A 42376-nucleotide genomic window follows, 5' to 3' on the forward strand; every position below is an offset into this window, starting at 1 on the left:
ATCACCAGCCCGTCGGCCAGGTGCACCTTTTCGTGCGTGCAGAGGCCGTCGGTGGCGAAGAACTCATCGTCGGGGCTGCGATAGATGGCGAAGGTGCGGCCGCCATGATCGAAGCGCATCACATCCTCCTCGTCGATGTCCTCGGCGCCACAGGCCTCAACCCAGTCGCTCATTCAGTCCTCCCCTGAAAATCGGATAGAAGCACGATCATTCCGCCGCTGCCGCGACGGCATCGTTGTGGAATTCTTCGCGATATGGCCGGGCGGTCGGCGGCAGCTCGCGCTTGAGGAAATAGTCCTCGTTGCGCAGCTGGCGCAGGAAGACCGGGATCATCTCGCGGTAGCCGGCCAGGATCGACGGTGTCGGCGTCGGCAGGTCGTGCTTGATCAGTTCGTGCAGCTTCGGCAGCGCATGATAGGGCACCATCGGGAACATGTGATGCTCGACATGGTAGTTCATGTTCCAATAGATGAAGCGGCTGATCGGGTTCATGTAGACAGTGCGGCTGTTGAGCCGGTGATCGATGACATTGTCGGCCAGGCCGCCATGCTGCAGCAGGCCGACCATGACGTGATGCCAGGCGCCATAGAGCCTGGGCAGGCCGACCAGCATCAGTGGCAGGAACGAGCCGGTGTAGAGCGCCAACACAATGGTCGCGGCATAGATCGCCGTCCAGACGCGGGCGGCGCGGATCGCCTTCGGCTGCTCCTGCTCGGGAATGAAGGTCTTTTCCGCGGCGCTGATGTTGCTGGCGGCATTGCGCAGCATGTCGCTCATCGCATGCCAGGCGTCGAGCACACCGACGAAGCCCAGCACGGCGCGAACAAGGTCCGGCGGCCGCATCACCGAGATTTCCGGGTCGCGGCCGACGATGATGGTGTCGGTATGGTGGCGCGTGTGGCTCCAGCGCCAGGTCACCGGATTGCGCATGATCATGAAGCAGGCGATCTGATAGACCACATCATTCATCCACTGCGTCCGGAAAGCGGTGCCGTGGCCACATTCGTGCCAGCGAGAATCCGTCGACGAGCCGTAGAGAACGCCATAGACGAAGAAGAACGGCACGCACCACCAGCTGCCCCAGAACCAGGCGCCGCCGGCGCCGCTGACGATCAGCGCGGCGAACCAGATCGCTGTATCGCGGATCGCCGGCCAGTCGGAGCGCTGCATCAGCTCCTTCATCTGCTTGCGGGACACGTCGGTGTGATACCACTCGGCCGCGGACAGGCCGGTCTCGACGGCGAGCTTGGCGTCGCGGCCGATCAGGCTGTAGTCACGCCGGGACGGCGCAGCATGCATGGTTGCCTCCCACGGCACGGCACTCGCCGAAACGAATGCCTGAGATCCCTTGTCTTCGAGACTGAAAAATAGCGCCGGATCATGATAGACTCAACATCATAAAGATAGTTTCTATCATTTCCCATCAGAATGGTGTAGGAAGCCTCAGGCAATTCCAATGAGGCAAGCATGGCGAAACGGCCGACCATCACTGATCTGGCGCGCGTCTCAGGCGTCAGTGTCGCCACCGTCGACCGCGTGCTGAACAACCGGCTGCCGGTGCGCGAGGAGACCGCGCGCCGCGTCTACGAGGCCGCTACCGATATCGGCTATCACGCCGCCGGACTTATCAAGCAGCGCATGCGCCAGGAATTGCCTGAGTACCGGCTGGGCTTCCTGCTGCTGCGGGGCAATGATGCCTTCTACGGTGACTTCGCGCGTGAACTCGAACTGGCCATCTCGCAATCGAAACGCTTCCGCGGTGTTGCGACCATCGACTTCGCCAGTTCCCTGGCTCCCGACGAGATCGCCTCCCAGATGCGCAAGCTGGCGGCAAAATCGCGGGCTATCGCCGTTGTCGGCCCGGACCATCCGACCCTGACAGCGGTCGTGGAAGCCTTGAAGGCGAGAGGCCAGCCGGTCTTTTCGGTGCTGTCCGACTTTGCCGCCGGCATCCGGGAGGGCTATATCGGCCTCGACAACCGCAAGGTCGGGCGCACCGCCGCATGGATGATCTCCAAGGCAGCGAAGAAGCCTGGCAAGGTCGCCCTCTTCGTCGGCAGCCACCGCTTCCACGGCCACGAGCTGCGCGAGATCGGCTTTCGCTCCTTCTTCCGCGAGCATGCGCCGGACTTCAGCGTGCTTGAAACGCTGGTCAATCTGGAAGCCAACCAGGTGACCCATGATGCGATGATCGATCTTCTGGCGCGTTATCCGGATCTTGTCGGCTGCTACGTCGCCGGCGGGGGCATGGAAGGCGCGGTTTCGGCGCTGCGGGCAGCAAGGCCCGCGAACATGCCGGTGGTCGTTTGCAACGAGATCAACGCCGAATCGCGCGCGGCACTCGCCGACAACATCCTCACCATGGTGATCTCGACGCCGCTCGCCGCTCTGTGTCGCGAGCTTGTCGACCTGATGGCGCATGCCATCGAAACCGGCGCCGCCAACGCTCCAGGCCAGACCTTCCTGCCCTTTGACATCTATCTGCCGGAAAACATCTAGCTTCCGTCGCGCGAGCCGCCGAGGCAAATGATAGAATCTATCAGGGCGATGCATAAATCGGCCGGCAGGCCTCTGAATCGCCCTTGACGCCCGGATGTGAAATGGAATAAATATTTCACCAACTATATATTTTGGTTCTTTCGTTCCGGAACATCTGTTTCAAACGGAGGGGTTGGCGTTCCAGCAAACGGCAAGGCGTCACCCGGAACAGAAACGATATCAGGGAGAGATTCCCCGGGGAGATCGGGGATTCCGGATAAATCGGTGAAACCGGACACCAGCATGTGGAGGAGAAACACAATGAAGAAACTGATTTTGGGCGTCGCTTTCGCGGCGCTGATGAGTTCATCCGCCATGGCCGCCAAGGTTGGCGTGTCGATGGCCAAGTTCGACGACAACTTCCTGACCGTGCTGCGCAACGGCATGATCGAGCAGGCCAAGGGCATGGATGGCGTCGAGCTGCAGGTCGAGGACGCGCAAAACGACGTCGCCAAGCAGCTCGACCAGATCAAGAACTTCGCCGCTTCGGGCGTCGACGCGATCATCGTCAATCCGGTCGACACCTCGGCCACGCAGGCTATGTCGGACGCTGCCGCCGCGGCCAAGATCCCGCTGGTCTACGTCAACCGCGAGCCGGTCAACGTCGACACCCTGCCTGACAACCAGGCCTTCGTCGCCTCGAACGAGGCCGATTCCGGCACGCTCGAGACCAAGGAAGTCTGCCGCTTGTTCAAGGAAGCCGGCAAGAAGGAAGCCAACGTCTACGTGATCATGGGCGAGCTCTCCAACCAGGCCGCCGTGCAGCGCACCAAGGATATCGAAGAGGTGATCGCTACGCCGGACTGCAGCTTCATCAAGATCATCGACAAGCAGACATCGAACTGGAATCGCGACGAGGCGCAGAACCTGATGACCAACTGGTTGTCGACCGGCAAGCCATTCGACGGCGTCATCGCCAACAATGACGAAAGCGCCATCGGCGCCATCCAGGCGATGAAGGCCGCCAACATCGACATGAAGACGGTCGTGGTCGGCGGCGTCGACGCCACCCAGGACGCACTTGCCGCCATGCAGGCGGGCGACCTCGACGCAACCGTGTTCCAGGACGCGGCCGGCCAGGGCGCCGGTGCGCTGGATGCGGCGCTCAAGCTCTCCAAGGGCGAAAAGGTCGAACACAAGGTCTACGTCCCCTTCCAGCTGGTGACGCCGGCCAACATCGACAAGTTCCTGAAGAAGAACTGAGCGGCGGACATACGGAGCGGCGCTCACAGCGCCGCTCCTCTTTCCCTCGGCGCCGGCAAGGCAGCGAGGGGCGACCGCGGCTGACGGAGGACAGAATACGTGGCACAGACATCTCATGGCGTCGGCGGAGTTGGCTATGACGCGAAGAAGCGCGCATGGCCTGCCGAGCTCAACGTTTTCCTGGCGCTTGTCATTCTTGTTGTCGTCTTCGAACTGATCGGCCGCATCTTTCTTGGCGACAGCTTCCTGTTCAACACCCGCGGCGACGTCAGCGCGATCTTCAACGAAGCCCGCCTGCAGATCATCATCCTGCAGGTGTCGATCGTCGGCATCATCGCCATCGGCGTGACGCAGGTGATCATCACCGGCGGCATCGACCTGTCCTCGGGTTCGATCGTCGGCGCGACCGCGATGATTGCGATGAGTTTTGCCCAGGTGGCGACCGTCAACGGCAATCCCAATCCCAAGGCGATGTTCCTTGCACAGGGCTGGACCGACCTGCCGGTGATCGTGCCGGTGCTGGTCGCGATCGGCTGCGGCCTGTTTGCCGGCCTGGTCAACGGCGCCTTGATCGCCTACACGCGCATACCGCCGTTCATCGCCACGCTCGGCATGATGGTGACCGCGCGCGGCATCGCCAAATGGTGGTCCAAGGGCCAGCCGATCTCGTTTCCCACCGAGAGTTTCGCTGGCATCGGCAAAGGCCTGATGCCCGTCATCATCTTCCTGTCGCTGGCGGTGCTGTTCCAGCTGATCATGACCTACACCAGGTACGGCAAGCACTGTTACGCGATCGGCTCCAATGAGGATGCCGCGCGCATGTCCGGCATCAAGATCGCCAACCACAAGATCCTCGTCTACGTCATCGCCGGTGTGCTTGCCGCACTCGCCGCCGTGGTGCTGAGCTCCAAGAACCTGACCGCGCAGTCCGGCATGGGCGTGATGTACGAACTCGACGCCATCGCCATGGCGGTCATCGGCGGCGTCTCATTGTCGGGTGGCCGCGGCTCGATCATCGGCACGGTGATAGGCTCGCTGATCTTCGGCGTCATCATCTCCGGCTTCACCTTCCTGCGCCTCGACGCCTACTACCAGGAGATGGTCAAGGGCGTGATCATCGTCGGTGCGGTCGTTCTCGACCAGTGGCGCCAACGCCTGCGGGCAATGAGGGCTTGACCATGTCAGACATCGTCCTGAAGACCGAAAACCTGACCAAACGCTATGGCGGCGTGCATGCGCTGGAAGGCGCGAACTTCGAGCTGCGCAAGGGCGAGCATGTCGCCATCATGGGCGACAACGGCGCCGGCAAGTCGACCTTCGTTCGCCAGATCACCGCCGTCGAGCAGCGCACCAGCGGCCAGATCTGGTTCGACGGCAAGGAAGTGAATTTCACCGGGCCGATCGAGGCTCGCACGGCGGGCATCGAGACAGTGTTCCAGAACCTGGCGCTGGCCGACGATCTTGACGTGCCCTCGAACCTGTTCCTCGGCCGCGAAAAGGTGCTGTTCAATCTCGGGCCGTTCTCGATCCTCGACCGCAAATATATGCGCAAGGCGACCGAGGCGGCGCTGATCCGCACGGCGGTGAAGATCCCCAATCTGTCCAACACCATCCGCCACATGTCCGGAGGCCAGCGCCAGTGCGTGGCGATCGCCCGGACCGCGACCTTCGCCTCCAAGCTGATCATCATGGATGAGCCGACGGCCGCACTCGGCGTGCAGGAGACGGCGCAGGTCGAAAACATCATCCGCACGCTGAAGGACAATGGCGAGCCGCTGATCCTGATCAGCCACAACATGCGCCAGGTGTTCGATCTTTGCGACCGCATCGTCGTGTTCCGGCGCGGCCGCATCGTCGCCAATTTGCGCAAGGAAAACACCGACGGAAACGATATCGTCTCCTACATCACCGGCGCCAAGACCGGCGAGGCGGAACTCGCGGCCTAAACAGGGTGGTCGCCCGGTTTAGGAATAATCTGGCTCGCTGGAAAAATACCCCTGCCACCTTTCGCTGACAGCAAGGTGGAGACACCACTCTCTCTAACCCATCCCTAGAGGAAATTTCCATGACTCTCCGCTTCGCCCTCCTCGGTGCCGGCCGCATCGGCAAGGTTCACGCCCGCGCCGTCGGCTCCAATCCGCAGGCCAAACTGGTTGCCGTCGCCGACGCGTTCGAGAAGGCGGCGACCGAGTTGGCGAGCGCCTACGGCGCCGAAGTGCGCACAATCGACGCCATCGAGAAATCCAAGGACATCGACGCCGTCGTCATCTGCACGCCGACCGATACCCATGCCGATTTGATCGAGCGTTTCGCCAAGGTCGGCAAGGCGATCTTTTGCGAGAAGCCGATCGATTTGAACGTCAAGCGCGTCGAGAAATGCCTGGCGGTGGTCGACAAGACCAAGGCGACGCTGATGGTCGGCTTCAACAGGCGCTTCGATCCGCATTTCGCCGCCGTGCGCAAGGCGATCGACGACGGCGCCATCGGCACCGTCGAGATGGTCACCATCACCTCGCGCGATCCGGGTGCGCCGCCGATCGACTACATCAAGCGCTCGGGCGGCATTTTTCGCGACATGACCATCCATGATTTCGACATGGCGCGCTTCCTGCTCGGCGAGGAGCCGGTGGCGGTCAGCGCCCATGCCTCGGTGCTGGTCGACAAGAAGATCGGCGCGGCTGGCGATTTCGACAGCGTCAGTGTCATCCTCGAGACCGCTTCGGGCAAGCAGGCCGTCATCTCCAATTCGCGCCGCGCCACCTATGGCTACGACCAGCGCATCGAGGTGCATGGCTCGAAAGGCATGATCGCGGCCGAGAACCAACGCCCGGTGTCGATCGAACTGGCCAACGAGAAGGGCTACACCCGCCCGCCATTGCATGACTTCTTCATGACCCGCTATCTCGACGCCTATGCCAACGAGATCGCTGCCTTCATCGCAGCGGCGACGTCGGGCAAGAAGGCGGCGCCAAGCGGCGCGGACGGGCTGGTGGCGCTGAAGCTGGCGGATGCGGCGCTGAAATCCGCGACATCGGGCAAGACCGTCCGCCTCGACAAGTAAGAACCGGAATCCGGACCCCAGACCCCAGACCCCAGACCCAGGAGCATAGCGATGAGTGCATCCGCCGATCGCAATTCGCAGACACGCGCCATCGTCACCGGCGGTGCGCAAGGCATCGGCTTTGCCGTTGCCGAGGCGCTGGCCGACGAGGGCTGCCGGGCGCTGGCGCTCATCGGCCGCTCGCAGGAGAAGGGCGACAAGGCCGTTGCCCATTTCAGGAAATTGGGTGTCGACGCGATCTTCATCAGCGCGGACGTCTCGAAGGTCGCCGACTGCAAGCGCGCGGTCGCCACGGCGATCTCGCATTTCGGCACCATCAACGCGCTGGTCAACGCCGCCGCGACGTCGGCGCGTGGTTCGCTGGTCGAAACCAGCGAAGAGCTTTTCGACAGTATTTTCGACACCAATGTGCGCGGGCCGTTTTTCCTGATGCAGGGCGTGGTGGCGCATCTGCTCGAGAAGAAGGCGCCCGGCTCGATCGTCAATGTGCTGTCTATGTCGGCGCATTGCGGGCAGTCTTTCCTGACGCCCTATTCGACCAGCAAAGGCGCGCTGATGACGCTGACCAAGAATGTCGCCAATGCGTATCGCTATAACCGCATCCGCAGCAACGCCGTGCTGCCCGGCTGGATGGACACCGAGGGCGAGGACATCGTGCAGAAGAAATGGCACGACGCGCCCGACGACTGGCTGGCAAAGGCCGAGGCGGCGCAGCCGATGGGCCAGTTGGTGAAGCCCGACCAGCTCGCGCGGCTGATCAGCTACATGGTCAGCCCGCAGTCAAGCGTCATGACCGGATCGCTGGTCGACTACGACCAGAGCATCGCAGGGTCATCGCCGGAGTAGCGTCGGCGAGTCTGGCGGCATCACTTCGTCATCCACGGGCGGAGCAAGCAGCGTAGCGACGCGGCGCAGACCCGAGGATCCATGCCGCGACTTCCGAGCGTCACAGCAGTCCAGACTTCTGCTCCGCTGCACTCTTCGATTGGCGTCCCGGCATGGGTCCCAGGGTCTCCCCGACGGAGCTTCGCTCCTGCTTCGCCCAGGGATAACGAAGTCGAGAGGCTTCGGCCCATCCCGCAATTGGCTACCATCGGTTAGCCCCCGCGCCCTGTTGCCGCCGCATCGCCATTCCCATATAGTCAGGATAGTCAGACTGGTCATGGAGGTCGCAATGCTATCTGCGCCCAAAGAGAATACCAACTGGACGGTCGCCGGGGCAAAAGCCCGGCTCTCGGAAGTTATCGAGCGCGCACAGTCTTCACCGCAGACGATCACTAGAAACGGCAAACCAAGCGTGGTTGTCGTCTCGGCCGAGGAATGGCAGCGGAAGACCGCGCGCAAGGGTACGCTTGCGGAGTTCCTGCTGGAGTCGCCGCTGCGCGGCGCCGATCTCGACCTTCAGCGTCAGCGTGACGAACCGCGTGATCTGCCGCTGTGAGGCTACTGCTCGATACGAATGTCTTGTCCGAGGTGACAAGGCCGGCACCGGACGCACGCGTTCTGGACTGGCTGGACGGGCTTGATGAGGACCGCTCATTTATCAGCGTCGTGTCGATTGCCGAGATCCGGCGCGGGGTTGCCCTCATGGATGAGGGCCGGAAACGTGAGGCACTGGCCGAGTGGCTTGCTCGGGACCTGCCGCAGCGCTTCGAGCAGCGGGTTATTCCGGTGGACGAACTGGTTGCCTTGGCCTGGGGCGACCTGATGGGCCTTGCGAAGCGCCGCGGTCGCGGTCTGGCGTCGATGGACGGCCTGATCGCAGCCACGGCGATTGCGCAAGAACTCACCTTGGCAACGCGCAATACGAAGGATTTCGAAGGCTTTGGAATTGAACTCTTCGATCCCTGGACTGCATGAGCCGCTCGGTGCAGCATGTCTGGAAAGCCGCCTGAGACAGGAGTGTGCGTTTGCTCTCATATCGCTTACTGAAAAATCACGCCGGCATTCTTCTGGTTGGTGACTATACATCTCTTCAATGGCTCCGCACGGTCGTGCATGAGGTCAATGAGCGATCGCCACTCATTAAGAACAGGGAAGGCCTGTTCTTAAATCTAGCCTACGATGTCCGGAAGGCCTACGAACGCCAACGCGAGATTCTACACCCCTCCTCAGATCATGAGGAAATGGGCATCCGTTATGGAGTCCAGGCGCTGTGGCCCGTTATTCTTCTTCAGCAAAGGATGCTGAGGGTATCGCTGGCGTATCTCGAACACACCGCAAAAACCCAGGCCATTGTCTATGCTCTGGAAGCCGTAATCGAGGAGGCTCTCAAGGAGGATTTCGCAGCGCTTGGCGCTGAAGCAGTCGCGCGTTGGCAGCGGCTGGATCCAGCATACCGCAATGTTTTCGATGGTCTCTGGAGCCGTACCGCAATTTTCTGCTCATGGTCAAAATCCGAGCGGAGGCGGCATTTTCTGGACCTACTATCCAGTTTCGAGCCCATGTACGAAACCCTCTACACATACCGCCTTCAACGTGGTGAGAAGAATCTTTTGTCACCTGGAGACCTTCTGGAGTGGGATAACGTCGAATGGCCTGATCCGCGCTGGTAAGCCCGATCAGGCACGTGACAAGCTCCTCCGCTTCGACTATATCAGCCACATGATCAACCTGACCGCCACGTATTGGTACTTTAGGAGCTCGCTGGCGGCGGGAGGATTGCGCTCGATCTGAAGATTGCAGCAACAAGATCCGAACAGCCGCCATACCTGGCGGCTTTTTTGTTTTCAGCCGGCAGGTTCCCCAAACAGGAGCAGAAAGCCGTGTTGACCACCACAGATGATCTTCGGGTCAAGGAAATCAGGGAATTGAGTACGCCGGACCAAGTGATGCGGGAGATACCGCGCATGCTGACGGCAACGCGCACCGTCAGCGCGTCACGCAACGCAATCCACGCTATTTTGAACGGCATCGACGACCGGCTGCTCGTCATCGTCGGGCCGTGTTCGATCCACGATCCGGTCGCCGCCGTGGACTATGCCAGCCGTCTGGCGGCGCTGCGCGAGAGCCTGTCGGACCGGCTCGAGATCGTGATGCGGGTCTATTTCGAGAAGCCGCGCACGACGGTCGGCTGGAAGGGCCTGATCAACGATCCCGACCTCGACGGCAGCTTCAACATCGACAAGGGACTGAGGATGGCGCGCAATGTGCTCTCCGCCGTCAACAATCTCGGCCTGCCGGCGGCGACCGAATTCCTCGACATGACCACGCCGCAATACATCGCCGACCTCGTCGCCTGGGGCGCGATCGGCGCGCGCACGACCGAGAGCCAGATCCACCGCGAGCTTGCCTCCGGCCTGTCCTGCCCGGTCGGCTTCAAGAACGGCACCGACGGCAATTTGCGGATCGCCGCCGAGGCGGTGAAATCCGCCGCCCAGCCGCATCATTTCATGGCGGTGACCAAGGGTGGCCGCAGCGGCATCGCGACGACGACAGGCAATGAGGATTGTCACGTCATCCTGCGCGGTGGCGTCGCGCCCAATTATGACGCGGCGAGCATCGAAGCTGCCAGCACCGAGCTTGCCCGCATCGGCGTCGCGCCGCGCCTGATGATCGATGTCAGCCACGCCAACTCAGCCAAGAAGCCCGAGAACCAGCCCAAGGTGGCGGCCGATGTCGCCGGCCAGGTCGCGGCGGGGGACGAGCGCATCATCGGCGTCATGATCGAGAGCAACCTCGTCGCCGGCCGGCAGGACGTGGTGGCAGGCAAGCCGCTGGTCTATGGCCAGAGCATCACCGATGGCTGCATCGGCTGGGCGACCACCGAGACGGTGCTGCACGGCCTTGCCGGCGCCGTCGAGTGGCGCCGCTCCGTGCGCCGCGCCATGATCGACAGCCGCCAGGGAGCCGCCTGATTGGTGAAGCCGGTAGGGATAAGGCGGCGGTTTTCAGGTTCAGACCTGGATTCACGCCGCCTTCAAGCCTTGCCAGGCGGTCAGCATTGAAACCACAACCAGAAGCAGTCCGGCCGCCCGGCCGGCAAAGGCGGTCGCCCGGGGATTGGCGACCGGTTGCGGCAGGTCTGGGTCAGCGGCTGGGACACTCCGGCCGCTGGCGGCTGAGGTGACCGCAGATACTTGGCGTGGAAATTTTTGACCGGTCGGATGGTGCTTGCCTTGGCAGGTCGCATGCCTTGGGGATTGGCCGAAACGCCCGTTACTTCGTCATCCTGGGGCGAAGCAAGGAGCGAAGCGACAGGGAGGCTTCGGCCAATCGCGAATGTCTGCGACGGGTCACCAAATGAATGGTGAAATCTTGCCCGCCGAGAGTCGGTAACCTTCCCCGTCGACGAACTACATGGCTCTACCTGACATCGACCCAGCGCTTTTCCTCGAAGGAGCGCGCCATCGCGTGCACCGTGCGCTCGATCTCCAGCCCTTCGGCAAACTCGATGAGCCGCGCCGGCTTGCCGGCAAGCCGCGTCAGCAATTCGTGGCATTCGATGATCTTGAGGTCGTTGAAGCCGAGGCCATGGCCTGGCGCCGGCAGGAAAGCATCGTAGGGCTTGTGGTGCGGCGCCACCAGGATGGTGCGGTAGCCCTGTTCGGTCGGCCGATCGGCGGTGAGATAGAGTTGGAATTCGTTCGATCGTTCCTGGTCGAACAGGATCGATCCTTTCGAGCCGAATATCTGGACGGCGATGCGGCCCTTGCGGCCCCAGGCCGAGCGGTTGACCAGCAGCGTGCCGGCAATGCCGTTCTCCAGATGCATGAGCACGCTCGCGATGTCATAGGTCTCCACCGCGCGACGGCCGCCGCTGGCCACCTTGCGATCGGCATAGGGCTTGGCCATGTCGCAGATGACGCTGGCGACGCGGCCGAACAGGGCGGAGACCAGCGACAACGGGTGCACGGCGAAATCGTCGAGCGCGCCGTAGCCGGAAGTGGCTTCGTGCTTCCAGAAGAACAGCGCCTCGGGATCGGCCATGAAGTCCTCGTCCATCTCGATGCGCAGATGGTTGACCTCGCCGATGATCTTCTCATCGAGCAGCATGCCGATATGACGGATCGCCGGGCTCTGGATGTAGTTGTAGCCGAGCGCGGCAACCTTGCCGGACTTTTTCGCCGCCGCCGCCATGGCTTCAGCCTCGGCAAAGCTTGGCGCCATCGGCTTTTCGCACCACAGATGCTTGCCCGCTTCGAGGATGGCGATGGCCATCTCCGGATGGAACTGGTTGGGCGTGGTCAGCGAGACGATATCGACCTCCGGATCGTTGACGACCGCGCGCCAGTCGCCGGAGGCCTTGGCGAAACCGAACTCGCCCGCCTTGCGCCGGGCAAGCTCCTCATTGACCTCGCCGAGATGGACCAGCCGGGGTTTAGGCACGTCTGGAAAGACGGCGCCGACGGCGCTCCATGCTATGGCGTGACACTTGCCCATGAAACCCGTGCCGATGAGACCGACGCCGACCATTTTCCGTTCCTCCACTGCCTGAAGCGCTTCGTGGATGAATTAATCCATTTTCTCTTGGAATGGAATGTATGTCTCATTTTTTATGGCGTTCTTGCGCAGGCTCACTATGATGGGGCACAGAGGGACGCTTCACGCATGAGCTTGGACAGGGCGACGATGGACGAACGGGTACCTCGCGACTTCGAGACGCTGCGCGCAACGATCCTCGATCGGCGCGAAAGCCTGCCGAAGCGCATCGCCCAGATCGCCGCCTATGCGCTCGACAATCCCGACGACATCGCCTTCGGCACCGCCGCCAGCATCGCCGCTTCGGCCGGCGTGCAGCCTTCGACCTTGATCCGTTTTGCCCAGCAGCTTGGCTTCGACGGTTTCACCAGCCTGCAGCAGGTATTCCGCGAGCGGCTGCGCGAGCGCAACTCGTCCTATGACGAAAGGCTGCAGGCCTTGCGCGCCAAGGCCGAGGGGGGCGCCGGCCACCGGGCGATCTTCGACGGTTTCGTCGCTGCCGCCTCCACCTCGCTCAATGACATCTCGCGCGCGCTGGACGAAGCGCATCTGGAAGACGCAATCTCCCTGCTGGCAAAGGCGGAGACCATCTACGTGCTGGCCAAGCGCCGCTCCTATCCGGTGGCGTCCTACATCGCCTACGCGCTGGGCAAGCTCAAGATCCGCAACCAGCTGATCGAATCGGCCGCCGGCCTGAATGCCGAGATGATCGCCTTCGCCACGCCGGCGGATGCCGTCATCGCCATCTCGTTCTCACCCTACGCCCCGGCCACCATCGAGGAGGCACGCAGCATTTCGGAACAGGGTGTGCCGATCGTCGCCATCACCGACAGCTCGTTCTCGCCGCTCGCCCAGTTCGCCAAGGTCTGGTTCGAGGTTGCCGAGGCCGATTTCGCCGGCTTCCGTTCGCTGTCGGCGACGATGGCGCTGGCCATGGCGCTGACCGTCGGCGTCGGCGAGAAACGACGCGACACGGGCCGCAAGCGCAAAGCTTAGAGAACCTCTACGGACGCCTCGCCTGCCGCCAAAAGCCGCGCCGCGTCGCGCGCGGGCGACAAGCCGAACTGACGGGCATATTCCCGGCTGAACTGGGAAGCGCTCTCGTAGCCGACGGCGAAGGCAACGCTTGCAACATTGCCTGGCTGGGCGGCCAGCAAATGGCGGGCTTCCAGGAGCCGGATCTGTTTCTGATACTGGATCGGGCTCATGGCCGTCGCCGCCTTGAAGTGGCGGAAAAATGCAGCGTTGCTCATATGGGCGATTTCAGCCAGATCGCTGACCCGGACCGGCTGATGGCAATGTGACCGGATCCAGGCAATCGCCTGGCCGATCCGGGACAGATGGCCGTCGGCGCGCGCAAGCTGGCGAAGCTTTCCGCCCTGGGGGCCTTGCAGCAGCCGAAACAACATCTCGCGTTCAAGCGTGGCCGCCAGCACGGGAATCTCCCTTGGCCGGTCGAGCAGCCGCATCATTCGCCGCAAGGCGTCGAGCAGGTCGTCATTGACGGGCGAGGTGGAGAAACTGTCGCCGCCGAGCGCGGGTTCATGCTCGACGAGGAGGGCGGCGACGGCCTGCAGGTCGAGGGTGAAGCCGATCGCCAGGTAGGGATGTCTGGGGCTCGCTTCGACCAACTGGCTGATGGTGGGAGTGTCGACAGTGTAGATGAAATAGCTGGCGGGATTGTATCGAAGGGTCCGGCCCCCGATCAGAACCGTTTTCGCACCCTGCAGCACGAACAGGATCCCCGACCCCCATACCCCCGCCATTGGCGCCGTGGCGACTTCGCTGCGGCCGATCGAAACGCGAGGGATCGCCGTTCTCGTGCGTCGCCCCTGCGCATGGCGCGCGGCGATATCGATCAACTCTTGCAGTGCCTCGCTCATGATCTCAGCATCGCGCATCCGAATGGGCCGCGCAACCCATATGAGAGGATTGGGCAAGAGCTGGAGAGTTTTCGGCGCGCGGTGTTTCCCACAGGGCGCCATCTCTGGGGTCTTCGACAGGAAGAGATGGAGATACAAATGATGAAATCGAAAACCGCTGTGGTGACAGGCGCCAACAAGGGCATCGGCCGTGAAATCGCCCGGCGTCTGGCGTCGACGGGCTTCAAGGTCTGGCTTGGCGCCAGGAATGCCGAGCGTGGCATGGCGGCGGCACAGGAATTGCGCAGCGAAGGCCTGGACGTTCAATGGCTCGAGCTGGATGTCACACAGGACGAAAGCGTGGCGGCGGCCGCCAAGACTGTCGGGGCGGAAAGCGCTTGTCTCGACGTGCTGGTGAACAATGCCGGCGTCGCCATCAACTACGAGCTGCCGCCGAGCCAGCAGCACATTGCCGATGTCATGGCGACCTATGACGTCAATGTCTTCGGGCCGATCCGCGTGACCCAGGCCTTCCTGCCGCTGCTGCTTGCAGCGCCGGCCGCCCGCATCGTGATGGTGAGCAGTTCCACGGGTTCCATCGGGAGGGCGCTCGATTCCGCCACGCCGAACCATTCGGTCAATCTGATGGGTTATGGCAGTTCGAAGACGGCCCTGAATGCCATCACCGTCGCCTTCGCCCGCGAGCTTGCGCCGCAAGGCATCAAGATCAATGCAGCGGCGCCGGGCTATACCGCCACCGACCTGAATGGATTTAAGGGCCACCGCACCGTGCAGCAGGCGGCCGAGATCGTCATACGCCTGGCGACCCTGGATGCCGATGGTCCGAACGCCGGGTACTTCAACGACGATGGCCCGCTTCCGTGGTGAACGGAGACAGACCCGCCAAAGTCTCCTCCCCTACGCATCATTTGGTGGCACTTTTAAACGAAGGAACGCTCATTCCATATTGACTATGGATTGGAATTATTATTTCATATTCCCGGCGCCACGCTGCCGCTCGCGCGTGTTACCCAACAATGTTGTTCATGACAACAAGGCCGACGGGAGGTTCCAATGAGCGAAGCCGTGGACACGAAACAGGCGCCGCTCGACGTCATCACCATCGGTCGCGCTTCCGTCGACCTTTACGGCCAGCAGATCGGCTCGCGGCTGGAGGATATCACCTCCTTCGCCAAGTCGGTCGGCGGCTGCCCGGCCAACATTTCGGTCGGCACGGCCAGGCTCGGCCTGCGCTCCGCGCTGCTGACCCGCGTCGGCGACGAGCAGATGGGCCGCTTCATCCGCGAGCAGCTCAAGCGCGAAGGCGTCAATGTCGACGGGCTGAAGACCGACAAGGAGCGGCTGACCGCTTTGGTGCTGCTGTCGGTCGAGGACGAAGGCGTCTCGCCGATGATCTTCTACCGTTCGGACTGCGCCGACATGGCGCTGGCGCCGGAAGACATCGACGAGGCCTTCATCGCCTCGGCCCGGTCGATCGTCGTCACCGGCACCCATTTTTCCCGGCCCAACAGCGATGCCGCCCAGCGCAAGGCGATCCGCATCATGAAGGCCAAGGGCGGCAAGGTGGTGTTCGACATCGACTACCGGCCCAATCTCTGGGGTCTTGCCGGCCATGCCGAAGGGTTCGAGCGCTATGTGAAATCGGACCGGGTCTCGGCCCAGCTGAAGACGGTGCTGCCCGATTGCGACCTCATCGTCGGCACCGAGGAAGAGATCATGATCGCGTCGGGCACCGATGATTGCCTGAGCGCGCTGAAGACGATCCGCTCGCTGTCGTCCGCCACCATCGTCCTGAAGCGCGGCGCCATGGGCTGCATCGCCTATGACGGACCGATCAGCGACGACCTGGAAGACGGCGTCGTCGGCAAGGGGTTCCCGATCGAGATCTACAATGTGCTCGGCGCCGGCGACGCCTTCATGTCCGGCTTCCTGCGCGGCTGGCTGGGCGGAGAAGACCATGCGACGTCCGCAACCTGGGCCAATGCCTGCGGCGCTTTTGCCGTATCGCGGCTGCTCTGCGCGCCGGAGTATCCGACCTTCGAGGAGTTGCGGTTCTTCCTCAATCACGGCAGCAAGCATCTGGCGCTGCGCAAGGACGAGGCGATCAACCACATCCATTGGGCGACGACGCGTCGCCGCGACATTCCCTCACTGATGGCGCTTGCCTGCGACCACCGCGTGCAGCTCGAGGATGTGGCGGCGAAGGCCGGTGCCGATCCGGCGCGCATCCGTGACTTCAAGGTGCTGGCGGTCAAGGCAGCGGCGAAGGTCGCCGCCGGCCGCGACGGCTACGGCATGCTGATCGACGAGAAGCATGGCCGCGAGGCGATGTTCGAATTCGCCCGTCACCCCTTCGCCTGGCTCGGCCGGCCGGTCGAACTGCCGGGCTCGCGGCCGCTGCGCTTCGAATTCTCGCAGGACATCGGCTCGCAGCTCACCGAATGGCCGGTCGATCACTGCATCAAGTGCCTGTGCTTCTACCATCCCGACGATCCGGCGGCGCTCAAGGAAGAACAGCAGCAGAAGCTGCGCGCGCTGTTCGAAGGCGCGCGGAAAGTAGGCAGAGAACTTCTCATCGAGATCATTGCCGGCAAGCATGGCAAGCTCGACGACACGACGATCCCGCGCGCGTTGGAGGAACTCTATGCGCTCGGCATCAAGCCGGATTGGTGGAAGCTCGAACCACAGGCATCGAGCGGTACCTGGGCGAAGATCGAAGCCGTCATCCTGAAGCACGATCCCTGGTGCCGCGGCGTCGTGCTGCTTGGCCTGGAAGCGCCGCAGGACGAGCTGGAAGCCGCGTTCGCCGCCACCGCCAAGGCACCCATCGTCAAGGGTTTTGCCGTCGGCCGCACCATCTTCGTCCACGCTGCCGAACAATGGCTGGCCGGCAAGATGTCGGATGACGAGGCTATCGCCGACATGGCGCAGCGCTTCGAACAGCTGACCGAAGCGTGGCTTGCCGCGCGCGGCCGCAAAGCGGCATAAGAAGCGCGGCACAACGACTGCGGAGGAGACACCATGAGCAAGACAATCCGCCTGACGATGGCGCAGGCGCTGACCCGCTTTCTCAGCAAGCAGATGACCGAGATCGACGGCAAGACCATGCCGATCTTCGGCGGCGTCTGGGCGATCTTCGGTCATGGCAATGTCGCCGGCATCGGCGAGGCGCTTTATCAGGTGCGCGACGAACTGCCGACCTTCCGCGCCCACAACGAACAGGCGATGGCGCATGCGGCGATCGCCTATGCCAAGGCCAATTTCCGCCGCCGTTTCATGGCGGCGACCTCTTCGATCGGTCCGGGCGCGCTCAACATGGTGACGGCGGCGGCGCTCGCCCATGTAAACAGGTTGCCCGTCCTGTTTCTCCCCGGCGATGTCTTTGCCAACCGCATCCCGGATCCGGTGCTGCAGCAGGCCGAGGACTTTTCCGACGGCACGGCGACGGTCAATGACTGCTTCCGTCCGGTGTCGCGCTATTTCGACCGCATCACCCGGCCGGAGCAGATCATTCCGGCGCTGACCCGTGCCATGCAGGTGCTGACCGATCCGGCCGAATGCGGCCCGGTGACGCTGTCGCTGTGCCAGGACGTCCAGGCCGAGGCCTATGATTATCCCGAGAGCTTCTTTGCCGAGCGGGTCTGGCATCAGCGCCGGCTGCGCCCGGACCGTCATGAGCTTGCGGCGGCTGTCGCCGCGCTCAAGAGAGCAAAAAAGCCGCTGGTGATCGCCGGTGGCGGCGTCCTCTATTCCCAGGCCTCGAACGAGCTGGCGAAATTCGTGGAAAACGCCGGCATCCCCGTCTGCGAGACGCAAGGCGGCAAATCCTCGCTGCCGGACGACCATCCGCTCAACATGGCGGCGGTCGGCGTCACCGGCACCTCGGCCGCCAACCGGCTGGCCGAGGAAGCCGATGTCGTGATTGCCATCGGCACGCGCCTGCAGGATTTCACAACCGGCTCGTGGGCGCTGTTCAAGAACTCCGGCAAGACCATCATCGGGCTCAACGTGCAGCCTTTCGACGCCGGCAAACACCGCGCGCTGCCGTTGGTCGCCGATGCAGCCGAGGGTCTGGCCGAACTGGGTGCAGCGCTTAAAGGCTGGAAGGCACCTTCCACCTGGACCGATAATGCGGCCACCGGAAAGACAGCCTGGCAGGCCGAGGCGGCCAAGGTGACCGCGTCGACCAATGCCACCTACCCGTCGGACGCACAAGTGATCGGCGCCGTGCAGCGCGCGATGAGCTCCGGCGTGACGCTGCTGCATGCCGCCGGCGGCCTGCCGGGCGAGTTGCACAAGCTCTGGCAGGCTGGCGCGCCTGGCTCCTATCACGCCGAATACGGCTTCTCGACCATGGGCTACGAGATTGCCGGCGGGCTCGGCACGAAGATGGCCAAGCCCGACGAGGAGGTCGTCGTCATGATCGGCGACGGCTCCTACCTGATGCTGAATTCCGAAATCGCCACCTCGGTGATGCTCGGCCTCAAGCTGACCATCGTGCTGCTCGACAACAGGGGCTATGGCTGCATCAACCGGCTGCAGATGGCGACCGGTGGCGCCAACTTCAACAATCTCCTGAAGGACTCGCGCCACGAAGTTCTGCCCGACATCGACTTTGCCGCGCATGCGGCCAGCATGGGGGCGATTGCCGAAAAAGTGCCGTCGATCGCCGGGCTGGAAGACGCGCTGCAGAAGGCGAAGACGAACAGCCGCACCACCGTGCTGGTCATCGACACCGACCCGCTGGTTTCCACCGATGCCGGAGGCCATTGGTGGGATGTGGCGGTGCCGGAAGTGTCGGCGCGCAGCCAGGTGAACGCGGCGCGCAAGGCCTATGATGAGAAGCGGAAGATGCAGACCGTCGGCGATTGATGTAACGCGGCCAAGCCCCTACCTCCCCCTTGTGGGGAGGTCGGACCGAAGGTCCGGGTGGGGGGTCGGCGCCGCACCCCCGCTGCTTCGCAGCGACCCTCCCCACAAGGGGGAGGGTGAACAAGGACCGGAGTGACGACTTGAAAGCCAAACTGGGCATGTCCCCCATTGCGTGGTGGAACGACGATCTTGCGGAACTCAGCGATGACGTGTCGCTGGAAGAATGTTTGCGCCAGTCGCGCTCGGCCGGTTTCACCGGCATGGAGATGGGCCGGCGTTTTCCCAATGACCCCGATGTCATGCTGCCGATCCTCAAGGCAGCCGACGTGACGCTGTGCGGCGGCTGGTTCTCCGGCACGCTGGTCGATGGCGAGATGGCCGACAACAAGGATCGCATCCAGCCGATGATCGACCTGTTCAAGGCCGTGAACGCGCCTTGCATCGTCTATGGCGAGGTCGGTCGCTCGATCCAGGGCGACCGCTCCAAGCCGCTGGCCACCAAGCCGAAGCTGTCGGACGACGAGATGAAGACCTATGCCAGACGCGTCACCGAATTCGGCGAGTGGTGCGCCGAACAGGGCATGCCGCTCTCCTACCACCACCACATGGCGGCGGTGGTCGAGACCGAGCCGGAACTCGATGCTTTCATGCGCCATTCCGGAGCCGGCATTCCGCTGCTGCTCGATGCTGGACATCTGGCATTCGCCGGCGGCGACGTTCTGCGCGCCATCGACAACCATCATAAGCGCATCAACCATGTGCATGTGAAGGATGTGCGCATGGGCGTGATCGACAAACTCGACCGCACAAAACAGTCCTTCCTCGACGCGGTGGCGCTGGGTGCCTTCACGGTGCCGGGCGACGGCTCGCTGGATTTCGGCGCCATCGTGCAGCGCTTTGCCGACCATGGCTATGAGGGCTGGTTCGTGGTCGAGGCCGAGCAGGATCCGAAGAAGAACCCGCCGCTCAGGATGGCGCAGGTCGGCTACAAGGAATTGATGCGCGTGATGACCGCCGCCGGCTATACGGTCGAGACGCAAGGGTTTCCCAATGTCTGATCAAGGGGGGCCTGATGCGATGGGTTCCCGGCAAAGCCGATTGCTGTAGATTGGCCCGATGAAAGATTCCGAGCACCCCTTCTTCCGGCCGTTGTGGCGGCGTGTCGCCGTCGTCGCGGTCTGCGTCGTCTGGTCGATCATCGAATTCGCAACCGGCACGCCGTTCTGGGGCGTGCTTGCCCTCGGCTTCGCCGGCTACGCGGTCTGGCAGTTTTTTTACCTCTACAAGCCCGCGGACGACGGCAACGCCGAGCCGAAGGAATAGAGCGGCCTATGACGCAGAAGGCTTACGGCTTGAGCACTGCGCGCATGATGGATCGCGTGCGTTGGAGACTAGCCGCAAGGCCTCTAGCTTCGTCATCCTGGGGCGAAGCAAGGAGCGAAGCGACGCGGCGCAGACCCCGGGATCCATGCCGTGATGTCAAAACAGCCGCTGCGGTGCAGAATTCCGTTCCGCTGCGCTCTTGGACTGGGGTTGCGGCATGGATCCTAGGGTCTTCGCGACGGAGCTTCGCTCCTGCTACGCCCTAGGATGACGAAGTTGTAAGCGCCGGCCAAACTCGAAGATTTGCGATAGTCCTTTCAAACAAACGGCTTGGTTTCAAAGGCCTGTAGCCCGTCAAGCCATGGAATAGGAGAGACACAATGTCGAAGCTGTTGGTGAAGGCCAATAAGGGCCATGGCCGCGTCGCTCATGTGACGCCGCAAATCGCGGGCTGGACCTATGTTGGTTTCGACCTGCATCGGCTGAAGCCGGGCGAGAGCGCGTTCGGGAAGACGGATGATCGCGAAGTCTGCCTGGTGTTCGTCACCGGCAAGGGCAATGCGAGAGCCGGCGGCAAGGAACTCGGCCTGCTCGGCGAGCGCATGTCGCCCTTCGAAGGCAAGCCGTGGTCGGTGTATGTGCCTGAGGGCTCCGACTGGTCGGTAACCGCGGATACCGACCTGGAACTCGCGGTCTGCTCGGCGCCGGGCCTTGGCGGCGGCCTGCCGGTGCGGGTCATCGCACCGGACGATCTCGGCCAGGAGGTGCGCGGCAAGGGCACCAACACGCGCTACGTCACCAACATCCTGCCGGAGGGCAAGCCGGCCGATTCGCTGCTGGTGGTCGAGGTCATCACGCCCGGCGGCCATACGTCGAGCTATCCGCCGCACAAGCATGACCAGGACAATCTGCCTGATGAATCCTATCTCGAGGAAACCTACTATCACCGGCTCAACCCGCCGCAGGGCTTTGCCTTTCAGCGCGTCTACACCGACGCCGACCAGAATGGTCATCGCGCGCTCGACGAAGCGATGGCGATCGAGGACGGCGATGTCGTGCTGGTGCCCAAGGGCTATCATCCCTGCGCCGCCTGTCACGGCTACGACCTCTACTATCTCAACGTGATGGCCGGGCCGAAGCGGACGTGGAAATTCCACAACGCGCCCGAGCACGAATGGCTGATGAAGGCCTGATCTGCTCCTCCAATAGAATGGCTTCAGACAAAGACAGCTCCCCATTCTTGGAAACCAACCCATTGTCGAAAGTCGGCGCCGCCCCTCATAGGGACGGGGAGAAGGAGGCCGGCCACAACCTCGGCATTTCTTCTTGCTACGATGGTGATTGGCGAAACCATCGACGACAGCGCCCCTCTCCCCGTCACTATACGGGGAGAGGATGCCGGCAGGCAGGTGAGGGGCAGCGCCGACGTCTGGAAAATTGGTCCAGCCCAAGAAAAATGTCGGCTAAGGACCCGGCTGGGTCGATTTGCCTTCGAAAACCCTTCAAAGCTTCGTCAATCCGTCATGGAAATCACCTATGGCAGCGGAGCTGAGAAGGACTTTTCATGCGCTACGCCCTCTATTTCACCCCCCGGCAGGACGAGCCACTGGCGCGGATCGCCGCCAACTGGCTCGGCCGCGACCCGTTTGGTGCCGCGACAAGGCCGGTCGAGGCGGTGGCCGACCTGTCGGCGGCGGAAGTCGCTTTTCACACCGCTTCGGCGCGCCGCTATGGTTTTCACGCGACGCTGAAGGCGCCGTTCCACCTGGCCGCCAACGAGACGGAAGCCTCGCTGCGCGCCGCACTCGACCATTTCGCCGAGGCGACGCCGATGGCGACCATCCCGCGTCTCGTCGTCAGCCAGATCGACGGCTTCTTCGCATTGGTGCCGGAAGGACCGCTGCCTCTGCTCAACCGCTTCGCCGATGACGTGGTGCGCGATTTCGATCGCTTTCGCGCTCCGCTGACCGAATCCGAGATCGAGCGGCGCGGCCCGGATTCGCTGAAGCCGGCCGAGTTCCGCAATCTTTGCCGATGGGGCTACCCCTATGTCTTCGAGACGTTTCGCTTTCACATGACGCTGTCCGGCCGGGCGACGTCACAGGAAAGCCCTCGTTTGCGCGCAGCAATCGATAGTCTGTTCGCGGACATTCTGCGACAGCCGGTGCTGGTGGATGCGCTGACGCTGTTTGTCGAAACCGAACCGGGCGCACCGTTCATGGTGCTCTCGCATCACGTGCTCGGGCGCCGCCCGGCCAGAAGAACCGCCTGAGCACCCGCCGAACAACCCCAGCTGGACTAACCAAGGACTGCCTGAAATGACCGTCGAGACTGTTCTCCACAACGCCCGCATCGTCCTTGCCGACGAGATCGTCGAGGGTTCGCTGGTGCTGCGCGACGGCTTTATCGCCGGCATCGACGCCGGCGCCTGCCATACCAGTGGGAGCATGGCCGGCGAGGATATGGGCGGCGACTACATCATTCCCGGGCTGGTCGAACTCCATACGGATCATCTCGAAGGCCACTACGCGCCGCGGCCGAAGGTGCGCTGGAACCCGATCGCCGCCGTGCTCGCCCATGACGCGCAAGTGGCGACCGCCGGCATCACCACAGTGCTCGACGCCTTGCGCGTCGGCATGGACGAGGACGCCGACCTGACATCGACCGACATCCGCAAATTGGCCGATGCGATCGAGGACAGTGTGCAGCAGGATCGTCTGCGGGCCGACCACTTCATCCATCTGCGCTGCGAGGTTTCGGCGCCGGACTGCCTCAAGGCATTCGCCAATTTCGATGGCGACGAGCGGGTCAAGCTGGCATCGCTGATGGATCATGCGCCCGGCCAGCGCCAGTTCGTCAACCTCGAAACCTATGCCTACTATTACCAGCGCAAGCTGAAGCTGACCGATCGCGACTTCAAACTGTTCTGCGAAAAGCGGATGGGAGAATCGGCGCGCAATTCGGTACCGAACCGGGCGGTGATCGCCGCCGCCTGCCATGAGCGCGGCATCGTGCTGGCCAGCCATGACGACGCCACCCTTGGCCATGTCGGCGAAGCGATCGAACAGGGCGTGCGCGTCGCCGAGTTCCCGACAACGGAGGAGGCCGCGAGGGCCTCGAAAGAGGCTGGCCTCGGCGTGCTGATGGGTGCGCCCAACGTCATGCGCGGCGCCTCGCATTCGGGCAATGTCTCGGCCCGCACTCTGGCCAGCGACGGCCTGCTCGACATCCTGTCGTCCGACTATATCCCTTTCAGTCTGATCCAGTCGGCGTTCTTCCTCGGAGACGTCGTCGACGGCATTTCATTGCCGCAGGCGGTCGCGATGGTCTCGAAAAATCCAGCCGAAGCAATTGGCCTGACCGACCGCGGCGTCATCGAGCAGGGCCGCCGCGCTGATCTGGTGCGCGTGCGCGTCGACGACCATGTTCCGGTCGTACGCACGGTCTGGCGCCAGGGGCGCCGGGTGGCATGATGGTGTCGGCATCGATCGAGCGTGAATTGTCGGCCGAGACGTTTCCGATCCGCGATGGCGTCTTCGTCGCCGTGGTCGGCCCAAGCGGCGCCGGCAAGGACACGGTGATCGGCTACGCCCGCGCCTGCTTTGCCGAGGAGACAAGGCTGGAGTTCGTCCGCCGCGTCATCACCAGGCCGAGCGATGCCGCCAGCGAAGACCACGACACGCTCGCCGATGCCGCCTTCGTCGAAGCCGAAGCCGATGGCGCCTTCGCCATTTCCTGGGAGGCGCATGGCTTGCGCTATGGCATCCCGGCCGATGTCGACTGGTGCGTCGCCAATGGCCGCGTGGCCGTCGCCAATGTGTCGCGCGCGATCATCCCGGTGCTGCGCGAACGCTATGCCAACCTGGCTGTCGTCGAGATCACCGCCTCGCCCGACGTGCTGGCAGAGCGGCTGGCGATGCGGGGGCGGGAATCGCGCGGCGAAGTGCTGGCGCGGCTGGCGCGCAGCGCCAATGTCACTCTGTCCGGCCCTGGCGTCACCTCGATCGACAATAGCGGCCCGCGCGACGCGGCCGGCGAGCGCTTCGCCGAGGTACTGCGCAAGGCGATGGCCCTTTCCGATATGTTGGGGCTGATCTAACCTGCTTCGAGCCCGGCCTATTCCGCGGCCGCACCGGCGGCGCTTTTGCGGGTGGCGTCGACCATCAGCCGCCGTTCCCGGAATACGCCCCATTGCTGGTCGACCAGCACGCCGATGAGAATGACGCCGCCCATCACCGCGAAGTTGAGCGAGGACGGGATGCCGAGCAGGTTGACGAGGTTCTGCAGCTCCTGCAGCAGCACCGTGCCGAGGATGACGCCGATCAGCGAGCCTTCGCCGCCGCGCAGCGAGAAGCCGCCGAGCACGGCGGCCGCGATGGCGTAGAGTTCGTAGAACTGGCCGTGGCTGGCCGGCGAGATCGAGCGCGTGTACATGGCGAAATAGATCGCCGACAGTGCCGTCAGCACGCCGCAGATGACATAGGCGGCCATGACGACGCGGCCGGTGCGGATGCCCGAATATTTCGCCGCCTCCTCGTTCTTGCCGATGGCGTAGAGATAGCGGCCGAAGACCGAGCGGTGCAGCACCACCCACATGACGATGGCGATGACGATGAGCGCGATGAAGCTGTTCGGCACGCCATAGGAGCGCCCGGCGGTGAGGAATTCGAGCTCGGGAAAATTCTGGCCGAAGGCGAAGCCGGCGGTGCCGTCGGCGGTGTAGAAGCGGGCGACGCCGCGGTAGATCAGAAGACCGCACAGCGTGACGACGAACGGCTGCAGCTTGAGCCTTGTGATCAGCCAGCCATGCACCAGGCCGATGATGGCGCCAAGAAAGAGGATCAGCACGAAGGCCAGTGGCCACGCCACCTCGCGCACGGCGATGAAGTCGATGAACAACGTTCCCAGCAGCGCAACCACCGAGCCGACCGACAGTTCGATGCCGCCGGTGATGATGACGAAGGCCTGGCCGATCGACAGGATGCCGAACAGGCCGATCAGGTTCGAGGTGTTGGCGAGGTTGATCGGCAACAGGAAGCGCGGATTGATGATCGCCACGATGGCGCCGACCACCAGGATCAGGATCAGCAGGCCGAGATCTTTCTTGCTCATCGTTTTCTCCCCAATGCCTGAGCAGATCGCGCTTGCGCGAGACCCCGGCAAAAACCTATTTCGGCTGCTTACCCACCGCCAGCAGCAGCACGTTTTCCTGGCTGAACCGGTCCTTGTCGAGAATGCCCGAGATCTGGCCCTCATGCATGACGGCGATGCGGTCGGACACGCCGATCACCTCTTCCATGTCTGAGGAGATCATCAGCACGGCGACGCCGGCATCGGCGAGAGCGCGCATCAGCCCGTAGATTTCCGCCTTGGCGCCGATGTCGATGCCGCGCGTTGGCTCGTCGAGGATCATCACTTTCGGATTCATGGCCAGCCATTTGCCGAGCACGACCTTCTGCTGGTTGCCGCCCGACAGCGTTCCGGTGCGCGTTTGCACCGACGGCGCCTTGATGCCGAGATCTTTCTTTTGTTTCTCGGCGGTGGCGGTCTCGGCGCTTGCGGACACCAGGGAGCGTCGCGCATGCGCCGGCAGATTGGGCAGCGAAATATTCTGGGCGATCGACAGGTCGAGCAGGATGCCGGTCAGCTTGCGGTCCTCCGGCACCAGGAAGATGCCATGCGCGACGGCGTCGGCCGCCGAGCCGAGCACAAGCGGCTTGCCGTCGAGCTCGAGCGCGCCGCCAAGACTTGAGTCGATGCCGAAGAAAACCCGCGCCAGTTCGGTGCGGCCGGAGCCGACAAGGCCGGCAAGGCCGAGGATTTCGCCGCGCCTGACGTCGAGATCGACCGGCCGGCCGGGATAGGCTGGCGTGCGGATGGCCTTGGCCGAAAGCGCTGTGGCGCCGGGCGCGCGCGCGGCCTCGGAGGCCTTTTCGCGCTCCTTCAGCATGCGGCCGATCATCAGCTTGACCATCTGGTCATGGCCGATGTCGCTCTTCGGCAAGGTGCCGGCCAGCATGCCGTCGCGCAGCACGACGACGCGGTCGGCGACGCGCTCGACCTCGTGCAGGCGGTGCGAAATAAAGATGACGCTGATGCCGTCGGCCTTCAGCGCCTTGATGACGTCGAGCAATTTGTCGGTTTCGGCGAGCGGCAGGCTCGATGTCGGCTCGTCGAGGATGACCAGCCTTGCCTCGATCGACAGCGCCTTGGCGATCTCGACCATCTGCTGCTGCGCCAGCGACAGAGCGGCGACCGGTGTGTCGGCGGAAAAATTGGCGCCGACGCGCTTCAGCAGCGGCGCCACCATGGTGCGCAGTTTTGCGCGGTCGACAAGCCTGAGCGGCCCGGCGCGCAACGGCTCGCGGCCGAAGAAGATGTTGGCGGCGACATCGAGATTGTCGAACAGATTGAGTTCCTGGTGGACGAAGGCGATGCCCGAGCCCAGGCTGGCTTCGACGGTCAGGCTATTGTGGGCGATGCCGTCGACGGTGATCGTGCCGTTGTCCGGCGTGGTGACGCCGCCGAGTATCTTCATCAGTGTCGATTTGCCGGCGCCGTTTTCGCCGACGAGGCCGATGACCTCGCCCGGCCTGACCTCCATGGAGAAGCCGTCGAGCGCGACGACGCCCGGATAGGTCTTGCGCACGTTCTCGAGGCTGAGGAACGGGGTGGTCGTGGCGATGGATGTGTCGGAATAGTTCATCATGCCTGACAGCAGTTGGCGGGCTCACAGACTGACTGGCCTGATCGAACCCGTCAATAAAAAGCGAGGCGTCGCGCTACCCCTCACCCTCACCCTCTCCCCGTATAGAGAGGGGGAGAGGGAGAGGGAGCCGGAGGCGGATGGGGGCAGCGCTAACGACGATCAGTTTCCAGACATCGCCTTCAGGTTGGCGGCATAGGCGTCGACATCGTCCTTGCCGATGATCTTGGTGGGGACGATGATGAGGCCACCTTCCGGGATGCCCGACTTGTCGCCCTTGAGATAGGCAGCCATCAGCTTCATGCCCTGATAGGCCCATTCGAAGGGCTGCTGCACGACGGTTGCGGCAACGGTGCCTTCCTTGACGCCGCCCAGCGTGATCGGATCGTCATCGAAGCCGACCACCGTGATCGAGCCGAGCTTGCCGGCGTCGCGCAGCGCTTCGTAGATGCGCGGCGTGTTGTAGGAGTAGAAGCCGACCATGCAGGTGACGTCGGGGCTGGCAACCAGCGCGTCCTCGACATTCTTCTTGGCGCGCGCCTGGTCGATGTCGTCGCCACGCACGTCGATCAGCTCGATCTTGGTGCCGGCCAGACCGTCCTTCATGCCCTGGATGCGCTCCTTGGCATTGTCGGCGCCGAGCAGGCCGACGAAGCCGAGGCACTTGCCGCCATCGGGCATCGCCTTCTTGGCGATTTCGGCCGCCTGCTTGCCGGCATCGACGTTGGACGAGCCGATATAGGCGACGCGCTTGGTCTGCGGAGCGTCGCTGTCGGTGGTGAACAGCGCCGTTTCCGAGGCGATCTTGTTAAGCCCGTCGGTCGAGGTCTTGGGATCGACGGCCGAGACCATGATGCCCTTGACGCCCGCGGTCACCAGATCGTCCATCAGCCGCTGCTGGATGGCCACCGAGGACTGTTCGGGATATTTGAGTTCGAGATTGTAGTCAGGCAGTTCGCCTTGCGCCTTCTTGACGCCGGCTTCGGCGGCCTTCCAGAAATCGGAAGCGCCGTTGACGACGAAGGCCAGCGTCGGCTTGTCGTCGGCGCGCGCGATTGCCGTGGCCGACAGGCCGAGCAACAGCGCCGCGGTGGCTACGGATGCATTTCGTATCAAGGATTTCATGTTCAACCTCCCGTTTGGTTCAGTCGTGCGACTGACCGATCTTGCACTGACCTGATTTTGCCGTTTGCAGCTTGGACGCCCTCCTCCTCAAAGGGTTCCCGGCACCGAAAGAATGGCGCCGGTCCAGCCACGATGCGGACCTTAGAGACTCATCCTTCGTTCGTAAATAGTCCGATTTGTCAGACATATCACATATCCGAGACAAGGCTTGCGGGGTTAAGATCCGCTCGCCATCGGGCCATTTCTCGTACTCCCGCCGCCTCGAGCCCAACCGACCCGGACGCGACAGATTGACGGTACAGCGCATTTTTGTATTAGTAAACAGTATTAGTTCTGAGGCGATATCCCTGGGTATGCTTGCGCTTCGCGGCACATCCGCCGGCGAGCCTCCGCCTCGGCTGCGCCAACGCCTATGTCTTATGCCGTTTGACCTTCGGGCTGTGTGGAGATGCCGGATGGATAGACCTTGAAGCTACTAATAGATATAAATCCGCGCGACGATCTCTATAAATCGACAACGTCACGCCATCTTGCCGGCCTGACGGGCGGCCGCTAGACAGGCTGGAGGAGTGACATGAGCGAAACCACGGATCCGGCCATCGACACGGTGAGGCGCCGCAAGGCGCCGGCGAAGAGCGCCAGGGGTCGCGTCACCATGACCGACATCGCCAGGGCCGCCGGCTGCTCGCAGGCGACCGTTTCCTTCGTGCTCAACAATTCGCCCGGCATCAAGCTGTCGCAGCAGACCCGCGAACGGGTGATCGAGGCCGCGCGGACCCTTGGCTATGCCGCGCCCGCCTTTTCGGCACTTCACCCGCCGCTTCCCGCCTTTGAAGGGCTGGACGGGGTGATCGGCTTCGCCGTCGACCAGCTCGCCACCAGCCCGGAAGCCGTCGTCGCCATCGAGGGCGCGCGGCAGGCCTCGTGGAATGCCGGCAACGTGCTTCTGGTGGCGCAGACGCTTGGCGATTCCGTCATGGAGCCGCGCGCCATCGCCGCACTCACCAAGCGGGGCATTTCGGCGCTGATCTACATGACCATCTTCACCCGCGAGATCACCGCGCCCGACTATCTCTACGGCCTCGACATTCCGGTGATCCTGCTCAATTGCTACACGGCGGACTACGCCTTCCCGGCCGTGGTGCCGAGCGAGATCGCCGGCGGCCAGAGCTCCACCCGCCATCTGATCAGCCACGGCCACCGCCGCATCGCCACTATCACCGGCGAGCCGTGGATGCAGGCAGCACAAGACCGGCTGAAAGGCTACCGCCGCGCGCTCGCCACCGCCGACATCCCGTTCGATCCGGAACTGGTGGTCGAGGGCGACTGGTCGGCCAGCGCGGGCTATGCCGCGACCGTTAAGCTCTTGGCGCTGAGGGACCGCCCGACCGCCATCTTCTGCCAGAACGACCGTACCGCGATCGGCTGCTACGAAGCGCTGAAGGAAGCCGGCCTGCGCATCCCTGGGGATATTTCCGTCGTTGGCTACGACGACGAGGAAATCGCCAGGCATCTGTTCCCGCCGCTGACGACCTCGATCCTGCCGCACATGGCGATGGGCCAATGGGCGATAGAACAGCTGGAAGCGCCGGCGGCGCCCGGGCGGGGACGGTATCCGATCACCAAGCTGGAGTGCCCGCTGGTGGAGCGGGAGAGCGTGCGGGCTGTGGTGGGGGCGTGATAGGAGAGATCGCATCGCCGCCGGATTAATCGTTGTTCAGCTGCCTCGCGGTCCGCCAATGCGGCTTCTCGAACACGTGACGACGTAGGGCTTGTCGGTCATCGCTTCGCTTGGCCGGTTTATTCCCTTGGTCAATTTATAAAGCCCGCGCCTCTGGCGGAGAGCGCGGGCCGATTGGGGCTGTCGCCCCAATCTTCAGCAGGCGATGGAGGGCACCACCTGCCGCACGTATCAACCTTTAGGGACTGCTAATGTTCCATCGAGGCTGTTTGATCGAAACGAAAATCGGCTTCCAAATCGCGGCTGTCGCTTGTTCGGCGTTGTAGCGGAACCCCACGGTCATACGACCGTTTTTCCACCAGAGAAACGAAGGAGTTCGCCACCATGGACTGGAACCGCGTCGAAGGAAATTGGAAGCAGGTTAAAGGCAAGGTCAAGGAACAGTGGGGCAAGCTCACTGATGATGATCTAGACCGCATCGCCGGCAAGCGCGATCAGCTCGAAGGCAAGATTCAGGAACGCTACGGCTTGGCGAAGGATCGCGTACGCCGAGATATCGACGAATGGTATGGCCGGCAAGGCTGGTAGACAGCTTTGAGCTAGTCAATTTTGAGCCGCTATGGACCGCGCCGCTTTCGTTGCGCAGATCACATTGCCTCGTGACTAGTGTTCGAAGGGTTCGCCGAGCGAGGCGACGCCGTTCAGCCTGAGCAGGCGGCGGCGGTCCGCCGAGATGACACCGAGCACGACGATCGTAACGAGATAGGGAAGACTGGAAAGCAGTTGCGACGACACGTCCAGACCGGTCGCCTGGGCGGCGAGGCTCATCAGCGAAACCGCGCCGAAGAGGCAGGCACCCAGGAAGATGCGGCCGGCGAGCCAGGTACCAAAGACGACGAGTGCGATCGCGATCCAGCCACGTCCGGCTATCATGCCGTCCGCCCAAAGGGGCGTGTATACCGCCGCCGCATAGGCGCCGGCAAAACCCGCCATCATGCCACCAAAGGCTATCGCCGCGACACGGATAGCGATGACCGGATAGCCGATGGCGTGGGCAGCCTTGGGATTCTCGCCGATTGCCCTCACGACAAGGCCGACCCTCGTATAGGCAAACACCGCCCAGATCGCGAACGTCACGACAAGGGAAAGCCATACGACGATGTCTTCGACAAACAGTCTGCCGATTACCGGGATTTCCGAGAGGCCGGGAAAGGCAAGTTTCGGGAGCCCCTTGACCGTCAGGCTCTCGTAGCTTTTGCCGAACAGCGCCGAAAGGCCCTGGCCGAGGATGCCGATCGCAAGGCCTGTGGCGACCTGGTTTGCCCGGAAGCCGAGTGCCAGCACTGCAAAGACGAGGGACAGGATGGCGCTGCCGAGGCCAGCGCCGACGAAGCCCAGCAGGTGTCCACCGCCGTGGTAGACGACGATGAACGCGAGCACGGCGCCGAGGGCCATCAGGCCCTCCACGCCGAGGTTAAGGACGCCGGCGCGCTCGACCACCAGTTCGCCGAGTGCGGCAAGGAGAAAGGGTGTTGCGGCTGCCAGCATGCCCGAAATAATGAACTCGACGGCGTTCATGGCTGGCTCCGGTGATGGGGGAAGCGCCACTCGATGCGGTAGCGCACGAAGGCGACAGCGACGAGGTAGGCAAGCAGCAAGCTGCCTTGGAAGACGCGGACGGCGGCGATCGGCAAGTTTGCCGACACCATCGCATTGTCGCCGCCGATGTAGAGGACAGCCATAAAGAGCGCGGAAAAGATGATGCCGATCGGATGCAAGCCGCCGAGATAGGCGACGATGATGGCCGCATAGCCGTAGCCGGTCGAGATCGAGCGCTGCAATTGGCCGAGCGGCCCCGCGACTTCCGCGGCGCCTGCCAGTCCCGCCACGAAGCCGCCGATCAGAAGCGACAGCCAAATCGCACGCGCTTCGCTGAAGCCGGCGTAACCGGCCGCGCGTGGGGCAAGGCCGCCGACCTTGAGCTTATAACCCATGAAACTTCGCTGCATGAAAACCCAGGCCGCCAGCGAGAGCGCGAGCGTGATGAGCAGCGAGACGTTGACGCGGGTACCGGCGATCAGGGTCGGCACCATCGCGTCGTTCTGAAACATCACGGATTGTGGGAAATTGAAGCCGGCCGGGTCTTTCCAGGGGCCGAGCAGCAGGTAGTTGAGGACTTGCGCCGCAACGAGGCTCAGCATCAGGGAGACCAGGATCTCGTTCGCATTGAGCCGGACCCGCCAGAAGGCGGTGATAGATGCCCAAAGCGCACCTCCGACGGCACCGAGAAGCAGCATCAGCGGCCAGATCCACTGCCCGCTCGCCTGCGGAAACCAGACGGGGATCGCCGAGGCGAAAATAGCGCCCAGGATGAACTGGCCCTCCGCGCCGATGTTGAACACTTTTGCGCGGAAACCGATCGCCAGCCCCTGCGCGATGAGAAGAAGAGGCCCCGCCTTGAGCAGCACCTCCGCGAACGATGCCCAGGAGAGGAACGGCTCGAGAAGCATCGCGTACAGCACGGTCGCCGGATCTCGGCCTATCAGCACATAAAGGCCCAGATTGAGGATGATCGCCATGCCAAGCGCGGCAACCGGGGCCAGCATGGCCGCGACGAGCGAGACATGCTCCCGGCGGACGAGCGCGGGGAGGAACGTCGCGGTCCGAACATTCATGCAGGAACCTTCTCTGGCGAGGCATGTGCGCCGATCATGTATCGGCCGATGTCTTCGGGGCGTGTATCCCGCGTTACCAGAGGCGGGCTCAGCATTCCATGATGCAGCACCTGGATGAAATCGCAGAGTTCGAAAAGTTCCTCGAGTTCCTCGGAAATGACGAGGATCGCCATGCCCTCGTTGCGCAACGCAATGAGCCGCCTTCTGATGGCGGACGCAGCGCCGATGTCCACACCCCAGGTCGGCTGCGCCACGAAGAGCAGTTTTGGCGAGAGCATCATCTCGCGACCGACGATGAATTTCTGCAGATTGCCGCCGGACAGCGAACCAGCTTCGGCAGCCGGGCCGGAAGTGCGGACGTCGTACCGGCGGATGCATTCGCTGGTGAAAGCCGTCGCTCCGGCGTCGTCGATGAGGCCGCGCCTCACGAGATCGAAAGGATGGGCGGTAAGAACGGTGTTGAGTACGAGCGACATTTCAGGGACCGCGCCGCGTCCGAGCCGGTCCTCGGGCACGAAGGCGAACCCGAGTCTCCGGCGCGCGGCCGCATCGAGTGTGCCTACGTCGCGGCCCATCATGTAGATCCGGTCGCGCTGTTCCTTCAGCATCGCTTCGCCCGAGATGAGCGCGGCAAGTTCGCCTTGGCCGTTGCCCGATATTCCGGCTATGCCGAGGATCTCGCCTGATCGTACCGTGAGGCTGATGCCGGAGAGCGGCGTGGCAAAAGGGTCATCCGGCGTGTAGTCCATACCGATTATTTCCAGCCGCTTCTCCCCCTCGGGCATGGCCAACGCCGGCATCACCTCCGGCATGTCGCGGCCGATCATCATGCGGGCGAGGTCGTGCGCATCATGGTCGCGCGGGTCGACGGTGCCGATAACGCGCCCTCCACGCAGGATGGTCGCGTGGTCGCAGATCGTGCGAATTTCCTCCAGCTTGTGGGAGATGAAGAGGATGGACACGCCGCGGCCGCGAAGCCGCCTGAGCGTGTCGAACAGCTTCTTCACCGCCTGCGGCGGCAGCACCGAGGTCGGCTCGTCGAGAATGAGCAGCTTCGGGTCCGTCATCAGGCAGCGGATGATCTCCACCCGCTGCCGCTCGCCGACCGAGAGCGCGTGCACATCGGCGAGAGGATCTACTTCAAGGCCAAAATCTTGGCCGAGGCTGCGGATGCGCCCCGCCAGCTCCGCCTTGCTGCCGGGCACGACGAGCTGGATGTTCTCGACAACAGTCAGCGTCTCGAACAGCGAGAAGTGCTGAAAGACCATGCCGATGCCCCTGCGCCGTGCCTCGGCCGGCGAGGCAAGGCTCAGGGGTTCTCCGTTCCAGACGACGGTGCCGTCGTCCGGCTGCTCGACGCCATAGATGAGTTTCATCAGCGTCGATTTGCCCGCCCCATTCTCCCCCAGAATCGCATGGATCGATTGGGGCGCCACGTCCAGATCGATGGCCTGGTTGGCCCGGATCTGGCCGTAGCTCTTCGATATGCCGCGCAGCGACAGAAGGGGCGGGCTCATGACTTACTTCGGCAGCGGTGTGGTGACACCCTTGACGTGCCAGTCCATCGCGACGATCTCGGCATCCGCCATCGCCGCACCGGCGGCGGCGGCTTCGCTGCCGTCGGCCTTGGTGATCGGGCCTGTGAAGGGCGAGAAGCTGCCGTCGGCGATCTTCGCCGCCACCTCCTTGATCTTCGTCATCGTGTCGGCTGGGACATCCGAGTTCCAGTCCGCGACCTCCACCACCTTTTCGGCGACGCCGAGGAAGGCGTTGGCGCCCTTGAACGTTCCGGCGATATGGGCATCCACGGAAGCCTTGAAGAAGGGCGACCAGTCCGTCGCGATGCAGCCGAGATATTTCTTCGGCGCGTATTTCTTCATCGACGAATTGAGGTTGAACGCGTAGACGCCAGCCTCCTCGCAGGCCGAGATGACCGAGGGCGTATCCTGCGCGTTCGAGAAGATCACGTCGCAGTTCTGTGCCATCAGCGCCTTGGCTGCTTCCTGTTCCTTGGCTGGGTCGAACCAGGAGTTCACCCAGACGACCGATACCTCGACAGCGGGATTCACGGTCTGCGCGCCGAGCGTAAATGCGTTGATCGAGGTGATCAGCTCCGGAATGGCGAAGGCCGAGACCGAGCCCAGCTTGCCGGTCTTGGAAAGAGCCGCGGCGGCCATGCCGAGCAGGTAAGTGCCCTGGAAATACTTCGCCGCGAAGGGCGAGAAATTCGGCGCGGTCTGGAAGCCGGAGGCATGCAGCACAGTGACCCCGGGATCGCGGCGGGCGATCTGCAGTGCGCCATTCTGGTAGCCGAATGAGCCGGCGATCAGGAACTTGTTACCGTCGGCGACGGTCTTGTTCATGATCCGGTCGGCGTCCGGCCCCTCGGCGATGTTCTCGATGACGGTGATCTTCACCTTGTCGCCATATGCGGCCTTGACCGGCTCGAGGCCGGCGGCGAGCGCGTGGCCCCAGCCGACATCGCCGACCGGCGACGGGAGCACGAGCGTGATACCGAGCGGCTCGTCGGCCGCGAAGGCGGGACGGCCGCCAAGGGTGCCGGCAAGCCCCGTCGCGGCAAGGCCCTTCATCAGAGTTCTGCGGGTCAGATAGTTCAGCATGTCAGTTCCCCTTTTTTAAGTTGTCAGAATTCCACCGCGGCAAGAGCGGCTTCCGCGTCCGCGGCAAGCCGGGCCTCGTCCAGCCCGGCAAACGCACCCTTTTCCCAGACGATGCGGCCGTTGATCATGGTCATGTCGGTGGGCATGCCGATGCCGACCTTGGCAATCAGGCTCAACGGATCGTGGCGCGTGCCGACATAATCCATGCGGCGCGTGTCGATCGCGAAGAGATCGGCGGCCATGCCTGACGACAGTCGGCCGATGTCCTTGCGGCCCAGAAGCGCGGCGCCGCCCGATGTCGCATAGCCGAGGAAATCGGCCGGCGCGGGCACCGGATGAGCGCGCGTCGAGGCCGCCAGGCATTGCAGCATGTAGGCGGAATGGATGCAGTGCATGAGGTTGGAATTGTCGTTCGAGGCAGCGCCGTCGCAGCCGAGACCGACGCGCAGGCCGAAGGCGGACATGGCGGGAATATCGGTCACCTGCGCACCCACCAGATAGACCGGCTCCGGACAATGCGAAACACCGGTGCCGCTCGCCGCCATCACCCGCAGTTCATCATGCGTCAGCTCCCAGCAATGGGCATAGAAAGTGTCCTGGCCGGCAAATCCGAGTTCCTCGAGATAGTCCACCGTGCGCATGCCGTGGCGGGCCTCGATGACCGGGCTTTCGCCCTCGCCGACATGGGTGTGCATCCGCAACCCGCGATCACGCGCCAGCGAAACCGATTCCACGAAGGTCTCGCGGTAGCAGTTGACCGGCTGGCAGGGAGCGACGACGACCTGGCGCATGCTGAAGGGGCTGGTGTCGTGATAAGTGTCGGTGAGGCGTGCGCAGTCGGCGATGAATTCGTCCGTGGTCTCCAGCATCTCGTCCGGAATGGTCGAGCCTTCCGACTTCGGCAGCGTGTTGCCGCCGCGCCCTGCGTGGAACCGCATGCCGAGAAGATCGGCCGCTTCGAACTGCCGGTCGATGAGCCGCTTTCCGGCATGGCGTGGAAAATTGTACTGGTGGTCGAAGGCCGTGGTGCAACCGTGCTTGATCATCTCCGCCATCGCCGTGATCGAGGCGTGGTAGAAACAATCCTCGTTGAGCCGGGAGAAGATGGGATAGATCCGGTCGAGCCATTCGATGACCGACAGCTTCGTCCAGTCGAGCTCGGCACGGTTGCGCACGAAGCACTGAAAGAAATGATGGTGCGTGTTGACGAGGCCGGGATAGACGAACCAGCCGTCGGCGTCCCGCACGATGGTACCGGCCGGCAGCTTGCCTCCGTGCAGGCCTTCCCCGATCGCCTCGATCCGCGGCCCATTCGTCAGTATATCGACATTGCGCCGGACGCTCGGACCCTTGCCCTCGTCGGTGATGACCGCTGCGCAATTTTTCAGGAGATAGCCGGTCATCTCACGCCTCGTCCGGGCATGGTCGCGGTTCGGGCTTCAACTCGTGCAGCCGGTGGATACCGGGCATCTCGATGAAGTTGTCGAGGCTGCGGAGCGCTCGCGACCAGAGCCGGATCGTGGGATACGGGTCGAGGGAAACGCCCCCGTCGGGCGCGAGCGCGACATAGGGAAAGCAGGCAATGTCGGCAATCGTCGGCCGGTCGGACGCGAGAAACCGATCGCCACGCATTTTTTGTTCGAAGAGGCCGGCTTCCAGTTCACGCAGTGCCGCCATGCCATTGGCCTGAAGCGCACCGATGTCACCGGGGCGCAGCAGCATCTCATGCAGGCGCGCGCCGCCGAGGCTGGCGGTCAGCCTGTGCGAGAAGGAAAGCCATTGCTGGATGCGCGCCGTCTCCTCGGGGGCGCCGCTGCCGAGCCAGGCCGGTGCTGCCTTCGCGGCGAGATAGCCAAGCATGGCGGAAGACTCGGTCAGGATCAGGTCGCCGTCTTCAAGGATCGGGATGGAACCACCCGGGTTGAGCGCCATAAGCTCTGGGCCGCGATGCTCGGCGCCGGGATGGAAGTCGACCGGACGGATCTCGAGCTTCACGCCCGACAGCGCCGCCATCAGGCGCACCTTGTAGCAACTTGGGGAGAGGACGTAGTCGTAAAGCCTCATTGTGCCACCAGCTGCGCGCCGTAGGTATAATTGTGGCGTTTCAGCCAGCGGCGATAGGCGACCGAGGTCAGGTCCGCGCGCGTCGGGATTTCCATGCCGGGATCGAGCGGCAGAAGCCGCGGGATCTGGTTTTCGAGGATCGAGCGGTCCTGCAGGAAAATCGTCTGCTGGAAATGGATGAGGTCGGTCAGTGGCGTCTCGTCGTCGAAGAGCGCCATCCACGGCCAGACGTCGCAGAGATCCTCGGCAAGCGGCTGGACGAACAGCGCAATGACATCCCATTCGCCCGGGCGCGGCGGGCAGGTCTTGTAAAGGACCGAGCAGGTCGGAGCCGGCACGCGGTACATATATTCCGTCGTGATACCCCCGCTCGCTGATTTCGCCGCCTGCGGCTGGTAGAACTTCACCTGGGTTGCCCAGACCTCGTCCTCGTCCTCGCGGATCTCGACCTTGTAGTTTTCGACCTCGGTATGCGGCTCCGAGCCGAGGATGTCGGTATGGACGAAGGGGAAGTGTGCGATGTCGAGGAAGTTCTCGACGGCGCGGAGCGGCGAGCAGCGCACCCGCACCACACCGACATCGACGAAGCGGCGCCCGGGCTGGTCCGCCTCGGGAATCGGAAAGACCGCTTTCCTGGGTTCGCCGAGCGACGACCAGATATGGCCATAGCGCACCGAAACCGGCAGCACGCGCCCGTTTTCGCCTGTCACTTTCGCCGCGCCATCGGTGTCGAGCGCAACCTTGATCGGTTCGCCCATCAGGGTGGTCTCGCGCCCATCACGGTCGAGCCGGCTGAAAAGCCCGACCGGATACCATTCGTCGCGCATCGCATCGTCGATCATGACGCAGCCCCTTCCGCTTCGATCCGTTCGGCCATGCGCCGAAGGCTCTCGGCGGCTCGCGAGGCGGCGATGCGCTCGGACACACCGCAATCGGCTGGAACAAGGACGTGGATCAGCGTCTCGCCGGTTTCCTCCGGTATGGGCAGCAGGCGGATTGCCGGCGCGCCGGGCGCCTGCCAGGCGAATCCTTCAACGGCAGCCTTCGTACCGGCAGCGGCAGAGAGCGCCGAATGTCCGGCACGGGCCGTCAACGAACGGAGCGGGACGTAACCTTCAAAAAGGGGTGGCTTGCCGTCGGGCTCTCCATCGGCGACCCAGACGATGCCGCCTGCCTCTTCGACCGACCGGGTCGCAACGCGAATCGTCTCCGGCGGCGTGAGATTGGGATGGGCGGGAATGCGCAGACACCGACCGGCCTGCGAATAGCTCCAGCCGTGATAGATGCAGGAAAGCGCCTCGCCGCGCACGAAGCCATGGGAGAGGCGCATGCCGCGATGCGGACAGCGATCCGCCGATGCCGCCAAGCACCCCGATTGGCTTCGCCAGAGGGCAATGGGACCGGCGGGCGTCCACGCCGGCATTGCCTGTCCTGCTGGCAGATCCTGGGAAAGGGCGACCGGCACCCAGGTGTCCGTCTTGTCGGACAGCATGACCTTACTTTCCGTACTGATACCACTGTTTGCCGACCAGGGATGCCAGCGAAAGGAGTTGGCGAACCGCTCGATGGGCTGAGGTATGCATAATTATTTCGCAATTGCAATATTGATCAAATTAAGTGCAAACGGCCGGTAACCACACGCAAAGCCATGTGTTTTTTGCTCGACAGGCGCGCGGTCGATCGTCTCGACCCAGACGTCGATGGGCCCGAGCGAACATCCCATCTCCATCATATCGATCAGTTCTCCCGCACCGCTAATATCGAGTTCGATGCGATCGGCACTTGCGTGAGCGACATGGTGCGCGAGACCTAGCTTGGCCGCATGGCGCATGATCCAAGGCACGAAGGACGCGGGTTGGAGGTGGCCGCGAATGGTCATCCGCTCATGGTGCTGACTTTGCTTCATCATGAACGAACCTCGCGGCTTTGGTATCATGGTCAGCAGCATAGCGTCTGAGTGAACGGGCGGAAGTGGTAATCGACGCGTGAAATTGCAGCGAGCCGCGGTCCATAGGCTGGTCGGCCAGAGCGGGCTATGCCGCGACCGTCAAGTTCCTGGCGCTGAAGGATAAGCCCACCGCCATCTTCTGCCAGAACGACCGCACCGCGATCGGCTGCTACGAAGCGCTGCAGGAAGCCGGCCTGCACAATGGCGCACCCGACAGGATTCGAACCTGTGACCTCTGCCTTCGGAGGGCAGCGCTCTATCCAGCTGAGCTACGGGTGCTTTCAGGACCGGCGATCCGGAAAACGAACCAGCCGGTAAACCGGCCAGCCATGGCTTCTTAGCGGAACCCGTCGCGGGCTTCAACGGCCAAGTGAGTTGTGCGAAATCAAAAGGGCTGGTGCACAGAATCAAAGGCGAGAGCACCAATCACGATCCTTCATACGCTCTCATGAACAACGGCTGCGCCTTCTGGAAATCAGCCATTGACCTGATTGAAACTTGCAGATTGCCGGTTCCGTAGTGGCCAATTTTCGTCACATCACGGGTGAAGCCCTCCTCAACCGTGATTGTCCGTGGGTCTAGCTTGAGGTAAACAACAGCAACCTTCGGCTGAGGGTAGACCTCAAGGCAGGCGAAGTTCTTTATGCGCTTGAACGCTGTATACAACTTTAGCTCCTTGACCTGAACGTCGTCTCCAAGACCGATGAGAAAGTCACGGATGGCGTCATGGAGATCGCGCAAAGCGGGGCTCGCTTGCGACAGGCGATACGCCATACGGTATGTGGCATAAGGGTCTTCCAGATCTTCGTTCGGGGTGGCCACGGCGGCCCCGCCGGCAGTGCTAGTTACGGCGGGTGCGGCTGAAAATGTGTTTACCTTGGCCAACTTCGGTGCGTGAACGAGTTCTAGCATGAGCAGAGATTCACCAAACTGCCGATATCTTATCAACTCAATGTTCCGGGCGATCTGCTTTACCGCATGCTGGTCATAGCGGGTAAAATCGCCGGCGATACAGAGCAGCCTTGGAGCCGAGAAATCGACATTCTTGGCAGCTTCGGGACCGAGCTTTTCCATGGCCAGCCATTGAAATTCCTTTCGATGATCGAGAAGCCAATCGAGGTAAAATAGACCCTGATTGATGACGTTCTCGTTCACCGCGCGCTTATACTCAATGATCACGGGACAATTGTCTTCATCGAGCCCCAACGTGTCGATGCGGCCACCGTGGACTGGCCCAGTTGAGTGCTCGCTCGCTAGAAATCGAACGCCTAATAGCGCCTCAAGGTTCGCCTCAAAGATATGCTGAAGCGATTTTTCGACCTGTATGGCAGAGCCAGCTAGTTCGTGAATCTGCCCTTGGTTGAATTGAAACAGTTTAATATCGCTCAAAAAAGTGCCCACCCAATAATTGCGTGGCGCAGACTGTCTTGAATTTCCAGCTCAATGTCCAGTTGGAGCAGCCGCTGGCGAAACATCCGGACCCTTTGTCGGCGACCGCCGCCCGTCATGGCTGACTGGCCGTCATCACCCCGCACCGCGCCCACCCCTCACTGCCCCGCCTCACTCTTCACCGCCCGTCGCCGACGCACCGCCCGCTTCGGCTTCCTGGCGCCGGTCAGTTCGTGCATGGCGTCTAGCTGCATCTGCTGCATTTCGGCCAGGCGGGTCCATTGGCGCGAGATGAGGTAGTCGAGTTTTTCGTGCAGATGGCGCACTTCCAGCTCGGCCTTGAGGTTGACGCGGTAGTCGTTGAAGGAGCGCAGGCGGTCCTTGGACTCCTGCCGCCTCTGGCTCATCATGATGATCGGCGCCTGGATGGCGGCAATGCAGGAGAGCAGCAGGTTCAAGAGGATGAAGGGGTAGGGATCGAAAGCGCCCGCCATGCCCGCGAACAGGTTGATGCCGATCCACACCAGAAGCACGCTGCCGAACGAGATCAGGAACCACCAGCTGCCGCCGAAGGAGGCCATGTTGTCGGAGACGCGGTCGGCGAACGTCCGGTGCTCCTCGAACTCCTCCTCCGAGTTTTCGGAAATCGTGTCCTGCCTGGCGATCGATTCGACCACCTGGCGGTCGAGCTCGGAGAATTCGCCGTGTTCCTGCTGGAGCAGCTCCTCCATGTAGCGCATACGGTAGCGGCCGAGCTCGGCGCGGGTGATGCGGGCGCCGGCCGGCAGGTCCGGATGATCGGAGCGGATGCGGTCGGCGAGGCTCGGGCGCAGCGTGTCGATGCGCACCAGATCGCGCTTGCGGAATTTCCGGCCCGATATCGCCGATGGTTTTTTCTTCGGCTTGCCGCGGTGGGCGCCCGGAGCGGATGGCTCCGAATCCGGCACGTCGGGCGTTTCGAGATGCTCGTCCGAGGTCTGGTCGGCCTCGAGCTGCCCGGTGGTCGGCGCCTCGAAATATTCGCCGCCGCTGTCGTTCTCCGCCGGCTGCTCGGGCGTTTTCGGGACGGTGCTCATGGTGCTGGCTCCTGCTCTGGTGCTGGGCGGGACGATAAGCAGAGGTGGCGGCGCATAGCCAGCGCGGGGCATGGATTTTGCGGGCGGACAAGTGGTTTTGATCGATCGGAGGGGCGATGGGGGTGGCGGCGGCTTGCCCTTCGCGGGCTCAGAGCGGGTGGAGACATTCGAGATTGGCCGAAGCCTCACCAACTTCGTCATCCACGGGCGGAGCGGGAGCGAAGACCCGAGGACCCATGCTATAACCTGTCGCTTGCGGGGAAGGACTTGCCCGATGTCGGCGGACCTCCCTCTGTCCTGCCGGACATCTCCCCCGCAAGGAGGGAGATCAGCAGTTTGCTTCGACGGCGCCTTCTTTTCGACGTTGGGGATTGGCGAAAGCAGTCATGAAGTCCAATCTCCCTCCTTGCGGGGGAGATGTCCGGCAGGACAGAGGGGGGTGCTGTCCCGCCGACATCACACGAACTTCTGCACCGCGGCAGCGCTCGGAGGTCGCGGCATGGATCCTCGGGTCTGCGCCGCGTCGCTACGCTCCTTGCTCCGCCCGTGGATGACGAAGCGATGGGTTTTGCCCTGATCGCCTAGGCATGCGACGGCAACAAAAAACCGCCTTGCGGCGGGTCACTGGCGCGAATCAGCACCATGCCTGGATGTGTAGCACAGTTGCCCTCACCGGGCAAATGTCGAGGTTGGCGCCGCAGGGCAACGAACTCGGGTTAACGCGCTTTTGGGGTTGCGGCTGATCTGATTCCATTGGGTTCCCATGATTCGGAGCCCTGCCATGACCATT

The 42376-nt window shown here is 63.0% G+C and carries 40 protein-coding genes, 1 tRNA gene and 2 pseudogenes (1 of these 43 only partly in view); 23 read left to right on the plus strand and 20 right to left on the minus strand.

The genetic code is table 11. From position 1 onward, the window contains the following. Window positions 1–173, minus strand: the 5' portion of a protein-coding gene (locus NKH19_RS18210) for a Rieske (2Fe-2S) protein (RefSeq protein WP_352870629.1). It extends 142 nt beyond the left edge of the window; 173 of the gene's 315 nt are visible here — the first part of the coding sequence; its start codon is at window positions 171–173; its stop codon lies beyond the left edge, outside the window. Window positions 174–207: 34 nt separating this feature from the next. Then, window positions 208–1299 carry a fatty acid desaturase family protein gene (locus tag NKH19_RS18215; protein ID WP_352870628.1) on the minus strand — a complete coding sequence of 364 codons (1092 nt, stop codon included), beginning with the start codon at window positions 1297–1299 and terminating at the stop codon, window positions 208–210. A gap of 168 nt (window positions 1300–1467) precedes the next feature. On the opposite strand from NKH19_RS18215, the gene NKH19_RS18220 reads away from it, so the two are divergent. The 10 genes from NKH19_RS18220 (at window position 1468) to NKH19_RS18265 (ending at window position 10659) form a co-directional block, all read left to right on the plus strand. Continuing rightward, window positions 1468–2499, plus strand: a complete 1032-nt coding sequence (locus NKH19_RS18220) for a LacI family DNA-binding transcriptional regulator (protein WP_352870627.1) — start codon at window positions 1468–1470, stop codon at window positions 2497–2499. Between the two features lie 300 nt (window positions 2500–2799). Next, window positions 2800–3741 carry a sugar ABC transporter substrate-binding protein gene (locus NKH19_RS18225; RefSeq protein ID WP_352870626.1) on the plus strand — a complete coding sequence of 314 codons (942 nt, stop codon included), beginning with the start codon at window positions 2800–2802 and terminating at the stop codon, window positions 3739–3741. Window positions 3742–3840: 99 nt separating this feature from the next. After that, window positions 3841–4917 (plus strand): ABC transporter permease, encoded by a 1077-nt coding sequence (locus NKH19_RS18230; protein ID WP_352870625.1) that lies wholly within the window; start codon window positions 3841–3843, stop codon window positions 4915–4917. 2 nt (window positions 4918–4919) lie between these two features. After that, window positions 4920–5687: an ATP-binding cassette domain-containing protein gene (locus NKH19_RS18235; protein ID WP_352870624.1), complete on the plus strand. Its 768-nt coding sequence runs from the start codon at window positions 4920–4922 to the stop codon at window positions 5685–5687. A gap of 119 nt (window positions 5688–5806) precedes the next feature. Continuing rightward, window positions 5807–6802, plus strand: a complete 996-nt coding sequence (iolG, locus tag NKH19_RS18240) for an inositol 2-dehydrogenase (RefSeq protein WP_352870623.1) — start codon at window positions 5807–5809, stop codon at window positions 6800–6802. A gap of 51 nt (window positions 6803–6853) precedes the next feature. Further along, window positions 6854–7648, plus strand: coding sequence for an SDR family oxidoreductase (locus tag NKH19_RS18245; protein WP_352870622.1), 795 nt, complete (start codon window positions 6854–6856; stop codon window positions 7646–7648). A 328-nt stretch (window positions 7649–7976) separates the two neighbouring features. Next, window positions 7977–8243: a type II toxin-antitoxin system Phd/YefM family antitoxin gene (locus NKH19_RS18250; RefSeq protein WP_352870621.1), complete on the plus strand. Its 267-nt coding sequence runs from the start codon at window positions 7977–7979 to the stop codon at window positions 8241–8243. Further along, window positions 8240–8662 carry a type II toxin-antitoxin system VapC family toxin gene (locus NKH19_RS18255; RefSeq protein WP_352870620.1) on the plus strand — a complete coding sequence of 141 codons (423 nt, stop codon included), beginning with the start codon at window positions 8240–8242 and terminating at the stop codon, window positions 8660–8662. Before NKH19_RS18250 ends, NKH19_RS18255 begins: the two co-directional genes overlap by 4 nt. Before the next feature lie 44 nt (window positions 8663–8706). Further along, window positions 8707–9357: a DUF6904 family protein gene (locus NKH19_RS18260; RefSeq protein WP_352879378.1), complete on the plus strand. Its 651-nt coding sequence runs from the start codon at window positions 8707–8709 to the stop codon at window positions 9355–9357. A gap of 210 nt (window positions 9358–9567) precedes the next feature. Beyond that, window positions 9568–10659, plus strand: coding sequence for a 3-deoxy-7-phosphoheptulonate synthase (locus NKH19_RS18265; protein ID WP_352870618.1), 1092 nt, complete (start codon window positions 9568–9570; stop codon window positions 10657–10659). Between the two features lie 51 nt (window positions 10660–10710). Here NKH19_RS18265 and NKH19_RS18270 read toward each other — a convergent pair. Continuing rightward, window positions 10711–10812, minus strand: a pseudogene (locus NKH19_RS18270) (LysE family translocator); the annotation flags it as partial. 295 nt (window positions 10813–11107) lie between these two features. Beyond that, a complete protein-coding gene (locus NKH19_RS18275; RefSeq protein WP_352870617.1) occupies window positions 11108–12217 on the minus strand; it encodes a Gfo/Idh/MocA family protein in 1110 nt (369 codons plus the stop codon). A 156-nt stretch (window positions 12218–12373) separates the two neighbouring features. Here NKH19_RS18275 and NKH19_RS18280 point away from each other — a divergent pair, with 156 nt between their 5' ends. Continuing rightward, on the plus strand, window positions 12374–13219 hold the full coding sequence (locus NKH19_RS18280) for a MurR/RpiR family transcriptional regulator (RefSeq protein ID WP_352870679.1): 846 nt from the start codon (window positions 12374–12376) through the stop codon (window positions 13217–13219). Here the strand turns inward: NKH19_RS18280 and NKH19_RS18285 are convergent. Then, window positions 13216–14106, minus strand: a complete 891-nt coding sequence (locus NKH19_RS18285) for an AraC family transcriptional regulator (RefSeq protein ID WP_352870616.1) — start codon at window positions 14104–14106, stop codon at window positions 13216–13218. The two genes, NKH19_RS18280 and NKH19_RS18285, sit on opposite strands and share 4 nt — an antisense overlap. Window positions 14107–14244: 138 nt before the next feature. Between NKH19_RS18285 and NKH19_RS18290 the strand changes: the two genes are divergently transcribed. The 9 genes from NKH19_RS18290 to phnN all read left to right on the plus strand — a co-directional run bounded on the left by NKH19_RS18290 (window position 14245) and on the right by phnN (window position 24400). After that, window positions 14245–14973 (plus strand): SDR family oxidoreductase, encoded by a 729-nt coding sequence (locus tag NKH19_RS18290; RefSeq protein WP_352870615.1) that lies wholly within the window; start codon window positions 14245–14247, stop codon window positions 14971–14973. Window positions 14974–15159: 186 nt separating this feature from the next. Further along, on the plus strand, window positions 15160–17094 hold the full coding sequence (locus NKH19_RS18295) for a bifunctional 5-dehydro-2-deoxygluconokinase/5-dehydro-2-deoxyphosphogluconate aldolase (protein WP_352870614.1): 1935 nt from the start codon (window positions 15160–15162) through the stop codon (window positions 17092–17094). 33 nt (window positions 17095–17127) lie between these two features. Next, on the plus strand, window positions 17128–18978 hold the full coding sequence (gene iolD / locus NKH19_RS18300) for a 3D-(3,5/4)-trihydroxycyclohexane-1,2-dione acylhydrolase (decyclizing) (protein WP_352870613.1): 1851 nt from the start codon (window positions 17128–17130) through the stop codon (window positions 18976–18978). A 140-nt stretch (window positions 18979–19118) separates the two neighbouring features. Further along, window positions 19119–20036: a myo-inosose-2 dehydratase gene (iolE, locus tag NKH19_RS18305; RefSeq protein WP_352870612.1), complete on the plus strand. Its 918-nt coding sequence runs from the start codon at window positions 19119–19121 to the stop codon at window positions 20034–20036. Between the two features lie 58 nt (window positions 20037–20094). After that, on the plus strand, window positions 20095–20301 hold the full coding sequence (locus NKH19_RS18310; protein WP_352870611.1) for a DUF3329 domain-containing protein: 207 nt from the start codon (window positions 20095–20097) through the stop codon (window positions 20299–20301). Window positions 20302–20681: 380 nt separating this feature from the next. Continuing rightward, window positions 20682–21494: a 5-deoxy-glucuronate isomerase gene (iolB, locus tag NKH19_RS18315; RefSeq protein WP_352870610.1), complete on the plus strand. Its 813-nt coding sequence runs from the start codon at window positions 20682–20684 to the stop codon at window positions 21492–21494. A 371-nt stretch (window positions 21495–21865) separates the two neighbouring features. Beyond that, window positions 21866–22573 (plus strand): DUF1045 domain-containing protein, encoded by a 708-nt coding sequence (locus tag NKH19_RS18320; protein ID WP_352870609.1) that lies wholly within the window; start codon window positions 21866–21868, stop codon window positions 22571–22573. A 46-nt stretch (window positions 22574–22619) separates the two neighbouring features. After that, window positions 22620–23774, plus strand: a complete 1155-nt coding sequence (locus NKH19_RS18325) for an alpha-D-ribose 1-methylphosphonate 5-triphosphate diphosphatase (protein ID WP_352870608.1) — start codon at window positions 22620–22622, stop codon at window positions 23772–23774. After that, complete coding sequence (gene phnN, locus NKH19_RS18330) at window positions 23771–24400, plus strand: phosphonate metabolism protein/1,5-bisphosphokinase (PRPP-forming) PhnN (RefSeq protein ID WP_352870607.1); 630 nt, start codon at window positions 23771–23773, stop codon at window positions 24398–24400. Before NKH19_RS18325 ends, phnN begins: the two co-directional genes overlap by 4 nt. A 17-nt stretch (window positions 24401–24417) precedes the next feature. Here the strand turns inward: phnN and NKH19_RS18335 are convergent, their stop codons facing one another. The 3 genes from NKH19_RS18335 to NKH19_RS18345 form a co-directional block, all read right to left on the minus strand. After that, a complete protein-coding gene (locus NKH19_RS18335) occupies window positions 24418–25413 on the minus strand; it encodes an ABC transporter permease (protein ID WP_352870606.1) in 996 nt (331 codons plus the stop codon). A 55-nt stretch (window positions 25414–25468) separates the two neighbouring features. Further along, on the minus strand, window positions 25469–27007 hold the full coding sequence (locus NKH19_RS18340; RefSeq protein ID WP_352870678.1) for a sugar ABC transporter ATP-binding protein: 1539 nt from the start codon (window positions 27005–27007) through the stop codon (window positions 25469–25471). Window positions 27008–27169: 162 nt separating this feature from the next. Beyond that, on the minus strand, window positions 27170–28132 hold the full coding sequence (locus NKH19_RS18345) for a sugar-binding protein (RefSeq protein WP_352872868.1): 963 nt from the start codon (window positions 28130–28132) through the stop codon (window positions 27170–27172). Between the two features lie 574 nt (window positions 28133–28706). Here NKH19_RS18345 and NKH19_RS18350 point away from each other — a divergent pair. Together NKH19_RS18350 and NKH19_RS18355 are read left to right on the plus strand one after the other, a co-directional pair. Beyond that, the gene (locus NKH19_RS18350; RefSeq protein ID WP_352872870.1) at window positions 28707–29813 is read left to right on the plus strand and encodes a LacI family DNA-binding transcriptional regulator; all 1107 of its coding nucleotides are present in this window, start codon (window positions 28707–28709) and stop codon (window positions 29811–29813) included. A gap of 384 nt (window positions 29814–30197) precedes the next feature. Further along, window positions 30198–30401 carry a CsbD family protein gene (locus NKH19_RS18355; RefSeq protein WP_352601557.1) on the plus strand — a complete coding sequence of 68 codons (204 nt, stop codon included), beginning with the start codon at window positions 30198–30200 and terminating at the stop codon, window positions 30399–30401. Between the two features lie 75 nt (window positions 30402–30476). Here NKH19_RS18355 and NKH19_RS18360 read toward each other — a convergent pair whose 3' ends face one another. From NKH19_RS18360 to NKH19_RS18400, 9 genes are all read right to left on the minus strand, one after another. Next, entirely contained in the window at window positions 30477–31391 is a 915-nt protein-coding gene (locus NKH19_RS18360; RefSeq protein ID WP_352982584.1) for an ABC transporter permease, read from the minus strand. Continuing rightward, complete coding sequence (locus tag NKH19_RS18365; RefSeq protein WP_352872872.1) at window positions 31388–32488, minus strand: ABC transporter permease; 1101 nt, start codon at window positions 32486–32488, stop codon at window positions 31388–31390. Before NKH19_RS18365 ends, NKH19_RS18360 begins: the two co-directional genes overlap by 4 nt. Beyond that, window positions 32485–34005: an ABC transporter ATP-binding protein gene (locus NKH19_RS18370; protein WP_352982587.1), complete on the minus strand. Its 1521-nt coding sequence runs from the start codon at window positions 34003–34005 to the stop codon at window positions 32485–32487. The genes NKH19_RS18365 and NKH19_RS18370 overlap by 4 nt, the downstream gene beginning before the upstream one ends. Before the next feature lie 3 nt (window positions 34006–34008). Continuing rightward, the gene (locus NKH19_RS18375) at window positions 34009–35106 is read right to left on the minus strand and encodes a BMP family ABC transporter substrate-binding protein (protein ID WP_352872918.1); all 1098 of its coding nucleotides are present in this window, start codon (window positions 35104–35106) and stop codon (window positions 34009–34011) included. A 26-nt stretch (window positions 35107–35132) separates the two neighbouring features. After that, window positions 35133–36512, minus strand: coding sequence for an amidohydrolase (locus tag NKH19_RS18380; protein WP_352872875.1), 1380 nt, complete (start codon window positions 36510–36512; stop codon window positions 35133–35135). A gap of 1 nt (window position 36513) precedes the next feature. Further along, window positions 36514–37173 (minus strand): glutathione S-transferase family protein, encoded by a 660-nt coding sequence (locus tag NKH19_RS18385; RefSeq protein ID WP_352872876.1) that lies wholly within the window; start codon window positions 37171–37173, stop codon window positions 36514–36516. Further along, entirely contained in the window at window positions 37170–38015 is an 846-nt protein-coding gene (locus NKH19_RS18390) for an aromatic ring-hydroxylating dioxygenase subunit alpha (protein ID WP_352872877.1), read from the minus strand. Before NKH19_RS18390 ends, NKH19_RS18385 begins: the two co-directional genes overlap by 4 nt. Then, complete coding sequence (locus tag NKH19_RS18395; protein WP_352872878.1) at window positions 38012–38665, minus strand: Rieske 2Fe-2S domain-containing protein; 654 nt, start codon at window positions 38663–38665, stop codon at window positions 38012–38014. Before NKH19_RS18395 ends, NKH19_RS18390 begins: the two co-directional genes overlap by 4 nt. A 93-nt stretch (window positions 38666–38758) precedes the next feature. Then, window positions 38759–39082: an acylphosphatase gene (locus NKH19_RS18400; protein ID WP_352872879.1), complete on the minus strand. Its 324-nt coding sequence runs from the start codon at window positions 39080–39082 to the stop codon at window positions 38759–38761. A 101-nt stretch (window positions 39083–39183) separates the two neighbouring features. On the opposite strand from NKH19_RS18400, the pseudogene NKH19_RS18405 reads away from it, so the two are divergent. After that, window positions 39184–39330 (plus strand): annotated as a pseudogene (locus NKH19_RS18405) (substrate-binding domain-containing protein); the annotation flags it as partial. Here NKH19_RS18405 and NKH19_RS18410 read toward each other — a convergent pair. From NKH19_RS18410 to NKH19_RS18420, 3 genes are all read right to left on the minus strand, one after another. Further along, window positions 39324–39400, minus strand: a tRNA-Arg gene (locus NKH19_RS18410). The pseudogene NKH19_RS18405 and the gene NKH19_RS18410 overlap by 7 nt on opposite strands. Window positions 39401–39547: 147 nt before the next feature. Further along, window positions 39548–40510, minus strand: a complete 963-nt coding sequence (locus NKH19_RS18415; RefSeq protein WP_352872880.1) for a DUF5655 domain-containing protein — start codon at window positions 40508–40510, stop codon at window positions 39548–39550. Between the two features lie 158 nt (window positions 40511–40668). Then, on the minus strand, window positions 40669–41586 hold the full coding sequence (locus NKH19_RS18420; protein ID WP_352872881.1) for a DUF1003 domain-containing protein: 918 nt from the start codon (window positions 41584–41586) through the stop codon (window positions 40669–40671). Between the last annotated feature and the right edge of the window lie 790 nt (window positions 41587–42376).

Source organism: Mesorhizobium sp. M1338 (assembly GCF_040318045.1).
GTDB lineage: Bacteria > Pseudomonadota > Alphaproteobacteria > Rhizobiales > Rhizobiaceae > Mesorhizobium.

Bases quoted from the DNA above. Each gene is read 5' to 3' on its own strand.
- NKH19_RS18295 (WP_352870614.1), top strand. From the start codon at position 15,160: ATGAGCGAAGCCGTGGACACGAAACAGGCGCCGCTCGACGTCATCACC.
- NKH19_RS18320 (WP_352870609.1), top strand. From the start codon at position 21,866: ATGCGCTACGCCCTCTATTTCACCCCCCGGCAGGACGAGCCACTGGCG.
- NKH19_RS18220 (WP_352870627.1), top strand. From the start codon at position 1,468: ATGGCGAAACGGCCGACCATCACTGATCTGGCGCGCGTCTCAGGCGTC.
- NKH19_RS18235 (WP_352870624.1), top strand. From the start codon at position 4,920: ATGTCAGACATCGTCCTGAAGACCGAAAACCTGACCAAACGCTATGGC.
- NKH19_RS18275 (WP_352870617.1), bottom strand. From the start codon at position 12,217: ATGGTCGGCGTCGGTCTCATCGGCACGGGTTTCATGGGCAAGTGTCAC.
- iolB (WP_352870610.1), top strand. From the start codon at position 20,682: ATGTCGAAGCTGTTGGTGAAGGCCAATAAGGGCCATGGCCGCGTCGCT.
- NKH19_RS18370 (WP_352982587.1), bottom strand. From the start codon at position 34,005: ATGAGCCCGCCCCTTCTGTCGCTGCGCGGCATATCGAAGAGCTACGGC.
- NKH19_RS18340 (WP_352870678.1), bottom strand. From the start codon at position 27,007: ATGAACTATTCCGACACATCCATCGCCACGACCACCCCGTTCCTCAGC.
- NKH19_RS18335 (WP_352870606.1), bottom strand. From the start codon at position 25,413: ATGAGCAAGAAAGATCTCGGCCTGCTGATCCTGATCCTGGTGGTCGGC.
- NKH19_RS18385 (WP_352872876.1), bottom strand. From the start codon at position 37,173: ATGAGGCTTTACGACTACGTCCTCTCCCCAAGTTGCTACAAGGTGCGC.
- NKH19_RS18380 (WP_352872875.1), bottom strand. From the start codon at position 36,512: ATGACCGGCTATCTCCTGAAAAATTGCGCAGCGGTCATCACCGACGAG.
- iolD (WP_352870613.1), top strand. From the start codon at position 17,128: ATGAGCAAGACAATCCGCCTGACGATGGCGCAGGCGCTGACCCGCTTT.
- NKH19_RS18390 (WP_352872877.1), bottom strand. From the start codon at position 38,015: ATGATCGACGATGCGATGCGCGACGAATGGTATCCGGTCGGGCTTTTC.
- NKH19_RS18290 (WP_352870615.1), top strand. From the start codon at position 14,245: ATGATGAAATCGAAAACCGCTGTGGTGACAGGCGCCAACAAGGGCATC.
- NKH19_RS18215 (WP_352870628.1), bottom strand. From the start codon at position 1,299: ATGCATGCTGCGCCGTCCCGGCGTGACTACAGCCTGATCGGCCGCGAC.
- NKH19_RS18325 (WP_352870608.1), top strand. From the start codon at position 22,620: ATGACCGTCGAGACTGTTCTCCACAACGCCCGCATCGTCCTTGCCGAC.
- NKH19_RS18225 (WP_352870626.1), top strand. From the start codon at position 2,800: ATGAAGAAACTGATTTTGGGCGTCGCTTTCGCGGCGCTGATGAGTTCA.
- phnN (WP_352870607.1), top strand. From the start codon at position 23,771: ATGATGGTGTCGGCATCGATCGAGCGTGAATTGTCGGCCGAGACGTTT.
- NKH19_RS18280 (WP_352870679.1), top strand. From the start codon at position 12,374: ATGGACGAACGGGTACCTCGCGACTTCGAGACGCTGCGCGCAACGATC.
- NKH19_RS18400 (WP_352872879.1), bottom strand. From the start codon at position 39,082: ATGATGAAGCAAAGTCAGCACCATGAGCGGATGACCATTCGCGGCCAC.
- iolG (WP_352870623.1), top strand. From the start codon at position 5,807: ATGACTCTCCGCTTCGCCCTCCTCGGTGCCGGCCGCATCGGCAAGGTT.
- NKH19_RS18245 (WP_352870622.1), top strand. From the start codon at position 6,854: ATGAGTGCATCCGCCGATCGCAATTCGCAGACACGCGCCATCGTCACC.
- NKH19_RS18345 (WP_352872868.1), bottom strand. From the start codon at position 28,132: ATGAAATCCTTGATACGAAATGCATCCGTAGCCACCGCGGCGCTGTTG.
- NKH19_RS18420 (WP_352872881.1), bottom strand. From the start codon at position 41,586: ATGAGCACCGTCCCGAAAACGCCCGAGCAGCCGGCGGAGAACGACAGC.
- NKH19_RS18360 (WP_352982584.1), bottom strand. From the start codon at position 31,391: ATGAACGCCGTCGAGTTCATTATTTCGGGCATGCTGGCAGCCGCAACA.
- NKH19_RS18310 (WP_352870611.1), top strand. From the start codon at position 20,095: ATGAAAGATTCCGAGCACCCCTTCTTCCGGCCGTTGTGGCGGCGTGTC.
- NKH19_RS18365 (WP_352872872.1), bottom strand. From the start codon at position 32,488: ATGAATGTTCGGACCGCGACGTTCCTCCCCGCGCTCGTCCGCCGGGAG.
- NKH19_RS18350 (WP_352872870.1), top strand. From the start codon at position 28,707: ATGAGCGAAACCACGGATCCGGCCATCGACACGGTGAGGCGCCGCAAG.
- NKH19_RS18395 (WP_352872878.1), bottom strand. From the start codon at position 38,665: ATGCTGTCCGACAAGACGGACACCTGGGTGCCGGTCGCCCTTTCCCAG.
- NKH19_RS18355 (WP_352601557.1), top strand. From the start codon at position 30,198: ATGGACTGGAACCGCGTCGAAGGAAATTGGAAGCAGGTTAAAGGCAAG.
- NKH19_RS18285 (WP_352870616.1), bottom strand. From the start codon at position 14,106: ATGAGCGAGGCACTGCAAGAGTTGATCGATATCGCCGCGCGCCATGCG.
- NKH19_RS18250 (WP_352870621.1), top strand. From the start codon at position 7,977: ATGCTATCTGCGCCCAAAGAGAATACCAACTGGACGGTCGCCGGGGCA.